Source organism: Dactylosporangium sp. CA-139114 (genome assembly GCF_050955725.1).
GTDB lineage: Bacteria > Actinomycetota > Actinomycetes > Mycobacteriales > Micromonosporaceae > Dactylosporangium.
Genome location: NZ_CP192080.1, coordinates 7,946,892 through 8,004,002, shown reverse-complemented (window position 1 = coordinate 8,004,002; position 57,111 = coordinate 7,946,892). Strand labels below are relative to the sequence as shown.

55 protein-coding genes, 1 pseudogene and 1 riboswitch (2 of these 57 running past the window's edge) are annotated in these 57,111 nt (G+C 73.2%); of the genes and pseudogenes, 50 read left to right on the top strand and 6 right to left on the bottom strand.

Annotation, left to right across the window (positions count from 1 at the left end):
• The 3 genes in view from aroC to aroB are tightly spaced (each overlapping or abutting the next) and all read left to right on the top strand, a layout consistent with a single transcriptional unit that may run on beyond the window.
• Positions 1–573, top strand: the 3' end of a protein-coding gene (aroC, locus tag ACQP2P_RS35695) for a chorismate synthase (protein ID WP_433608510.1). It extends 606 nt beyond the left edge of the window; 573 of the gene's 1,179 nt are visible here — the last part of the coding sequence; its start codon lies beyond the left edge, outside the window; the stop codon is at positions 571–573.
• Entirely contained in the window at positions 570–1,079 is a 510-nt protein-coding gene (locus tag ACQP2P_RS35690; protein ID WP_433608508.1) for a shikimate kinase, read from the top strand. The genes aroC and ACQP2P_RS35690 overlap by 4 nt, the downstream gene beginning before the upstream one ends.
• On the top strand, positions 1,076–2,134 hold the full coding sequence (gene aroB, locus ACQP2P_RS35685; RefSeq protein ID WP_433608506.1) for a 3-dehydroquinate synthase: 1,059 nt from the start codon (positions 1,076–1,078) through the stop codon (positions 2,132–2,134). Before ACQP2P_RS35690 ends, aroB begins: the two co-directional genes overlap by 4 nt.
• Positions 2,135–2,242: 108 nt before the next feature.
• On the opposite strand, the gene mptB is transcribed toward aroB, so the two are convergent.
• Entirely contained in the window at positions 2,243–3,595 is a 1,353-nt protein-coding gene (mptB, locus tag ACQP2P_RS35680) for a polyprenol phosphomannose-dependent alpha 1,6 mannosyltransferase MptB (protein ID WP_433608504.1), read from the bottom strand.
• Between the two features lie 192 nt (positions 3,596–3,787).
• Here mptB and efp point away from each other — a divergent pair, with 192 nt between their 5' ends.
• Together efp and nusB are read left to right on the top strand one after the other, a co-directional pair.
• Complete coding sequence (gene efp / locus ACQP2P_RS35675) at positions 3,788–4,345, top strand: elongation factor P (RefSeq protein ID WP_433608502.1); 558 nt, start codon at positions 3,788–3,790, stop codon at positions 4,343–4,345.
• Positions 4,346–4,386: 41 nt separating this feature from the next.
• Complete coding sequence (gene nusB / locus ACQP2P_RS35670) at positions 4,387–4,794, top strand: transcription antitermination factor NusB (RefSeq protein ID WP_433619395.1); 408 nt, start codon at positions 4,387–4,389, stop codon at positions 4,792–4,794.
• A 164-nt stretch (positions 4,795–4,958) separates the two neighbouring features.
• Here the strand turns inward: nusB and bldD are convergent, their stop codons facing one another.
• A complete protein-coding gene (bldD, locus tag ACQP2P_RS35665) occupies positions 4,959–5,447 on the bottom strand; it encodes a transcriptional regulator BldD (RefSeq protein ID WP_033356835.1) in 489 nt (162 codons plus the stop codon).
• Between the two features lie 191 nt (positions 5,448–5,638).
• Here bldD and pyrR point away from each other — a divergent pair, with 191 nt between their 5' ends.
• The 13 genes and pseudogenes from pyrR to ACQP2P_RS35600 all read left to right on the top strand — a co-directional run.
• Positions 5,639–6,208 (top strand): bifunctional pyr operon transcriptional regulator/uracil phosphoribosyltransferase PyrR, encoded by a 570-nt coding sequence (gene pyrR / locus ACQP2P_RS35660; protein WP_433608499.1) that lies wholly within the window; start codon positions 5,639–5,641, stop codon positions 6,206–6,208.
• Positions 6,205–7,119, top strand: a complete 915-nt coding sequence (locus ACQP2P_RS35655; RefSeq protein WP_433608497.1) for an aspartate carbamoyltransferase catalytic subunit — start codon at positions 6,205–6,207, stop codon at positions 7,117–7,119. Before pyrR ends, ACQP2P_RS35655 begins: the two co-directional genes overlap by 4 nt.
• A gap of 26 nt (positions 7,120–7,145) precedes the next feature.
• On the top strand, positions 7,146–8,342 hold the full coding sequence (locus ACQP2P_RS35650) for a dihydroorotase (RefSeq protein ID WP_433619393.1): 1,197 nt from the start codon (positions 7,146–7,148) through the stop codon (positions 8,340–8,342).
• Entirely contained in the window at positions 8,339–9,451 is a 1,113-nt protein-coding gene (gene carA / locus ACQP2P_RS35645) for a glutamine-hydrolyzing carbamoyl-phosphate synthase small subunit (RefSeq protein ID WP_433608495.1), read from the top strand. The genes ACQP2P_RS35650 and carA overlap by 4 nt, the downstream gene beginning before the upstream one ends.
• A complete protein-coding gene (gene carB / locus ACQP2P_RS35640) occupies positions 9,444–12,737 on the top strand; it encodes a carbamoyl-phosphate synthase large subunit (RefSeq protein WP_433608493.1) in 3,294 nt (1,097 codons plus the stop codon). Before carA ends, carB begins: the two co-directional genes overlap by 8 nt.
• Complete coding sequence (locus ACQP2P_RS35635; protein WP_433608491.1) at positions 12,734–13,735, top strand: quinone-dependent dihydroorotate dehydrogenase; 1,002 nt, start codon at positions 12,734–12,736, stop codon at positions 13,733–13,735. The genes carB and ACQP2P_RS35635 overlap by 4 nt, the downstream gene beginning before the upstream one ends.
• Before the next feature lie 32 nt (positions 13,736–13,767).
• Positions 13,768–14,574 carry an orotidine-5'-phosphate decarboxylase gene (gene pyrF, locus ACQP2P_RS35630; protein ID WP_433619391.1) on the top strand — a complete coding sequence of 269 codons (807 nt, stop codon included), beginning with the start codon at positions 13,768–13,770 and terminating at the stop codon, positions 14,572–14,574.
• A 119-nt stretch (positions 14,575–14,693) separates the two neighbouring features.
• Positions 14,694–15,014: an integration host factor, actinobacterial type gene (mihF, locus tag ACQP2P_RS35625; RefSeq protein WP_190253177.1), complete on the top strand. Its 321-nt coding sequence runs from the start codon at positions 14,694–14,696 to the stop codon at positions 15,012–15,014.
• A 164-nt stretch (positions 15,015–15,178) separates the two neighbouring features.
• Positions 15,179–15,448 carry a DNA-directed RNA polymerase subunit omega gene (rpoZ, locus tag ACQP2P_RS35620; protein WP_350612578.1) on the top strand — a complete coding sequence of 90 codons (270 nt, stop codon included), beginning with the start codon at positions 15,179–15,181 and terminating at the stop codon, positions 15,446–15,448.
• A 7-nt stretch (positions 15,449–15,455) separates the two neighbouring features.
• Positions 15,456–16,688: a bifunctional phosphopantothenoylcysteine decarboxylase/phosphopantothenate--cysteine ligase CoaBC gene (gene coaBC, locus ACQP2P_RS35615; protein WP_433608487.1), complete on the top strand. Its 1,233-nt coding sequence runs from the start codon at positions 15,456–15,458 to the stop codon at positions 16,686–16,688.
• Positions 16,689–16,814: 126 nt separating this feature from the next.
• The gene (gene metK, locus ACQP2P_RS35610) at positions 16,815–18,008 is read left to right on the top strand and encodes a methionine adenosyltransferase (protein WP_433608485.1); all 1,194 of its coding nucleotides are present in this window, start codon (positions 16,815–16,817) and stop codon (positions 18,006–18,008) included.
• A gap of 303 nt (positions 18,009–18,311) precedes the next feature.
• Positions 18,312–20,339: a primosomal protein N' gene (locus tag ACQP2P_RS35605; RefSeq protein ID WP_433619389.1), complete on the top strand. Its 2,028-nt coding sequence runs from the start codon at positions 18,312–18,314 to the stop codon at positions 20,337–20,339.
• A gap of 252 nt (positions 20,340–20,591) precedes the next feature.
• Positions 20,592–20,753, top strand: a pseudogene (locus tag ACQP2P_RS35600) (IS256 family transposase); the annotation flags it as partial.
• Between the two features lie 465 nt (positions 20,754–21,218).
• On the opposite strand, the gene ACQP2P_RS35595 reads toward ACQP2P_RS35600, so the two are convergent.
• Both ACQP2P_RS35595 and ACQP2P_RS35590 read right to left on the bottom strand, forming a co-directional pair.
• Positions 21,219–21,782, bottom strand: coding sequence for an AAA family ATPase (locus ACQP2P_RS35595; protein WP_433608483.1), 564 nt, complete (start codon positions 21,780–21,782; stop codon positions 21,219–21,221).
• On the bottom strand, positions 21,779–23,506 hold the full coding sequence (locus ACQP2P_RS35590; RefSeq protein ID WP_433608481.1) for an ABC transporter ATP-binding protein: 1,728 nt from the start codon (positions 23,504–23,506) through the stop codon (positions 21,779–21,781). Before ACQP2P_RS35590 ends, ACQP2P_RS35595 begins: the two co-directional genes overlap by 4 nt.
• Positions 23,507–23,568: 62 nt before the next feature.
• On the opposite strand from ACQP2P_RS35590, the gene def reads away from it, so the two are divergent.
• Genes def through ACQP2P_RS35575 form a run of 3 tightly spaced genes read left to right on the top strand, consistent with a single transcriptional unit; the run spans position 23,569 to position 26,511 of the window.
• The gene (gene def, locus ACQP2P_RS35585; protein ID WP_433608479.1) at positions 23,569–24,117 is read left to right on the top strand and encodes a peptide deformylase; all 549 of its coding nucleotides are present in this window, start codon (positions 23,569–23,571) and stop codon (positions 24,115–24,117) included.
• A 7-nt stretch (positions 24,118–24,124) separates the two neighbouring features.
• A complete protein-coding gene (fmt, locus tag ACQP2P_RS35580; protein WP_433608477.1) occupies positions 24,125–25,072 on the top strand; it encodes a methionyl-tRNA formyltransferase in 948 nt (315 codons plus the stop codon).
• Positions 25,072–26,511, top strand: coding sequence for an RsmB/NOP family class I SAM-dependent RNA methyltransferase (locus ACQP2P_RS35575; protein WP_433608475.1), 1,440 nt, complete (start codon positions 25,072–25,074; stop codon positions 26,509–26,511). Before fmt ends, ACQP2P_RS35575 begins: the two co-directional genes overlap by 1 nt.
• Here the strand turns inward: ACQP2P_RS35575 and ACQP2P_RS35570 are convergent.
• Entirely contained in the window at positions 26,497–27,054 is a 558-nt protein-coding gene (locus tag ACQP2P_RS35570) for a hemerythrin domain-containing protein (protein WP_433608473.1), read from the bottom strand. The genes ACQP2P_RS35575 and ACQP2P_RS35570 overlap by 15 nt on opposite strands.
• Before the next feature lie 51 nt (positions 27,055–27,105).
• Between ACQP2P_RS35570 and rpe the strand changes: the two genes are divergently transcribed.
• The 6 genes from rpe to ribH all read left to right on the top strand — a co-directional run bounded on the left by rpe (position 27,106) and on the right by ribH (position 32,459).
• Entirely contained in the window at positions 27,106–27,768 is a 663-nt protein-coding gene (gene rpe / locus ACQP2P_RS35565) for a ribulose-phosphate 3-epimerase (protein WP_433608471.1), read from the top strand.
• Positions 27,769–27,788: 20 nt separating this feature from the next.
• Entirely contained in the window at positions 27,789–28,742 is a 954-nt protein-coding gene (locus ACQP2P_RS35560; protein ID WP_433608469.1) for a GGDEF domain-containing response regulator, read from the top strand.
• Between the two features lie 83 nt (positions 28,743–28,825).
• Positions 28,826–28,975, top strand: a riboswitch (FMN riboswitch).
• A 123-nt stretch (positions 28,976–29,098) separates the two neighbouring features.
• Entirely contained in the window at positions 29,099–30,127 is a 1,029-nt protein-coding gene (gene ribD, locus ACQP2P_RS35555; protein ID WP_433608467.1) for a bifunctional diaminohydroxyphosphoribosylaminopyrimidine deaminase/5-amino-6-(5-phosphoribosylamino)uracil reductase RibD, read from the top strand.
• A gap of 3 nt (positions 30,128–30,130) precedes the next feature.
• The gene (locus ACQP2P_RS35550; protein ID WP_433608465.1) at positions 30,131–30,742 is read left to right on the top strand and encodes a riboflavin synthase; all 612 of its coding nucleotides are present in this window, start codon (positions 30,131–30,133) and stop codon (positions 30,740–30,742) included.
• Entirely contained in the window at positions 30,739–31,983 is a 1,245-nt protein-coding gene (locus tag ACQP2P_RS35545) for a bifunctional 3,4-dihydroxy-2-butanone-4-phosphate synthase/GTP cyclohydrolase II (protein ID WP_433608463.1), read from the top strand. The genes ACQP2P_RS35550 and ACQP2P_RS35545 overlap by 4 nt, the downstream gene beginning before the upstream one ends.
• Entirely contained in the window at positions 31,983–32,459 is a 477-nt protein-coding gene (gene ribH, locus ACQP2P_RS35540; RefSeq protein ID WP_433608461.1) for a 6,7-dimethyl-8-ribityllumazine synthase, read from the top strand. The genes ACQP2P_RS35545 and ribH overlap by 1 nt, the downstream gene beginning before the upstream one ends.
• A gap of 54 nt (positions 32,460–32,513) precedes the next feature.
• Here the strand turns inward: ribH and ACQP2P_RS35535 are convergent, their stop codons facing one another.
• Positions 32,514–33,002 (bottom strand): hypothetical protein, encoded by a 489-nt coding sequence (locus ACQP2P_RS35535; RefSeq protein ID WP_433608459.1) that lies wholly within the window; start codon positions 33,000–33,002, stop codon positions 32,514–32,516.
• 38 nt (positions 33,003–33,040) lie between these two features.
• Here ACQP2P_RS35535 and ACQP2P_RS35530 point away from each other — a divergent pair, with 38 nt between their 5' ends.
• The 23 genes from ACQP2P_RS35530 to argR all read left to right on the top strand — a co-directional run.
• Positions 33,041–33,673, top strand: coding sequence for a SigE family RNA polymerase sigma factor (locus ACQP2P_RS35530; protein ID WP_433608457.1), 633 nt, complete (start codon positions 33,041–33,043; stop codon positions 33,671–33,673).
• A complete protein-coding gene (locus ACQP2P_RS35525; RefSeq protein ID WP_433608455.1) occupies positions 33,670–34,683 on the top strand; it encodes a Gmad2 immunoglobulin-like domain-containing protein in 1,014 nt (337 codons plus the stop codon). Before ACQP2P_RS35530 ends, ACQP2P_RS35525 begins: the two co-directional genes overlap by 4 nt.
• An 88-nt stretch (positions 34,684–34,771) precedes the next feature.
• Entirely contained in the window at positions 34,772–35,035 is a 264-nt protein-coding gene (locus ACQP2P_RS35520; protein WP_433608453.1) for a phosphoribosyl-ATP diphosphatase, read from the top strand.
• Between the two features lie 78 nt (positions 35,036–35,113).
• The gene (gene hisG, locus ACQP2P_RS35515; protein WP_433608451.1) at positions 35,114–35,965 is read left to right on the top strand and encodes an ATP phosphoribosyltransferase; all 852 of its coding nucleotides are present in this window, start codon (positions 35,114–35,116) and stop codon (positions 35,963–35,965) included.
• Positions 35,966–35,980: 15 nt separating this feature from the next.
• Positions 35,981–36,454, top strand: coding sequence for a PH domain-containing protein (locus ACQP2P_RS35510; protein ID WP_433608449.1), 474 nt, complete (start codon positions 35,981–35,983; stop codon positions 36,452–36,454).
• A 238-nt stretch (positions 36,455–36,692) separates the two neighbouring features.
• The gene (gene infC, locus ACQP2P_RS35505; protein WP_350612825.1) at positions 36,693–37,313 is read left to right on the top strand and encodes a translation initiation factor IF-3; all 621 of its coding nucleotides are present in this window, start codon (positions 36,693–36,695) and stop codon (positions 37,311–37,313) included.
• A 194-nt stretch (positions 37,314–37,507) separates the two neighbouring features.
• Positions 37,508–37,702, top strand: a complete 195-nt coding sequence (gene rpmI / locus ACQP2P_RS35500) for a 50S ribosomal protein L35 (RefSeq protein WP_433619387.1) — start codon at positions 37,508–37,510, stop codon at positions 37,700–37,702.
• An 88-nt stretch (positions 37,703–37,790) separates the two neighbouring features.
• On the top strand, positions 37,791–38,153 hold the full coding sequence (gene rplT, locus ACQP2P_RS35495; protein WP_223095878.1) for a 50S ribosomal protein L20: 363 nt from the start codon (positions 37,791–37,793) through the stop codon (positions 38,151–38,153).
• A 22-nt stretch (positions 38,154–38,175) separates the two neighbouring features.
• Positions 38,176–38,934: a TrmH family RNA methyltransferase gene (locus ACQP2P_RS35490; protein ID WP_433608446.1), complete on the top strand. Its 759-nt coding sequence runs from the start codon at positions 38,176–38,178 to the stop codon at positions 38,932–38,934.
• A gap of 130 nt (positions 38,935–39,064) precedes the next feature.
• Positions 39,065–40,198: a phenylalanine--tRNA ligase subunit alpha gene (gene pheS, locus ACQP2P_RS35485; RefSeq protein ID WP_433608444.1), complete on the top strand. Its 1,134-nt coding sequence runs from the start codon at positions 39,065–39,067 to the stop codon at positions 40,196–40,198.
• A 1-nt stretch (position 40,199) separates the two neighbouring features.
• On the top strand, positions 40,200–42,674 hold the full coding sequence (gene pheT / locus ACQP2P_RS35480) for a phenylalanine--tRNA ligase subunit beta (RefSeq protein WP_433608442.1): 2,475 nt from the start codon (positions 40,200–40,202) through the stop codon (positions 42,672–42,674).
• Positions 42,675–42,932: 258 nt separating this feature from the next.
• Entirely contained in the window at positions 42,933–44,144 is a 1,212-nt protein-coding gene (locus ACQP2P_RS35475; RefSeq protein ID WP_433608440.1) for a nucleotide sugar dehydrogenase, read from the top strand.
• A complete protein-coding gene (locus ACQP2P_RS35470) occupies positions 44,141–44,938 on the top strand; it encodes a glycosyltransferase family 2 protein (protein WP_433608438.1) in 798 nt (265 codons plus the stop codon). Before ACQP2P_RS35475 ends, ACQP2P_RS35470 begins: the two co-directional genes overlap by 4 nt.
• 11 nt (positions 44,939–44,949) lie before the next feature.
• Positions 44,950–45,975: an NAD-dependent epimerase/dehydratase family protein gene (locus ACQP2P_RS35465; RefSeq protein ID WP_433608436.1), complete on the top strand. Its 1,026-nt coding sequence runs from the start codon at positions 44,950–44,952 to the stop codon at positions 45,973–45,975.
• A gap of 57 nt (positions 45,976–46,032) precedes the next feature.
• Positions 46,033–47,367: a hypothetical protein gene (locus ACQP2P_RS35460; RefSeq protein ID WP_433608434.1), complete on the top strand. Its 1,335-nt coding sequence runs from the start codon at positions 46,033–46,035 to the stop codon at positions 47,365–47,367.
• Positions 47,368–47,453: 86 nt separating this feature from the next.
• The gene (locus ACQP2P_RS35455) at positions 47,454–50,171 is read left to right on the top strand and encodes an AAA family ATPase (protein ID WP_433608432.1); all 2,718 of its coding nucleotides are present in this window, start codon (positions 47,454–47,456) and stop codon (positions 50,169–50,171) included.
• A gap of 87 nt (positions 50,172–50,258) precedes the next feature.
• Entirely contained in the window at positions 50,259–51,665 is a 1,407-nt protein-coding gene (locus ACQP2P_RS35450; RefSeq protein ID WP_433608430.1) for a hydrolase, read from the top strand.
• A 46-nt stretch (positions 51,666–51,711) separates the two neighbouring features.
• A complete protein-coding gene (argC, locus tag ACQP2P_RS35445; protein ID WP_433608428.1) occupies positions 51,712–52,716 on the top strand; it encodes an N-acetyl-gamma-glutamyl-phosphate reductase in 1,005 nt (334 codons plus the stop codon).
• Between the two features lie 85 nt (positions 52,717–52,801).
• Positions 52,802–53,977 (top strand): bifunctional glutamate N-acetyltransferase/amino-acid acetyltransferase ArgJ, encoded by a 1,176-nt coding sequence (argJ, locus tag ACQP2P_RS35440; RefSeq protein WP_433608426.1) that lies wholly within the window; start codon positions 52,802–52,804, stop codon positions 53,975–53,977.
• The gene (gene argB / locus ACQP2P_RS35435; protein ID WP_433608424.1) at positions 53,974–54,870 is read left to right on the top strand and encodes an acetylglutamate kinase; all 897 of its coding nucleotides are present in this window, start codon (positions 53,974–53,976) and stop codon (positions 54,868–54,870) included. The genes argJ and argB overlap by 4 nt, the downstream gene beginning before the upstream one ends.
• On the top strand, positions 54,867–56,042 hold the full coding sequence (locus ACQP2P_RS35430; protein WP_433608422.1) for an acetylornithine transaminase: 1,176 nt from the start codon (positions 54,867–54,869) through the stop codon (positions 56,040–56,042). The genes argB and ACQP2P_RS35430 overlap by 4 nt, the downstream gene beginning before the upstream one ends.
• A complete protein-coding gene (gene argF / locus ACQP2P_RS35425; protein ID WP_433608420.1) occupies positions 56,039–56,980 on the top strand; it encodes an ornithine carbamoyltransferase in 942 nt (313 codons plus the stop codon). The genes ACQP2P_RS35430 and argF overlap by 4 nt, the downstream gene beginning before the upstream one ends.
• Positions 56,977–57,111: the 5' portion of an arginine repressor gene (gene argR, locus ACQP2P_RS35420; protein ID WP_433608418.1), read on the top strand. The gene runs 351 nt beyond the window's last position; 135 of the gene's 486 nt are visible here — the first part of the coding sequence; its start codon is at positions 56,977–56,979; its stop codon lies beyond the right edge, outside the window. The genes argF and argR overlap by 4 nt, the downstream gene beginning before the upstream one ends.

Genomic DNA, 57,111 nt, shown 5'->3' with positions numbered 1-57,111 from the left:
GCCCGCATGGTCGAGGAGGTCGACGCGGCCAAGAAGGACGCCGACACGCTGGGCGGGATCGTGGAGGTGCTGGCGTACGGCGTGCCCCCGGGCCTCGGCAGCCACGTGCAGTGGGACCGCAAGCTCGACGCCCGCCTGGCCACCGCGCTCATGTCGATCCAGGCGATCAAGGGCGTGGAGATCGGCGACGCGTTCACCCAGGCCCGCTCGCGCGGCTCGGTGGCCCACGACGAGATCGTCAACACCCCCGACGGCGTCAAGCGCGTCACCGACCGCGCCGGCGGCCTCGAGGGCGGCATCACCACCGGCGAGCCCCTGCGCGTGCGCGCCGCGATGAAGCCGATCTCGTCGCTCAACCGCGCCCTGCAGACCGTCGACGTGACCACGGGCGAGGCGGCGACGGCGATCAACCAGCGCTCGGACGTCTGTGCCGTGCCGGCCGCGGCCGTCGTGGCCGAGGCCATGGTCGCCCTGGTGCTGGCCGAGGCGGCGCTGGAGAAGTTCGGCGGCGACTCGGTGCCGGAGATCCGCCGCAACCTGGCCGGCTACCTCGAGAACCTGGTGATCAGGTGAGCCCGCGCGCGGTGCTCGTCGGCGCGCCCGGAGCGGGGAAGACGACGGTGGGGGAGCTACTCGCCGAGCGCCTCGGCGTGGCGTTCTCCGACGCCGACGCCCTCATCGAGGCGGAGGCCGGCAAGCCCATCCCCGAGATCTTCTTCGACGAGGGCGAGGAGCACTTCCGGGCCCTCGAACGCGCCGCGATCCGCTCCGCCCTCGAGGGCTTCGACGGCGTCCTCGCCCTCGGCGGCGGCGCGATCCTGGCCGAGGAGACCCGCAAGGCGCTGGCCGGGCACACGGTGGTGTACCTCTCCGTCGAGTTCGCCGACGCCCTGTCCCGCGTCGGCCTCGGCGCCGGCCGCCCCCTGCTCGCCATCAATCCGCGGGCCACGCTCAAGCACCTGCTCGACCAGCGCCGCCCGCTCTACGAGGAGGTGGCGACCGTGACCGTGCCGACCGGCGGCCGCACCCCCGAGGAGATCGCCGAGCAGCTGGCCGAGCGCCTGGCGGGGGCGGCATGAAGCTCGTCGACGTGTCCGGCTACGCGGTGCAGATCGGACGCGGCGCCGGTGACGCCGTCGCGGACCTGGTCAAGGGGGCCGGTCAGGTCGCCGTGATCTTCGCCGGCCCGGTGCGCGCGCACGCGGCCCGGATCGAGGCCGCCCTGAGCGCGGCGGGCGCCACGGTGCTGCCGATCGAGGTCCCCGACGCCGAGGCCGGCAAGGACATCGCGGTCGCGGCCCGCTGCTGGGACGAGCTCGGCGCGGCCGCGTTCACCCGCACCGACGCGGTCGTCGGGGTCGGCGGCGGCGCGGTGACCGACCTGGCCGGCTTCGTCGCGGCGTGCTGGCTGCGCGGCGTGCGCCTGGTGACGGTGCCGACGAGCCTGCTCGGCATGGTCGACGCGGCCGTCGGCGGCAAGACCGGCGTCAACACCGCGGCCGGCAAGAACCTCGTGGGCGCGTTCTACCCGCCGGCCGGGGTCCTGTGCGACCTGGCCGCCCTGGACACCCTGCCCGCCGAGGACCTGCGCGCGGGCATGGCCGAGATCGTCAAGTGCGGCTTCATCGCCGACCCGGCCATCCTGGATCGCATCGAGGCCGACCCGGCCGCGGCCCTCGACCCGCGCGGCGACGTGCTCGCCGAGCTGATCGAGCGCTCCGTGGCCGTCAAGGCGCGCGTGGTCTCCGAGGACCTGCGCGAGAGCGGCCTGCGCGAGATCCTCAACTACGGTCACACGCTGGGCCACGCGATCGAGCGGCGGGAGCTGTACCGCTGGAAGCACGGCCACGCCATCAGCGTCGGCCTCGTCTACGCCGCCGAGCTCGGCCGGCTCTCGGGCCGCCTCGGCGCGGACGTGGCCGACCGGCACCGGGCCATCCTCGAGCGCCTCGGCCTGCCGGTCTCCTACCCGGCCGGCGCCTGGGACGACCTGCACGCCGCGATGCGGGTCGACAAGAAGGCCCGCGGCTCGATGCTGCGCTTCGTGGTGCTCGACGCCCTGGCGGCGCCCGGCACGCTGGAGGGCCCCTCCGACGAGCTGCTGCGGGCCGCGTACACCGCCGTCGCGGCGTAACCACCCGCGGAGGCCGGGATTCCTGGCGGGAGCAACGGTTCGGACCCCCGCGGACCCGAGCATGTCGCCCGTCAGGGTATAAATCCGATATGCCGGGCGGCAGTGCGCTCAGGCCGCCGGAACGGCCGCCAGGCCAGCCGCGACCGGCGGACGCATCCGCAGGTAGAGCAGCCCGGCCACGGTACCGACGACCGCCGCGACCACCGCCTCCGGAAACCCCGGCGCGCCGGTCGGGAGCAGGAACAGCGCCAGCCCCACCGAGCCCCACACGGCCGCCTGCGGCACCCGGCGCAGGCCCGCGGCCAGGGGCACGAAGGCCCACAGCAGGTACCACGGATGCACGACCGGCCCCAGCAAGATGATCGAGCTCAGCGCCAGCCCCAGCCCGGCCACCGGGTTCGGGGCGCGCAGGAGCGCCCAGCCCGCCAGCAGGCAGCCGGCCACCGCGGCCACGGTGCGGATGATCTGCATCGGCTCGGGCCAGCCCACCGCGCCGAGCAGCAGCCCCAGGTCGGTGCTGAAGGACAGGCCGTTGCGCACCGACGTCGGGGTGCGCATCGCGCCGATCCAGCCGAGGCCGAGCCCGGAGGCGAGCTGCAGCCCGGCGGCCGACGCGGCCGCGGCCGCCCCGATGCGCGGCCATGCGCGCGGGGCGAGCACCAGCACGGTGAGCAGGGCCAGCGCGGCCGGGGCCTTGATCAGGGCGGCGGTGCTGACGAGGGCGGCGCCGAGCGCGGGGTGGCGGCGCAGCGCGGCGTAGATGCCGGCCGTCATCAGGCCCACCATGAGCGCGTCGTTGTGCATGCCGGCCACCAGGTGCAGCAGGAGTAGCGGGTTCAGGGCGCCGAACCACAGCGCCCGCTGGGGCGGCACGCCGACGCGCGCCGCGATGCCGGGCAGGCACAGCACCACCAGGGCGACGCCGGCCAGGGCGATCAGGCGGAAGGCCCAGACGCCGAGCATCACGTGCTCGCCGGTGAGGCTGACCACGGCGGCGGCCGCGCGCAGGAACAGCGGGCCGTAGGGCGCCGGGGTGTTCTGCCAGATCGCGGGGACCTCCGCGGCGAAGGGGCCGCCCATGGCGCTGGGGCCGAACCTGTACGCGTCGAGCCCCTCGTGCACCATCGCGCCCTGGGCCAGGTAGCTGTACACGTCCTGGGAGAACATCGGCGGGACGAGCACCAGCGGGGCCGCCCAGCACAGCAGCGTCCGCATGAGATCCGCCGGGGTGTGCTCGTCCAGCGTGCGCCGCAGCCGCAGCCAGGCGCCGCACAGCAGGGCGATCCCCAGGTAGGCCGCCGCGATCGCCACCAGTGGGAAGTGCCGCAGCTCGCGGATCACCGGCCAGTGGGCGAACGGGTCACCGCGTTCGGCAAGAGCGCCCGCGGCCAGGCCGCCCAGGGCGATGGCGATGGATCCGGCGAAGCCCAGGGTACGGTTGAGGAGGTCCGGTCTTCCCACCCCGGCACGCTGGCAGAGTCAGGTGTCTCGATGGATACGGAAAGATGAACACGGGCCGCCGCGCCCGGTACACTGCGTCGGGCCACTCCTGCCTTTCCCGGTACACTTCACCGGGCCTTTTCCCGCGTACCGCTCGGGATCACATCTTCCCGGTCCGCTGGGCCGGCAGTGACGAAAGTGACGTCGAATCACATGGCATCCACGAACGACCTGAAGAACGGCCTGGTGCTCAACCTCGACGGCGACCTGTGGACCGTCGTTGAGTTCCAGCATGTCAAGCCGGGCAAGGGCGGCGCGTTCGTGCGGACCACCCTCAAGAACGTGCTCTCCGGCAAGGTGGTCGACCGTACGTTCAACGCCGGCACCAAGGTCGAGACGGCCACCGTCGACAAGCGCACGATGCAGTACCTCTACGCCGACGGCGACGACTACGTGTTCATGGACCTGGACACATACGACCAGATCACCGTCCCCGGCGGGGTCGTCGGCGAGGCGAGCAAGTTCCTGCTCCCCGAGGCCGAGGTGATCGTCGCCACGCACGAGGAGGCCCCGCTCTACGTCGAGCTGCCGACCTCGGTGATCCTCGAGGTCACCTACACCGAGCCGGGCCTGCAGGGCGACCGCTCCACCGGCGGCACCAAGCCGGCCACCGTCGAGACCGGCGCGACGGTCAACGTGCCGCTGTTCATCTCGACCGGCGAGAAGATCAAGGTCGACACCCGCGACAGCCGTTACCTGGGCCGCGCGTGACCGGTAACAGCTCCTTCCTGGGCGGTGACGTCACCGCCCAGATGACGGCCCGCCGCAAGGCTCGCAAGCGGGCCCTGGACGTGCTGTACATGGCCGACCTGCGCAAGGAGTCGCGCGGGTCGGTCCTGGCCGCCTACGTGGCCAACCTGGAGGAGCCGAAGCCGTCCTACCTGCCCTACACGGTCCGCCTGGTCGAGGGCGTCGAGGAGCACTCGGCCCGCATCGACGAGCTGCTGGCCAGCTACGCCGAGGGCTGGACGCTGGAGCGGATGCCGGTGGTGGACCGCAACCTGGCCCGCATCGCCGTCTACGAGCTGCTCTACAACGACGAGATCGACAACCCGGTGGCGATCACCGAGGCGGTCGAGCTGGCCGAGACGCTCTCCACCGACGACTCGCCCCGCTTCCTCAACGGCATCCTGGGCCGGATCGCCGACTACGCCACCTGAGCGTTCTTTCCAGGGCCCGGACCGCGTCACCTGCGGACCGTTCCTCCCGGGAGACTCGGGCCGGGGCCCAGCTCCGCTGGCCCTGGCCCTGCGACCGCGCGGTGCCAAGAGCAGAAGGGCCGCACTCGATCCCGAGTGCGGCCCTTGCGTCGTGCGGTCGTGCGTCAGCTCTGGAACAGGCTCCGCGGGTCGGTGACCAGCACGCCGTGCTCGTTGAGGCGCTCGACCAGGCCCGACGGCGAGGCGTCGTAGACGATCGCCAGGGCGCGCAGGTCGTCGGCGCGGATGGACAGCACGCGGCCGTTGTAGTCGCCGCGCTGCTGCTGGATGGCCCGGGCGTACCGGGCGACGTAGGCGAGGTCCTCGGCGCCGGCGTCGTAGAGGCGCTCCAGGTCGAGGACGATCTTGTTGGTGGGCTCGTGGCGCACACCGCTGCCCTCGGGCAGCAGCTCGGCGACGGGCACGCGGTAGAACTCGGCCAGCTCGGCCAGGCGAGAGACGGTGACGGCACGGTCGCCACGCTCATACGACCCGACGACGACGGCCTTCCAGCGCCCGGCCGACTTCTCCTCGACACCCTGCAGAGACAGCCCCTGCTGCTGTCGGATGGAGCGCAGGCGAGCACCAAGAGACTTGGCGTACTCAGACGGCATACGGACACTCCCAGTCACTGGCCTGAGGGGTTTCCCCAGCGATCGCTACGGAGCGTGACCGTAACTGGCGCGCGACGCGGGGTCAAGTGGTCGAGACCCTTCCGTTGCCCTGGTCAGGGCGGTTGTTAGGGTAGTTGACGTTCGACATCCTTTAACGACCCGTCCGGCGAGGCGGGGAAGGAGGTCTGGTTTTGTCGTCCTCGACAACCGGCACTGAGCTGGGTAAAACCATCCTAACGGCGGCAGATGTCGCCCGTGTGGTGGACCGGATTGCCCATCAGATTCTGGAAAAGACGTCCGGCGCGGCCGAAACGGTGCTGCTGGGCATACCTACTCGTGGCGTTCCGCTGGCTCGCCGTCTGGCTGCCCGGATCGCCGCGTTCGAGGGCTTTGATGTCCCGGTGGGTGTGTTGGACATCACTCTCTACCGGGACGATCTTCGGCTCCACGCGACACGTGCTGTGGGTCACACGGAAATTCCAGCGGGCGGCCTCGACGGGCGCCGCGTGATCCTCGTGGACGACGTCCTGTTCTCCGGGCGCACGGTCCGCGCCGCGCTCGACGCCCTCAAGGACCTCGGCCGGCCCCGCGCCGTCCAGCTGGCCGTGCTGGTCGACCGCGGCCACCGCGAGCTGCCCATCCGGGCCGACTACGTGGGCAAGAACATCCCGACCTCCATGGACGAGAGCGTGCGGGTGCTGACGGCCGAGATCGACGGCGGCGACGCCGTCGTGATCAAGAGCAAGGGGGATCGGGCATGATCAAGCACCTGCTCAGCGCGGCCGACCTCGACGCGCCGGCCGCCACCCTGGTGCTGGACACCGCCGAGGAGATGGCGAGCCTGGCCGCGCGGGAGGTCAAGAAGCTGCCCACGCTGCGCGGCCGCACCGTGGTGAACCTCTTCTACGAGGACTCCACCCGCACCCGCATCTCCTTCGAGGCCGCCGCCAAGCGCCTGTCCGCCGACGTCATCAACTTCTCCGCCAAGGGCTCCAGCGTCTCCAAGGGTGAAAGTCTCAAGGACACGGCGCTGACGCTGCAGGCGATGGGCGCCGACGCCGTGGTGGTGCGCCACCCGGCCAGCGGGGCGCCGCACCGGCTCGCCAACTGGGTCGAGGGCAGCGTGGTCAACGCCGGCGACGGCACCCACGAGCACCCGACGCAGGCGCTGCTGGACGCGTACACCATGCGCAGCCGCCTGCGCCGCCTCGCCGGGCTCAACGTCACGATCGTCGGCGACGTGCTGCACTCGCGGGTCGCGCGCTCCAACGTGCAGCTGCTGCACACGCTCGGGGCCAAGGTGACGCTCGTCGCACCGCCGACGCTGCTGCCGGTCGGGGTCGAGGCGTGGCCCGCCCGCACCTGCTACGACCTCGACGCGGTGGTGCCCGACACCGACGTGGTGATGATGCTGCGCGTGCAGCGGGAGCGCATGAACCAGGCGTACTTCCCCTCCGAGCGCGAGTACTCCCGCCGCTACGGCTTCGACGTCCCCCGCATGCGCCGCCTGCCCGAGCACGCGATCGTCATGCACCCGGGCCCGATGAACCGCGGCATGGAGATCGCGCCCGAGGTGGCCGACTCCGCCCGCTCCACGATCGTCGAACAGGTCGCCAACGGCGTCTCCGTGCGGATGGCCGTGCTCTACCTGCTGCTCGGAGGAAAATCGTGATCATCTCCAACACCCAGCTCGGCGAGATCACCGTCGAGGACGGCGTCATCGTCGCGATCGACCCGGCGAAGACCGGGCCCGCCATCGCGCTGCCCGGCCTCGTGGACCTGCACACCCACCTGCGCGAGCCGGGTCGCGAGGACGCCGAGACCGTCGAGTCCGGCTCCCGGGCCGCGGCCCTGGGCGGCTACACGGCCGTGTGCGCGATGGCCAACACCTCGCCGGTCGCCGACACCGCGGGCGTGGTCGAGCAGGTGTGGCGGCTCGGGCGCGAGGCCGGCCTGGTCGACGTCCAGCCGATCGGGGCCGTGACCGTGGGCCTGGGCGGCGAGCAGCTCGCGGAGCTCGGCGCGATGGCCGAGTCCGCGGCCCGGGTCCGGGTCTTCTCCGACGACGGGCACTGCGTGCACGACCCGCGGCTCATGCGCCGCGCGCTGGAGTACGTGAAGGCCTTCGACGGGGTCATCGCCCAGCACGCCGAGGAGCCGCGGCTGACGACCGGCGCGCAGATGAACGAGGGCGCGGTCGCCGCGCGGCTCGGGCTCACCGGCTGGCCGGCCGTCGCCGAGGAGGCGATCATCGCCCGCGACGTGCTGCTGGCCGGGCACGTGGGCGCGCGGCTGCACATCTGCCACGTCTCCACCGCCGGCAGCGTCGAGCTGATCCGCTGGGCCAAGTCCAAGGGCTGGCGGGTCACGGCCGAGGTCACGCCGCACCACCTGCTGCTCACCGAGGACCGCGCCACCCAGTACGACCCGGTCTTCAAGGTCAACCCGCCGCTGCGCACCGAGGCCGACGTGCTGGCCCTGCGTGAGGGCCTGCTGGACGGCACCATCGACTGCGTCGCCACCGACCACGCCCCGCACAGCGTGGAGGACAAGGAGTGCGAGTGGGCGTACGCCCGGCCCGGCATGCTCGGGCTGGAGACGGCGCTGGCGATCGTGGTGCAGACGATGGGCCCGCGCTGGGACCGCATCGCCGAATGGATGTCGGCGGCGCCGGCCCGCATCGCCGGGCTGAGCGGGCACGGGACGCCGCTGGCCGTCGGGCGGCCCGCCAACATCGCGATCTTCGACCCGGGCGTGCGCTGGACCGTCGACCCGACGGCCCTGGCCAGCCGCTCCCGCAACACCCCCTACGCCGGAATGGAGCTGCGCGGCCGCATCGACGCGACCTACCTGCGCGGCGAGCCGACGGTGCTGAACGGAAAGGCAACACGGTGAGGCGCAGAGAAGCCCTGCTCGTCCTGGAGGACGGGCGCACCTTCCGCGGTGAGGCGTTCGGTGGCATCGGCGAGACCTTCGGCGAGGCCGTCTTCAACACCGGCATGACCGGCTACCAGGAGACGCTCACCGACCCCTCCTACCACCGCCAGGTGGTCGTGCAGACCGCGCCGCAGATCGGCAACACCGGGGTCAACGGCGAGGACGACGAGTCCGACCGGATCTGGGTGGCCGGCTACGTGCTGCGCGACCCGTCCCGCACCCACTCCAACTGGCGCGCCACCGGCAGCCTCGAGGACCGGCTGGCCGCCGAGAACGTGGTGGGCATCAGCGGCGTCGACACCCGGGCCCTCACCCGGCACCTGCGCGAGCGCGGGGCCATGCGGGTCGGCGTCTCCAGCGTCGAGACCGACCCCGAGGCGCTGCTCGAACGGGTCCGCCAGCAGCCGCAGATGCTCGGCGCCGACCTGTCCGCCGAGGTCAGCACGGCGCAGCGGTACACCGTGCAGGCCGAGGGCGAGCACCGGTTCACGGTCGCCGCGATCGACCTCGGGATCAAGCGCAACGTCCCGCGCCGGCTCGCCGCCCGCGGGGTCACCACCCACGTGCTGCCCGCCTCGGCGACGCTCGAGGACATCCGGGCGCTCGGCGCCGACGCGGTGTTCTTCTCGCCCGGCCCCGGCGACCCGGCGACCGCCGACGGCCCGGTGAACCTGGCCAGGTCGGTGCTGGGCGCGCGCATCCCGCTCTTCGGCATCTGCTTCGGCAGCCAGATCCTCGGCCGGGCGCTCGGCTTCGGCACCTACAAGCTCGGCTACGGCCACCGCGGCATCAACCAGCCGGTGCTCGACCGCACCACCGGCAAGGTCGAGGTCACCAGCCACAACCACGGCTTCGCGGTCGACGCGCCGCTGGACGCCCGGGCCGACACCGAGTTCGGCGCCGTCGAGGTCAGCCACGTGTGCCTCAACGACAAGGTCGTCGAGGGCCTGCGCTGCCTCGACACGCCGGCCTTCACCGTGCAGTACCACCCGGAGGCGGCAGCGGGGCCGCACGACGCGGATTACCTGTTCGATCGATTCGCGGAGCTGATGCAGACCAATGCCTAAGCGCACCGACCTCCAGCACGTCCTCGTCATCGGATCCGGTCCGATCGTCATCGGGCAGGCGTGCGAGTTCGACTACTCCGGCACCCAGGCCTGCCGCGTGCTGCGGGCCGAGGGCCTGCGGGTCAGCCTGGTGAACAGCAACCCGGCGACCATCATGACCGACCCCGAGTTCGCCGACGCGACCTACGTCGAGCCGATCACGCCCGAGTTCGTCGAGCAGGTGATCGCCAAGGAGCGCCCCGACGCGCTGCTGGCCACCCTCGGCGGGCAGACCGCGCTCAACACCGCGGTGGCGCTGCACGAGGCCGGCGTGCTGGAGAAGTACGGCGTCGAGCTCATCGGCGCCGACATCGACGCCATCCGCCGCGGCGAGGACCGGCAGCTGTTCAAGGACATCGTCGCCCGCGCCGGCGGCGACACGCCCCGCTCGCGCGTGTGCCACTCCATGGACGAGGTGCACGCCACCGTCGCCGAGCTCGGCCTGCCCGTCGTCATCCGGCCCTCCTTCACCATGGGCGGGCTCGGCTCCGGCATGGCCCACACCCCCGAGGACCTCGACCGGCTGGCCGGCGGCGGCCTGGCCGCCTCGCCCGTGCACGAGGTGCTCATCGAGGAGAGCGTGCTGGGCTGGAAGGAGTACGAGCTCGAGCTCATGCGCGACAAGCACGACAACGTCGTCGTCGTGTGCTCGATCGAGAACGTGGACGCGATGGGCGTGCACACCGGCGACTCGGTGACCGTCGCGCCGGCGATGACGCTCACCGACGTGGAGTACCAGAGGCTGCGCGATCTCGGCATCGCCGTGCTGCGCGAGGTCGGGGTCGACACCGGCGGCTGCAACATCCAGTTCGCGGTGAACCCGGCCACCGGGCGGCTCGTGGTCATCGAGATGAACCCGCGGGTGTCCCGCTCCAGCGCGCTGGCCTCGAAGGCGACCGGCTTCCCGATCGCGAAGATCGCCGCGAAGCTCGCCATCGGCTACACGCTCGACGAGATCCCCAACGACATCACGCTCAAGACGCCGGCCGCGTTCGAGCCGTCGCTGGACTACGTCGTGGTGAAGATCCCGCGCTTCGCGTTCGAGAAGTTCCCCGGCGCCGACGCCGAGCTCACCACGACGATGAAGTCGGTCGGCGAGGCGATGTCGCTCGGGCGGACCTTCGCCGAGGCGCTGGGCAAGGCCATGCGCTCGATGGAGACGAAGGCCGCGGGCTTCTGGACGGTGCCGGACGCGTCGCTGCTCGGGGACCTGCGCGTCCCGCACGACGGGCGCCTCTACACCGCGGAGCTGGCCCTGCGCCAGGGTCACACCGTCGAGGAGGTCGCGGCCGCGTCGGGCTTCGACCCGTGGTTCGTCGACCAGCTCGCCGCGCTCGTGGAGCTGCGGGCCGAGATCGTCGACGCCGCCGTGCTCGACCTGCCGCTGCTGCGCCGGGCCAAGCGCGCCGGGCTGTCGGACCGGCAGATCGCCGCGCTGCGGCCCGAGTTCGCCGGCGAGGACGGGGTGCGCTCGCTGCGCCACCGCCTCGGGCTGCGGCCGGTCTACAAGACGGTCGACACCTGCGCCGCCGAGTTCGCGGCCGGAACGCCGTACCACTACAGCACCTACGAGGACGAGACCGAGGTCACCCCGTCCGACCGGCCGAAGGTGATCATCCTCGGCTCCGGCCCGAACCGCATCGGCCAGGGCATCGAGTTCGACTACTCGTGCGTGCACGCGGTCATGGCGCTGCGGGCCAAGGGCTTCGAGACGGTCATGGTCAACTGCAACCCGGAGACCGTCTCCACCGACTACGACACCGCCGACCGGCTGTACTTCGAGCCGCTCACCTTCGAGGACGTCCTCGAGGTCGTGCACGCCGAGGACAGCTCGGGCCGGGCCGCGGGCGGCCCCGGCGTCGTGGGCGTCATCGTGCAGCTGGGCGGGCAGACCCCGCTCGGGCTCGCCGATCGCCTGGAGCGGGCCGGGGTGCCGATCGTGGGCACGTCGCCCAAGGCGATCGACCTCGCCGAGGACCGCGGCCTCTTCGGCCAGCTGCTCACCGAGGCCGGGCTGCGCTCGCCCGCGCACGGCACCGCGACCACCTTCCCGGAGGCCAAGCGGATCGCCGACGAGATCGGCTACCCGGTGCTGGTGCGCCCGTCCTACGTGCTCGGCGGGCGGGGCATGGAGATCGTCTACGACGAGCCGACCCTGCGCGACTACATCGGCCGGGCCACCGAGATCTCGCCCGCGCACCCGGTGCTCGTCGACCGCTTCCTCGACGACGCCATCGAGATCGACGTCGACGCGCTGTGCGACGCGACCGGCGAGGTGTACCTCGGCGGCGTGATGGAGCACATCGAGGAGGCCGGCATCCACTCCGGCGACTCGTCCTGCGCGCTGCCGCCGATCACGCTCGCGGCCGTGCACCTGGCCGAGGTGCGCCGGTACACGGTCGCCATCGCGCGCGGGATCGGGGTGCGGGGGCTGCTCAACGTGCAGTACGCGCTCAAGGACGACGTGCTGTACGTCCTCGAGGCCAACCCGCGCGCCTCCCGTACGGTGCCGTTCGTGTCCAAGGCGACCGCGGTGCCGCTGGCCAAGGCGGCCGCCCGCATCGCGCTCGGGGCCACCGTCGCCGAGCTGCGCGCGGAGGGGCTGCTGCCGGCCGAGGGCGACGGCGGCACGGTGCCCGAGCACGCGCCGGTCGCCGTGAAGGAGGCGGTGCTGCCGTTCAAGCGGTTCCGCACCGCCGAGGGCAAGGGCGTGGACAACCTGCTCGGCCCCGAGATGAAGTCGACCGGCGAGGTCATGGGCATCGACCCGTCCTTCGGGCACGCCTTCGCCAAGTCGCAGGCGGCCGCGTACGGCTCGCTGCCCACCTCCGGCACCGTGCTCGTCACGGTGGCCAACCGGGACAAGCGCGGGATCGTCTTCCCGGTCAAGCGCCTCGCCGACCTCGGCTTCGCGATCGTGGCCACGGCCGGCACCGGGGAGGTGCTGCGCCGCTACGGCGTGGCGTGCGAGATCGTGCCCAAGCACTTCGAGGAGGGCGCCGGGCGCAACGCCGTCTCCCTCATCGCGGGCGGCGAGGTCGACCTGGTGATCAACACCCCGCAGGGCTCCAGCGGGCGCCAGGACGGCTACGAGATCCGCAGCGCCGCCGTCGTCTCCGACATCCCCTGCATCACGACCCTGCCGGGCGCGGCGGCCGCGGTGATGGGCGTCGAGGCGCTCATCCGCGGGGAGATGACGGTCCGCCCGCTGCAGGAGCTGCACGCGGCCCTGCGGCAGGCGCGGTGAGCGGCCTCTACGAGCGCACGGTCCGCCCGGTCCTGTTCCGGCTGCACGGCGGCGACGCCGAGTCGGTGCACGAGCGGACCCTGCGCATGCTCGCGCGGCTGCCCCGGGCGCGGCGGGCCCTGAGCCCGCCCGGGGCCCGCCGGACCGTGTTCGGGGTGGACTTCCCGAACCCGGTCGGGCTCGCCGCCGGCATGGACAAGGACGGCCGGGCGCTGGGCGCCTGGCCGCGGCTGGGCTTCGGCTTCGTCGAGGTGGGCACCGTCACCCGGCACGCGCAGCCGGGCAACGACCGGCCGCGGCTGTTCCGCCTGCCCGAGCACGAGGCGATCGTGAACCGGATGGGCTTCAACAACGCCGGCGCCGAGGCCCTCGCGGCCCGGCTGCGGGCGCTGGGGCCGCTGCCGGTGCCGCTGGGCATCAGCCTGGGCAAGTCGAAGGTGACCCCGCTGAGCGGCGCCGTCGAGGACTACGTGCACAGCTTCCGGCAGCTGTACGGCCTGGGCTCGTACTTCGCCGTCAACGTCAGCTCGCCCAACACGCCGGGCCTGCGCGAGCTGCAGGACAAGGCGCACCTGTCGGCCCTGCTCGGAGCCCTGCGCTCGGAGGCCCAGGCGCTCGGCGGCGAGGTGCCGATCCTGGTCAAGGTCGCCCCCGACCTCACCGAGACCGCCCTGGGCGACCTGCTCGACGTCTGCCTCGGGCTGGGCGTGGCCGGGCTCATCGCGACCAACACGACCATCGAGCGCCCCGGCGTGGCGACCCCGCAGGCCGGCGGGCTCAGCGGGCGGCCGCTCGCCCCGCGGGCCCTGGAGGTCGTGCGGTTCGTGGCCAAGGAGTCCGGGTTGCCGGTCATCGGGGTGGGCGGCATCACGCGCCCCGACGACGCCGCCCGGATGCTCGACGCGGGCGCCTCGCTCGTGCAGCTCTACACCGGCTTCATCTACCACGGCCCGGCGCTCGTGCGCGGCGCCGTCGCAGCGACGAGGAGCGCGACGTGACTGATGCTTTCGGGGCCCGTCTGCGGGCCGCCATGGACACGCTGGGACCGCTGTGCGTAGGCATCGACCCTCACCCCTCCCTGCTGGCCGCCTGGGGGCTCTCCGACGATGTCAAGGGCCTGGAAGCGTTCGGTCGGACGGTCGGGGAGGCCCTGGCCGGACGGGTTGCGGCGATCAAGCCCCAGTCCGCCTTTTTTGAGCGTTTCGGCTCCAGGGGCATAGCGGTGCTCGAGTCGGTTATCCGACAGTTGCGCGGGTCGGGGAGCCTCGTGATTCTCGACGTCAAGCGGGGCGACATCGGCTCGACGGCCGCCGCGTACGCCGACGCGTACCTCGATCCGGCCTCCCCGCTGTGCGCCGACGCGGTCACGGTCAGTCCCTACCTCGGCTTCGGTGCGCTTCGCCCGATCATCGACAAGGCCCGCCAAAACGGGCTCGGCGCGTTCGTCCTGGCCCTCACCTCCAATCCCGAGGGCGCGGCCGTCCAGCGGGCCGTCGCGGCGGACGGGCGCACCGTCGCGCAGACCATCATCGACGAGATTTCGCAGGTCAACGCGGGTGTGAGCCCGATGGGCGACATCGGCGTGGTGGTCGGCGCGACCGTCGGGCCGACCGGCCACAGGCTGACCGATCTCAATGGACCGATCCTCGCGCCGGGCCTCGGCGCGCAGGGCGGAAAGGCCGAGGATCTGCGCGCCGTATTCGGCAACGCGCTCGATCTCGTGCTGCCGTCATGGTCGCGTGAGGTCCTCTCGGCGGGTCCGGATCAGGCCGCGTTGCGGGCCGCGGCGGACCGTGCGCGTGATTCCTGTGCGTCCGCAATTGTGGTCACTGCGTGATCATCGAATCTTCACAAGGCGTCGATCTTGCCTTCCGACGTTGCCGAAATGGCTTCTGACCGCTAGTTTTCCCGGCGCTAGACCATCAACACTTTTTTCAAGGGACCTGAGGAGACCTGGTGCCGCTCCCGTCACTGAGCCCGGAACAGCGCGCGGCCGCTTTGGAAAAGGCGGCTGAGATCCGTAAGGCTCGCGCTGAGCTGAAGGAGCAACTCAAGCAGGGCAAGACGACGCTTGCCGCCGTGATCGACCGTGCGGAGTCCGACGACGTCGTCGGCAAGCTCAAGGTCTCGGCCGTGCTCCAGGCGATGCCCGGCATCGGCAAGATCCGGGCAACGCAGATCATGGAGAAGCTGAAGATCGCCGAGAGCCGCCGCCTGCGCGGCCTGGGCGACCAGCAGCGCAAGGCCCTGCTCGGGGAGTTCGCCGGCGGCAAGTGAGCCCCCGGCGGTCCCCCCGGACCGGTTGCATCATCCCGACGCGCTCGGACCTCCCGGTCCGGGCGCGTCGGCGTTCCGGCTGCTCAGTCGGGGCGTGGCTCTGGTAAGGTTGTGCGGTTCGCTCGCAAGAGCCGTCAATTCCGAAAGTGTTGAGGTTTAGATCCGTGGCCGGAACCGTGGCAGACCCGCAGGGGATCACCAACCCGCCGATCGACGAGCTGCTGGAAAAGACGACCTCGAAGTACGCCCTGGTGATCTTCGCGGCGAAGCGTGCCCGCCAGGTCAATGCCTACTACAGCCAGCTGGGCGAGGGGCTCCTCGAATACGTCGGTCCCCTCGTGGAGACCACGCCGCAGGAGAAGCCGCTCTCCATCGCCCTGCGCGAGATCAACAGCGGGCTGCTGACCGCCGAGCGCATCGAAGAAGTCGTCTGAGCAAGCAATGCCTGACCAGCCCGCCGAGGGACGCCCTCGGGTCGTCCTCGGCGTGGCCGGTGGCATCGCCGCCTACAAGGCCTGCGAGCTGCTGCGGCGGCTGACCGAGTCCGGTCACCGGGTGCGGGTCGTGCCCACCGCCGCCGCGCTCACCTTCGTCGGCGAGGCCACCTGGGCCGCGCTGTCCGGGCAGCCGGTCAGCGCCGACGTCTGGACCAGCGCCCACGAGGTGCCCCACGTCCGCCTCGGCCGCGAGGCCGACCTGCTCGTCGTCGCCCCGGCCACCGCCGACATCCTCGCGAAGGCCGCGCACGGCCTCGCCGACGACCTGCTCACCAACACGCTGCTCACCGCCCGGTGCCCGGTGCTCTTCGCGCCCGCCATGCACACCGAGATGTGGGAGCACCCCGCCACCCAGGCCAACGTCGCCACCCTGCGCGCCCGCGGCGCCGTGGTGCTCGAGCCCGCCGTCGGGCGGCTCACCGGCGCCGACACCGGCAAGGGGCGGCTGCCCGAGCCGGCCGAGATCTTCGCCGTCGCCGTCCGGCTGCTGCGCCGCGGGGCGGGGGAGTCCGGCCGGGGTGACCTGGCCGGGCGGCACATCGTGGTCACCGCCGGCGGCACCCGTGAGCCGATCGACCCGGTCCGGTTCATCGGCAACCGGTCCTCCGGCAAGCAGGGTTACGCGATCGCCGGCGCCGCCGTGGCCCGCGGGGCCCGCGTCACCCTGATCGCGGCGAACGTCACACTGCCGGACCCGGCGGGGGCCGACGTGGTGCGGGTCGAGACCACCGAGCAGCTGCGGGTGGCCGCCGTGACCGCCGCCAAGGGCGCCGACGCCGTGATCATGGCCGCCGCGCCCGCCGACTTCCGGCCCGCGCGGCTGTCCGAGACGAAGATCAAGAAGGTGGACGGCGCGGCACCCACGCTGGAGCTGGTCACCAACCCCGACATCGCCGCCGAGCTGGGCGCGGCCAAGCCCGAGGGGCAGGTGCTCGTCGCCTTCGCGGCCGAGACCGCCGACCTCGAGCGGGCCGTCGTCGCCGGGCACGAGAAGCTGCTGCGCAAGCGGGCCGACCTCATCGTGGTCAACGAGGTCGGCATGAACAAGACCTTCGGCGCGGAGCGCAACCAGGCCGTCATCCTCGGTGCCGACGGCAGCCGCGATCCGTTGCCCGAACTGTCCAAAGACGAGCTGGCGGATAGGATTTTGGACCGCGTGGCCGCCTGTTTCGCCTGATCGACGGAGTGTGAGGCGCAACGCAGCGCCGTGATACCCAGCCGGGGGTCGACCGCGGCGCCGGTCCGAGGTCGTACACTCTGGCGAAACTCATCTCTCGTCCGCCGTATCTCCTGAGGAGCACCATTGGCACGCCGCCTGTTCACGTCAGAGTCGGTCACCGAAGGCCACCCGGACAAGATCGCCGATCAGATCAGTGACGGCGTTCTCGACGCACTCCTCGCCCAGGACGCGCGCAGCCGCGTGGCGGTCGAGACGCTCATCACGACCGGCCAGGTCCACGTCGCCGGCGAGGTGACCACGACCGCCTACGCCGACATCGCGAAGATCGTTCGCGAGACGATCCTGGGCATCGGCTACGACTCGTCCAAGAAGGGCTTCGACGGCGCGTCCTGCGGCGTGAGCGTGTCGATCGGCTCCCAGTCGCCCGACATCGCGCAGGGCGTCGACTCGGCCATCGAGGTGCGCGAGGGCGCCGGCGGCGACGCTCTCGACCTGCAGGGCGCCGGCGACCAGGGCATGATGTTCGGCTTCGCGTGCAACGAGACGCCGGAGCTCATGCCGCTGCCCATCGCGCTGGCCCACCGCCTCGCCCGCCGCCTCTCCGCGGTGCGCAAGGACGGCACCATCCCCTACCTGCGCCCGGACGGCAAGACCCAGGTCACCATCGAATACGACGGCCTGCGCCCGGTGCGCCTGCACACCGTCGTGGTGTCCAGCCAGCACGCCCCGGACATCTCGCTCGACTCGCTGCTCACCCCGGACGTGCGCGAGCACGTCATCGCCCCCGAGCTCGAGGGCCTGGGCCTGGACACCGAGGGCTACCGCCTGCTGGTCAACCCGACCGGTCGCTTCGAGATCGGCGGCCCGATGGGCGACGCCGGCCTGACCGGCCGCAAGATCATCGTCGACACCTACGGCGGCTACGCCCGCCACGGCGGCGGCGCCTTCTCCGGCAAGGACCCGTCGAAGGTGGACCGGTCGGCGGCCTACGCGATGCGCTGGGTGGCCAAGAACGTGGTGGCCGCGGGCCTGGCCGACCGCTGCGAGGTGCAGGTGGCCTACGCGATCGGCAAGGCGCACCCGGTCTCGCTGTTCGTGGAGACCTTCGGCACCGAGGTCGTGCCGGTCGAGCGCATCGAGAAGGCCATCAACGAGGTCTTCGACCTGCGCCCGGCCGCCATCATCCGCGACCTGGACCTGCTCAAGCCGGTCTACCAGCAGACCGCGGCCTACGGTCACTTCGGCCGCGAGCTGCCCGGCTTCTCGTGGGAGCAGGCCTCCCGCACGGCCGAGCTGAAGTCCGCCGCCGGCGCCTGACGCATTCTCGAAACTTTTCCGACGTTGGCCGATCAGCCCGGGTCCCGGTTTGATCGGCCTTCGTCATTTCCGGCGCCGGACGAGAATCCAGAAGCGTCTATTCATTCAGCTTCACCCGTCATTGATGCGCGCTCAACTGATCCATCCGAGCCTATTGAACCGGCGTTGTTCCCCGAGTCGGAACTGAAGCCGCGCGCGGCCGCCGAGCGCATTGCCGGAAACGCCGGCGGGAAGGCGCGCGCCGCGCGCAAGGCGGCCCCGCCGAAACGCGCGGCCGACGATTCGCCGATCGCCCGCGTGTGCGTGGACAGCCCGCTGCCCCACCTCGACCGCCCCTTCGACTACCTGGTGCCGGCCGACGCCGCCGCGGCCGCCCGCCCCGGCACGCGCGTGAAGGTGCGCTTCGCCGGCCAGCTCGTCGACGGGTTCGTGCTCGAACGGGCCGCGTCGAGCGAGCACGAGGGGCGGCTGTCGTACCTGGAGAAGGTCGTCTCGCCCGAGGTCGTGCTCACCCCGGCCGTCGCGCGGCTGGCCCGGGAGGTCGCCGACCGCTACGCGGGCACCCTCTCCGACGTGCTGCGCCTCGCGATCCCGCCCCGCCACGCGAGGGCCGAGGCGGCCGAGCCGGCTGCCGCCCCCGAGCCCTTCGCCATCCCGGCCGGTGCCCTCGCACCCCGCCCCGCCACGTCGCCCTCGGCTTCCGGCTCGGGCGAGTCGTCCCCCGCTGTCCGTCCCGCTGACGGGGCCGCTGCGGCCGGCGCCGGCGGGCCCCTTCGCGAGGGTGAGGCTTTCGGGGCGGGCTGGGCGCGGTACACGGCCGGCGCCGCGCTGCTGCGGGCCCTCGCCGACGATCGGGCGCCCCGCGCGGTCTGGACGGCGCTGCCCGGCGAGGACTGGCCGTCCCGCCTCGCCGAGGCCGCCGCGACCAGCCTCGCCGCCGGCCGGGGCGCGCTCGTCGTGGTGGCCGACGCCCGGGACCTCGACCGCCTCGACGCCGCCCTGCTGCGGGTCCTCGGCGGCCCCGGTCACCACGTGGCGCTGTCGGCCGCGATCGGGCCGGCCGAACGGTACCGCCGCTTTCTCGCCGTCGCCCGCGGCACCGCCCGCATCGTCATCGGCACCCGCGCGGCCGCCTTCGCCCCGGTGCACGACCTCGGCCTCGTCGCCATCTGGGACGACGGGGACGATCTGCACGCCGAGCAGCGCGCCCCGTACCCGCACGCCCGGCAGGTCCTGCTCGCCCGCGCCGAGCAGGAGCGGTGTGCGGCGATCGTGGGGGGCTTCGGACGTACCGCTGAAGCCCAACAGCTCGTCGAGACCGGCTGGGCGATCGAGGTCGGCGCCGCCCGCGATGAACTGCGCCGGGCCATGCCGCGCGTGCTGACCGTCGGGGAGCACGAACGCTCCCGCGACCCCCAGGCCCAGGCGGCCCGCCTGCCCACGATCGCCTGGCGCGCCGCGCGCGAGGCCCTGGCCGGCGGCCGGCCCGTGCTCATCCAGGTGCCCCGCCGCGGCTACCTGCCCGCCGTCGCCTGCGCCGACTGCTACACCCCGGCCCGCTGCACCCACTGCTCCGGCCCGCTCGCGCTCCCCGCCGCCGACGGGATTCCCGTGTGCCGCTGGTGCGGCCGCCCCGCCGCGGGCCACGCCTGCCCCGAGTGCGGCGGCCGCCGGCTGCGCGCCGCGGTCGTGGGCGCCCGCCGGACGGCCGAGGAGCTCGCCCGGGCCTTCCCCGACACCACCGTGCGCACCTCGGGCCGCGACGAGATCCTGACCGTGGTGCCGCACGAGTCCACCCTCGTCGTCTCCACCCCGGGCGCCGAGCCGCTCGCCGTGGGCGGCTACGGCGCCGTGCTCCTCCTCGACGCCTGGGCCTTCCTCACCCGCGCCGACCTGCGCGGCACCGAGGAGGCGCTGCGACGCTGGTTCGCGGCGGCGGCCCTGGCCCGGCCGGGCGCGCCGGTGGTGGTGGTCGCCGACGGCGGGCTGGCGGCCGTGCAGGCGCTGCTGCGCTTCGACCCGGCCTGGCTCGCGGCCCGCGAGCTCGCCGACCGGCGCGAGCTCGGCTTCCCCCCGGCGGCGCGGATCGCGGCGCTGACCGGGCCGCCGGCCGCGGTCGCCGAGCTGCTGTCGCTGGCCGAGCTGCCGCCGGGGGCGGAGGTGCTCGGGCCGGTGCCGGCCGCGGAGGGGCAGGAGCGGATGCTGGTGCGGACCGCGCGGTCGGCGGGGAAGGCACTGGCGTTGGCGTTGCGGGCGGCGGCGGGGGCGCGCTCGGTACGCAAGGCCGCCGACCCGGTCCGCATCCAGGTCGACCCGCTCGACCTGCTGTGAACCGCTTCCGCCCGCGCCCCACCCGCTCGGCCGCCCCCTCCCCGCTCGGACCGGGTTGGCCCGCTGGGTCCGCGTCGGTCCGCCCGGCCCGGCTCCTATGGCCTTTTGGCCCCCCGTAGCTTCTGGCGCCGGCCACCGTGCGCACGAGCCCACCGTCCGCGGGCCCGGCACCTCGACCGTGCGGGCCTTCTCGCAGTCGTTTCACCGGTCGTGGTCACGTCCGCGCGAGTGGTGTACGAATCGCCCACCTTTATGGTGGTTGGGAGATTGGACGTTGGCCGGTTCCTGCGTGCGGAACTTGCTGCGGCGTCACCCGATCTGCCGCGTTCGATGGTGAAAACGTTCGCCGAAGCGTTGATGTCGGCCGAGGCCGACGCCGTGTGCGGTGCCCCGTATGGGGAGCGCAGCGAGGCCGGCGTTGATGACTCCCAGCAAATCCACCTTTCCCGGTATTTCCCGCGGGAAAATCATGTTGGAGGCCGCGTTCCGGACATATCGCTTGCCCCCGTTTCAGAGGGTCTTGGCAACGCCTGACCCTGATCAGGGGTTGCCGTGTTCGAGATCCGGGAGAGTCGTCGCCCGCAGAGGTGCATGCCGTTGTTGGCGGGGTTCGGGGTGACCGGCTGCTTGCCGGTGTGTCGCAGGTGGCGATCGCGGCGGAGCCGGGCCGGTCGCCGTGCACGGTCGGCCGGGAGATCACCCGAACCAGGACCCGACCGGGGGTGGCTGTCAGCCGTTCGCTGCGCAGCGCGCCGAGCGGCGCCGGACCCGGGCCGAACCCCGGACGTCTGGCCGGGAACCCGGTCCTGCGCGAGGTGGTCCAGGACCTGCTGGCGTCGCGGCACAGCCCGGCGCGCAGCGCCCGACCTATCGCCCCAGTTATCGCCCCAGCACCGACGACAGCGCCTCCAGCAACGGCGGAGCCCCAGCCCGGTTGTCCACCTCCACATGCGGCACCACAGGCGCCCGATCCGGCGGAATGGCCGCCAGGAACTCCGCCCACCGAGCCAGCTTCTGCCCGTCCCGGTGCGACCCCCGCGCGACCAGCCGCTCCCGCAACGTCTGCGGATCGCAGCGCACCCACACCAGCGACACCGGGTCGCCGCCCAGGGCCGCGGTGAACGCCCGCCAGCGGGCCGCGTCCGAGATCTGCCCGGTGAACGGGGCCGAGAGCAGGACCGGGCAGCCGTGCGAGCGGATCTCCCGCGCGGTCGCGGCGAGGCCCGCGTACTCGTGGATCTTGATGTTCGCGTCGTACCACGGGCCCTCGCGCTCGCCCTCGGGCCGGCCCGCCGCCTCCAGGGTCGCGGCCACGAAGTCGCCGTAGAGGGTGTCCTTGTCCAGCAGGGCCGGCGTGGGGGAGAGCAGGCGCAGCAGCAGGGCCGCGACCGTCGACTTGCCGGCGCCCGGCGGGCCGGCGACGACCCAGGCGGCGGCGGTCATGCCACCAGGAGCTGGTTCGTGGCCAGCTCGCGGTACAGGGGGCTGATCTCCAGCAGCTCCTCGTGGCGGCCGACGGCGGCGACCCGGCCCGCCTCCAGCACCACGATCTGGTCCGCGTCGACCACGGTGGACAGCCGGTGGGCCACGACGATCATGGTGCGGTCGCGCGCGACGGTGTCGATCGCCTCGCGCAGGGCGACCTCGTTGCGCGCGTCCAGGTTCGAGGTCGGCTCGTCCAGCAGCAGGATCGGCGGCGCGGCGAGCAGGGTGCGGGCGATGGCCAGCCGCTGCCGCTCGCCGCCGGACAGCAGCACACCGCCCTCGCCGACCTGGGCGTCCAGGCCGTGCGCGGTGCGCCCGACGATGTCGGTGAGGTTGACCGCCGCGAGGACGCCGAGCATCTCGGCCTCGGTCGCCTCCGGCACGGTCAGGCGCAGGTTCTCCCGCAGGGTGCCGGCCAGCACCGGGGCCTCCTGCTCGACGTACCCGAGGTGGGCGCGCAGCGCCTGGCGCGGCAGGTCGCGCACGTCGGCCCCGGCCACCCGGACGGCGCCGCCGGTGACGTCGTAGAAGCGCTCGACGAGCTGCAGCAGCGTCGACTTGCCGGCGCCGGAGGGGCCGACGAGGGCGGTACGGGTGCCGAACGGCACGGTGAACGACACGTCCCGCAGCACCGGCTCCGGCGCCGCGGCGTAGCCGAACGTGACGTGCTCGAAGACGACCGCGGCCGGGCCGGCGCCCGGGCTCGCGGTGCCCGCGTCGGGCTCCAGGGGCACGGCGAGGATGTCCTCCATGCGCTGCAGCGCGCCGAGGCCGGTCTGCAGCTGGGTGTACGCGTGCATCGCCTGCCCCAGCGGCATGACCAGGAAGAACAGGTAGAGCACGAACGCCACCAGATCCCCGACGGAGATCGAGCCCGCGGCGACCCGGGCACCCCCGACGCCGAGCAGGAGCAGGAACGAGCCCTGGATGGCCGCGATGCTCGCCGGGCCGACGAGCGCCTGCAGGCGGGCGATGCGGACCCCGGCGCGGTACGCCTCCTCGGCGCTGGACTCGACGGCCGCGATCTCCCGCTCCTCGGCGTTGCTGGCCCGGATCGTGCGGGCGGCCGACAGCGCGCGCTCCACGGCGCTGGTCATCTCGCCGATGCGCTCCTGCGCCGCCTCCGAGGCGGGCCGCACCCGGCGGGAGAAGACCAGCGCGATCGACAGGCCCACCGCGAGGCCGAGCCCGGCGGTGAGGAACAGGATCGGGTCGAGCAGCAGCATCGCGACCGCCGCCCCGACCACCATCACCGCGCCGGTGACGGTCTCGAACAGCCCCGAGGTGACCACGGCCCGCAGCAGCGTCGTGTCCGCGCCCACGCGGGAGAGCAGGTCGCCGGTGCGACGGGAGTCGTACTCGCTGATCGGCAGCCGCAGCAGGTGCCGCGTGAGCCGGCGGCGCGAGCTGAGCACGAGCCCCTCGGCCGTGCGCTGGAGCAGGTAGTCCCGGACCGCGTTGAGCACCGCGACCGCCGCGAGCACCGCCACGAGCAGGGCGACCGTGCCCCACACCGTGCGCGACGCCTGCAGCCCGTCGAGCACCTCCCGGGTGAGCAGCGGCTGGGCGAGCGTGGTGACGGAACCGAGCAGTGAGAGGACCCCGACGACGACGAGGGTGGCCCGATGATCACGGAGGTACGGCAGGAGTGACCGCAGCGAGACGCGAGGCGAGTCGGACACGAATCCAAGCTAGCCTAGACTTGGACGGCTGAATTCCGCCGAACTCCAAGATGAGGTGCCGCTTGACCGTCCAGTCCGTCCGCCTGTTCGGCGACCCGGTGCTGCGCACTGCCGCCGACCCGGTCGCCGACTTCGACAAGGAGCTGCGCAAGCTGGTGAGCGACCTGCTGGACACGATGCACCAGCAGAACGGCACCGGCCTGGCCGCGCCCCAGATCGGCGTCGGGCTGCGGGTGTTCACCTTCGACGTCGACGACGTGGTCGGGCACCTGGTCAACCCGGTGCTGGAGTTCCCCGACGAGGAGGAGCAGGACGGGCCCGAGGGCTGCCTGTCGATCCCCGGGGTGTATGTCGACACCAAGCGGCGCCAGAACGTCATCGCCAAGGGCTTCAACCAGCACGGCGACCCGATCCAGATCGTCGGCACCGGGCTGATGGCCCGCTGCGCCCAGCACGAGACCGACCACCTCGACGGCGTGCTGTTCGTCGATCGGCTCGACGCCGAGCGGCGCAAGCAGGCGATGAAGGAGATCCGGGCGGCGGAGTGGTACAACCCGGACGCGCCGCCGGTCGTCAAGGCGAGCCCGCACGGGCTGTTCGGCATCCGGTGAGGCTGCGGTGAGGCTGATCTTCGCGGGCACCCCGGCCGTGGCCCTGCCCGCCCTCGACGCGATCGCCGCGTCGCAGCACGAGCTCGTGGCGGTCGTCACGCGCCCGGACGCGCCGTCCGGCCGCGGCCGGCAGCTCGTCCCGTCCCCGGTGAGCGCCTGGGCGAGCGAGCGCGGGATCCCCGTGCTCACCCCGGCCAAGCCGCGCGACCCGGAGTTCCAGGACCGGCTGCGCGCCCTGGAGCCGGACTGCGCGCCCGTGGTCGCCTACGGCGCGCTCGTCCCGCGCAGTGCCCTCGACATTCCGCGGCACGGCTGGGTGAACCTGCACTTCTCGCTGCTGCCCGCCTGGCGGGGCGCCGCGCCCGTGCAGCACGCGGTCCTGCACGGCGACGAGGTCACCGGGGCGAGCGTCTTCCAGCTGGAGGAGGGCCTGGACACCGGGCCGGTCTACGGCACGCTCACGGAGCCGGTCGGCCCGCGGGACACCTCCGGCGACCTGCTCGAGCGGCTGGCCGAGTCCGGCGCCGAGCTGCTCGTGCGGGTGCTGGACGGCATCGCGGCGGGGGCTCTGTCGGCGGTACCGCAGCCGCAGGAAGGCATCTCGAGCGCTCCGAAGCTGACCGCGGAGGATGCCCAGGTGCGGTGGTCCGATCCGGCGTTCGCGGTCGACCGGCGGATTCGGGCCTGCACCCCGGCCCCGGGCGCGTGGACGACGCTGCGCGGGGACCGGCTCAAGCTCGGTCCGGTGACCCCGCTCACGGCCGCGACCGTGATCGCCGGCGGCCCGGCCGCGCCCGGCCCGGGTGAGGTGGTCGTCGAGCGCAACCGCGTGCTCGTCGGCACCGGCACCGTGCCCGTGGTGCTCGGCACCGTCACCGCGCCCGGCAAGAAGGCGATGCCCGCCGACGCGTGGGCCCGCGGCGCCCGGGTCGAGTCCGGGGAGCTCGTGTCTTGATGCGCTCTGCTCCTCGGCGCGGCCCGGGTCAGCGGCCGGCCGGTGGGCGCGACGACCGGCTCGCGCGGCCCCCGCGCGGCGGCCGGCCCGCGATCGACCCGGCCCGCGAGGCCGCCTACGAGGCCGTCGCCGCCGTGCACCGCGACGACGCCTACGCCAACCTGGTGCTCCCCGGCATCCTGCGCGAGAACGGCGTGTCCGGGCGGGACGCGGCGTTCGCGACCGAGCTGACCTACGGCACCCTGCGCCAGACCGGGACCCTCGACGCGATCGTGGCGGCCGCCGCCGACCGGGCGATGGAGCGCATCGACCCGCCGGTGCGCGACGCGCTGCGGATCGGGGCGTATCAGCTGCTGCACATGCGCGTCGGCGCCCACGCCGCCGTGGCGACCACCGTGGACCTCGTGCGCTCGCTGGTGCCGGGCGCGGCCGGCTTCGCCAACGCGGTGCTGCGCCGCGTCGCCGAGTCCGACCGCGCGGCCTGGGTCGAGCGCCTGGCGCCCGCGGACCCGATCGCCCGCGCCGCGCTGACCCACGCCCACCCGGCGTGGATCGTCAACGCGTTCGCCGACGCGCTGGGCTCCCTCGACGAGGCCGAGCTCGCGCTGGACGCGGACAACCTGCCGCCGGCCGTGCACCTGTGCGCCCGGCCGGGGCTGGTCTCCGCGGCCGACCTCGCGGGCGGGCTGCGCGGGGCGGCGGTCGGGCGCTACTCGCCCTACACGGTCGTGCTCGCCGGCGGGGGAGACCCGGGCGGGATCGCGGCCGTGCGCGACGGGCGCGCGCACGTGCAGGACGAGGGCAGCCAGCTCGTGGCCGCCGTGCTCGCGAACGCGCCCGTGGACGGGCCGGACGGGCGCTGGCTCGACCTGTGCGCCGGGCCGGGCGGCAAGGCGGGCCTGCTCGGCGCGCTCGCCGCCGAGCGCGACGCGCACGTGACCGCGGTCGAGGTCGCCCATCACCGGGCCGCGCTCGTGGCCCGGGCGACCGAGGGGCTGCCGGTCTACACCATCAACGCGGACGGCCGCGACGTCGGCAAGGACCCGGACCTGCCCGAGGGCGCCTTCGACCGGGTGCTCGTCGACGCCCCGTGCACGGGCCTGGGCGCCCTGCGCCGCCGGCCCGAGGCGCGGTGGCGCCGTCAGCCGTCGGACCTGCCGCCGCTCACCCGGCTGCAGCGGGAGCTGCTGCAGGCGGCCTTCCGGGCGGTCCGGCCGGGCGGGGTCGTGGCGTATGTCACCTGCTCGCCGCACCAGGCCGAGACGGAGGTCTCGGTGACGGAGGCGGCCCGGCGCTCGTCGATCGACATGGAGCTCGTGGACGCGCGGCCGTACCTGCCCTCGGCGCTGCCCGAGGTGGGGACCGGCCCGACGGTGCAGCTGTGGCCGCACCGCCACGGGACCGACGCGATGTTCGTGGCCCTGCTACGCCGCGCCTAGGCTCTCCTGCGAGCCCCGCTGGTGGGGCGGCCGGCCGTCGGGGACGAGCGCGGCGACCGCGTCGCGGTGCCCGCATCCGGCTCTGATCAGCCGGTCCCGCTCGGCCCGCCAGGCGGCTCCCAGGGCCGAGCGGGTGGCGGCGTCGAGCTGAAGGCGGGCGTCGTTGAGCAGCGTCCGCTCCTCCTCGTCGACGTGGTGGGCGAGGGAGTTGGCCAGCTTGCCCACGGCCCGGTCGAACTCGGGCGCGAGCACGTCGGCGACGTCGAGCAGGGCGAGGAGCTTGCGGTGCCCGTCGATGTGCTCGTCGGCGCCGTGCTCGACGTGCGCGCCGCCGCCGGAGAGCTCACGCAGCTTCGGGTACACCGCCGACTCCTCCGCCGTGGCGTGCGCGACGAGCAGGTCGGCGAGCTCCGTGCGGGCGCTCACCCGGCGGGCCCGCACCAGCTCGGCGTCGGTGTCACGGGTGCGCAGGATGCGCAGGAGGTGTTCGAACCGCACGTGGTCGCTGACGATCGCCTCGACGACATCCCCGGCAACATCCATGGGGGCCATTCTCGCAGCCGCGGTGGGAGCATCACCGATAGCATCACGCCTGTGTCGGACAACGTGGTGATCGCGCCCTCGATTCTCGCTGCGGACTTCGCCCGCCTGGCCGAAGCGGCCCGGGCGGTCGAAGGGGCCGCGGACTGGCTGCACGTGGATGTCATGGACTACCACTTCGTGCCCAACCTCACGATCGGGCTGCCCGTGGTGCAGAGCCTGCGCAAGGCGACCACGCTGCCGTTCGACTGCCACCTCATGATCGACGACCCGGCGCGGTGGGCGAGCTCCTACGCCGAGGCCGGGGCATACAACGTGACCTTCCACGCCGAGGCGGCCACCGACCCGGTGGCGATCGCGAAGGACCTGCGCTCGGCGGGCAGCCGGGCCGGGCTGGCGATCGACCGGGACACCCCGGTCGAGGGCTACCTGGAGCTGCTGCCCCACTTCGACCTGCTGCTCATCATGACCATCAAGGCCGGCTTCGGCGGCCAGGCGTTCCTGCCGCAGCTGCTGGACAAGGTCCGCACGGCTCGTCGCCACGTTGACGCCGGTCACCTCGAGTTGCGCATTGAAGTCGACGGCGGTGTGGCCGAAGATACGATCGCGGCGTGTGCGGAGGCGGGGGCCGACACGTTCGTGGCCGGAACCGCCGTCTACGGCGCGGAGGACCCGGCCGCGGCGGTCCGCAAGCTGCGCAGCATCGCCGCCGGGTAAATCGAGCAGACGGGACAAAGGTGGGCGAACGCGACCTGATCCTCGTGGTCGACGACGACGTCGACATCGCCCGGTTCATCAGGGTGAACCTCGACCTCGAGGGGTTCGAGGTGATGATGGCCAACGACGGGGCCACCGCGCTCAACATGATCCAGGAGCACAAGCCCGCGCTGGCCGTGGTCGACTGGATGATGCCGCAGCTGGACGGGCTCGAGCTGACCCGGCGGCTGCGGGCCGATCCGATGACCGCCTCGATGCCGGTGATCCTGCTGACCGCGCGCGGGCAGACCGCCGACAAGGTGATCGGGCTGCAGGCCGGCGCCGACGACTATCTCGTCAAGCCGTTCGACACCATGGAGCTGGTCGCCCGGGTGCGCTCGACGCTGCGGCGCAACCAGGAGAACCGGGAGGTCTCGCCGCTGACCGGCCTGCCCGGCAACACCCGCATCCTGCGCGAGATCACCGACCGGGCCCGGGCCGGCACCGACTTCGCCGTCTCGCACGTGGACATCGACCGGTTCAAGCCGGTCAACGACGTCTACGGCTTCCAGCGCGGCGACGAGTTCATCATCGCCCTCGCCCGCGCGCTGCACCGGGCCGTGGTCGACGTCGGGCTGCCACCGGCGTTCCTGGGCCACATCGGCGGCGACGACTTCCTCATCGTCTGCACCCCGGAGCAGCTCAAGGACCTGACCACGAACGCGATCCTGGCCTTCCAGGCCGCCTCCGACACGCTGTACGACCCGGTGGACGCCGAGCGCGGCTACATCGAGGTCGTCTCCCGCACCGGCGAGGTCCAGCACCCGAACCTCGTCACGCTGTCGATCGGGGTGGCCGTCGCGACCCCCGAGAGCGGGCAGTTCACGGACCCGCGCGAGGTGATCGCCATCGCCACCGAGATGAAGAAGGTGGCCAAGAAGCACAACGGCAACTACGTGGCCATCGACCGCCGCAGCGCCGTCGACCTGAGCTGACGCGACCCGGTTGTGACGCATATCCCGGAACCGGGCCGGTAAGGACCGGGGGTTCTGTGTCAGACTCAGGGTACGTACCCACCACGCGCTGGCGGGGCTCGGTGAAATTCCGAACCGGCGGTAACCGCCCCTGAACGGGAGCGGAAGCCCGCGACCCGGTCGAAGCCATCGGCCGGTGGACCTGGTGTGAGTCCAGGGCCGACGGTCACAGTCCGGATGGGAGTTCAGCGCGCGGGATCCGGTGTCGCCCCCTGTGGGCGGTTCCGGAGGGTCGCCGCGCGCTCCCCGGCGCAGCTGTTCCGGGGGTGTCATCGGCGTCCCCCCGCGTGTGATCACCGACCACGCGGGAGAGGGCCATGGCAGACGACGAGACGTTCATGCGACGCGCCATCGAGCTGGCGCGCCTGAGCCTCGGCGAGACCAGCCCCAACCCGAACGTCGGCTGCGTGCTCGTCGCGCCGGACGGGCAGATCGTGGGCGAGGGGCGAACGGCCCCCGCCGGCGGCCCGCACGCCGAGGTCAGGGCGCTGCTGGCGGCGGGCGGGCAAGCCCGCGGGGCCACCGCCTACGTCACCCTCGAACCGTGCGACCACACCGGCCGGACCGGGCCGTGCTCGCGCGCGCTCATCGCGGCCGGGGTCGCCCGGGTCGTGGTCGGGGTCGCGGACCCCAACCCGGTGGCGGCGGGCGGGGCCGAGACGCTGCGGGCCGCCGGGGTCGCCGTGGAAGTGGGTTCGGTACTGCACGAGCCCGCCCGCGACGCCATGGAGGGCTGGCTCACCGCAGTGACCCGCGGCACTCCTTACGTGATCTGGAAGTTCGCGGCCACGCTCGACGGCCGCTCCGCCGCCGCCGACGGGACGAGCAAGTGGATCACGTCCCCGGACGCCCGGGCGGACGTGCACCGGCTGCGGGCCGGGGTCGACGCCATCATCGCCGGCATCGGCACCGTGCTGGCCGACGATCCCCAGCTCACGGTGCGTTCGCCCCAGGGTGTGCTCGCCGAGCGCCAGCCGCTGCGGGTGGTGGTCACGGGCGAGCGCGGCGCCGAGCTGGAGCGCGGCGGCTTCCGGGTCATGGACCGAGCGGCCGCCACCTGGGTGGCCCGGGGCGGTGACCTCCCGGCCATGCTGCGCGAGCTGTACGCGCGCGGGGTGCGGGTGGCGCTGCTCGAGGGCGGCCCGACGCTCGCGGGCGCGTTCCTGGCGGCCGGCCTCGTGGACCGGGTCGTCGCCTACCTCGCGCCCAAGCTGCTCGGGGCCGGCCCCGCGGCCCTGGGCTTCGCGGGAATCTCCAGCATCGCCGAGGCTTTGACGCTCGACGTCGTCGACCTTGCCAGGATCGGGCCGGACGTGCGCCTGACGGCAACAGTGAAAGGTGCGTGAGCCGTGTTCACCGGCATCATCGAAGAGCTCGGGATGGTCGTGGCGATCGACGAGCTGGGCGACCTGAACCCAGACTTCGCCCGGCTGGCGATCCGCGCGGCGACCGTCACCGCCGACGCCGCCCACGGCGACTCGATCTCGGTCAACGGGGTCTGTCTCACGGTCGTGGACAACGCCGACGGCGTGTTCACCGCCGACGTGATGGGGGAGTCGCTGCGGCGCTCGACGCTCGGCGCGCTGCGACCGGGCTCCGCCGTGAACCTCGAGCGCGCCGCGACCGTCGCCACCCGCCTCGGCGGCCACATCGTGCAGGGCCACGTCGACGGCGTCGGGCAGATCCTGTCGCGCGAGGCCGGCGACCAGTGGGAGACGGTGACGTTCGCGCTGCCCGAGGGGCTCGGGCGCTATGTGGTGGAGAAGGGCTCCATCACCGTCGACGGGATCTCGCTGACCGTCATGGCCGTCACGGACGACACGTTCTCGGTCGGGCTGATCCCGACCACGCTCAAGCTCACCACGCTCGGCGCCAAGGGCGTCGGCGAGCGGGTCAACCTGGAGGTCGACATCATGGCGAAGTACGTGGAGAAGCTGCTCGGGAAGGCCGGCCAGGCATGAGCGACCCTGTCACGGGCCTCGACCCGATCGAGCGGGCGGTCAAGGACATCGCGGCCGGGCGCCCGGTCATCGTCGTCGACGACGAGGACCGCGAGAACGAGGGCGACCTGATCTTCGCGGCCGAGTTCGCCACGCCGGAGCTGGTCGCGTTCATGGTCCGCTACACGTCCGGCTACATCTGCGTGCCGATCACCGAGGCCGAGGCCGACCGGCTCGACCTCCCGCCGATGTACCGCACCAACCAGGACCGCCGCGGCACCGCCTACACCGTGACGGTCGACGCCCGCTTCGGCGGCACCACCGGCATCTCCGCCGCCGACCGCGCCCGCACCATCAAGCTGCTCTCCTCGGCCGACACCCAGCCGCACGACCTGTCCCGGCCCGGGCACATCGTGCCGCTGCGGGCCAAGGACGGCGGGGTGCTGCGCCGGGCCGGGCACACCGAGGCCGCCGTGGACCTGGCCACCATGGCCGGCCTGCGCCCCGCCGGCGTGCTGTGCGAGATGGTCAACGACGACGGCACCATGATGCGCCTGCCCGACCTGCGCAAGTTCGCCGAGGAGCACGACCTGGCGCTGATCAGCATCGCCGCCCTCATCGCCCACCGCCGCCACACCGAGCAGCAGATCGAGCGGGTCGCCGAGACCCGGCTGCCGACCGAGCACGGGGTGTTCCGGGCGGTCGGGTACACCCAGAAGTACGGCACCGGCGAGCACATCGCCCTCGTCTACGGCGACCTCGGCGACGGCGAGGACGTGCTCGTGCGGGTGCACTCCGAGTGCCTGACCGGCGACGTGTTCAGCTCGGTGCGCTGCGACTGCGGCCCCCAGCTGGAGGCGTCCATGAAGATGGTCGCGGCGGAGGGGCGCGGCGTCGTGCTCTACATGCGCGGGCACGAGGGCCGCGGCATCGGGCTCATGCACAAGCTGCAGGCGTACCAGCTGCAGGACCTCGGCCGCGACACGCTCGACGCCAACCTGGACCTGGGGCTGCCCGCCGACGCGCGCGAGTACGGCACCGGCGCGCAGATCCTGGTCGAGCTCGGGATCAAAACGATGCGGCTGCTCACGAACAATCCGGCGAAGCGGGCGGGGCTGGAAGGGTACGGTCTGTCCGTACTGGGTCGTGTGCCCCTGCCGACCCGGCCGCACCCCGAGAACGTGCGCTACCTGCGTACCAAGCGGGACCGTATGGGGCACCTGCTGGACGAGCTCGACGAGGTCGCGGAGGGACTTGCGTAATGGCTGGGAGTGGGGCACCCGTCCTGCAACGGGTGGACGGCACGGGACTGACGCTCGGCATCGTGGCCACGCGGTGGCACGGCGAGCTCGTCGACCACATGCTGAACCGGGCGATCGAGGCCGGGGAGTCCTCCAACGTGGACCACATCACGGTGGCCCGGGTCGACGGCGCCGTGGAGCTGCCCGTGCTCGCGCAGGGGCTGGCGCACCGCTTCGACGCGGTCGTCGCGCTCGGCGTGGTCATCCGGGGGGACACGGCGCACTTCGAGTACGTCTGCCAGTCCGTGACCGACGGGCTCACCCGGGTCGCCCTGGACTGCGCGACGCCGGTCGCCCACGGGGTGCTCACGGTCGACAGCTACGAGCAGGCGCGGGCCCGGGCCGGGTTCGCCGACTCGGCGGAGGACAAGGGCTACGCGGCCGCGCTGGCCGCCCTGGACGCGGCGGTGGCGCTGCGGCTCGTCGCCAAGTCCTGACACGGCGTGCGGTGGGAGGCGCCCAGGACAGGGCCTGGCCTCCCACCGCGCACCTCAGACCTCGAGGGCCGCGGCCAGCTTGTCGCGGAAGGTGCGCTCGGCCGCGGTGACCTGCTCGCCGCCGATGCCCAGCACCCCGCCGGTGCTCGCCGCGCCCACGACCACGTCGGCGACGGTGACCACCCAGTAGCGGTAGGCCTCGGCGTCGGCGTGCGCGGTCTTGGCCGCCAGCAGCTCGTGGGCCGCGCGGGCCCGCGAGATCACGTCGGCCAGCCCCGCGTCGCGGTCGGGGAACTCGATGACCGGGGGCTCGTCGCCGTCGGTGATGTCGCCCTGGCGGCTGACCACCTCGGCGGCGACGGTCTTCACGAGCTCGCTGGACGAGCCGCGGCCGTCGGCGATGGCGGTCATGCCCGCCGCCCACTCCTCGCGCGTGCGCCGGGCCCCGTCGTGCTCGGCCTGGGACGCGGCGATCAGGACGGACTGGGGGAGGCCGACGAGCAGGCCCCACTCTTCGTCGGTGTACTTCGGCTCCGTATCCACGAGGCTCAGGGTAACCACGTGATCAGCCCGGTAAACCGATGGGCGGACCCGCGCGTCGTCTGGTCGTGATGGCGCAGGCCGCGGCGGCGGCGTGGGACCGTAGGCCGGTGGAGGTGGCGGCCCCGGGCGATCCCGTGCGCGGCGCGGTGCCCGGGGAGACCGCGCGCGGGTGGAGCGCCGACGACGCGATCGCGGCGCTGTTCGCCGCGCACTATCGCGGGCTCGTGCGCCTCGCGGTGCTGCTCCTGCACGACGAGGGGGTCGCGGAGGACGTGGTCCAGGACGCGTACGTCGCGCTGCACCGCCGCTGGCGGCGCCTGCGGGACGCGGACAAGGCGCTGGCGTACCTGCGCACCAGCGTGCTCAACGGGGCGCGTTCGGCGCTGCGCAGACGGGGCGTCGCCGAGCGGCACATCGCCCGCGGCCCGGACGGGCCGCAGGTCGTGGCCAGCGCCGAGACGGGCGCGCTGAGCCTGCTGGCGCACCGGGAGGTGCTGGAGGCGGTACGCCGGCTGCCCACCCGCCAGCGCGAGGCGATCGTGCTGCGCTACTACGGCGAGCTGTCCGAGGCCGAGATCGCCGACGCCATGGGGGTCAGCCGCGGCGCCGTCAAGAGCCACGCCTCCCGGGGCATGGCCGCCCTGCGCGAGAGCCTGGAGCGGGCCCGATGAGGCCGGGGCAGTCGGCGCAGGACCGGCTCCGGGAGGCGCTGCGGGCCCGGGCCGCCGAGGTCGAGCCGTCGCCGGACGCCCTCCCGCGCATCCGGCGGCGCACCGCCCGGGCCCGGCACCGCGGCGGTTGGGTGCCGGCCCTCGCGGCCGCCGCCGTCGCGGCCGTGATCGCGCTCGGCGTCGTGGCGGTCCAGGCCGGCCGCGGCGAGCACGCCACCCTGCCGCCCGCGGGGCCCGCGTCCGGGTCGCCGGCCGTGACCGGCACCCGGCCCGGCGCGCCGGAGCCGTCCGGGGCCACGCCGGCGACGGTCGCCCTGCCGGCCTACTTCACCCGCAACGGCCGCCTCTACCGGGAGTTCCTGCCGGCCACCCCGGGCGACGACCGGGGCCGCATCCGGGCCGCCGTCGAGTTCTCCCTGCGGGGCGAGGCGAAGGATCCCGACTACAGGAGCCTGTGGCCGGCGACCGTCCAGGTGCACGGGGTCGCGATCGACGGGGGCGTGGTCACCGTCGACCTCGGCGGCGTCGGCCCGGCCCCGGCGGAGCCGAAGCTCGCGGCCCAGCAGCTGGTCTACACCGTGCTGGCCGCGGCGACCTACACCTCGATGCGCCACGCCGACGGGGTCCGGGTGCTCGTCGACGGCGCGCCCGTGGCCCGGCTGTGGGGGGTTGTGGACACGAGCGGGCCGCTGCGGCAGGGCACCCTGGCCGACCTCCAGGCGCCGGTCTGGGTCATCGAGCCCGACCAGGGGGCGGTGGTGGGCAAGAGCTTCACGGTGTACCTCGCCGGGGTCGTTGCCGAGGGCACGGTCAGCCTGCGCATCCGCGACGCCGCCGGCACGGTCGTCCTCGAACGGGTCGTGCAGCTCAGCGCCGGGGCGCCGGCGCTGGGGGAGGCGCGGGTGCCCGTGACGCTGCCCTCGGGGCCGCACACCGTCGAGGCGTTCGTGTATTCGCAGCAGGACGGCAGCGTGCAGTGGGTGGACGACCACGCCTTCTCCGTGGCTTGACCGGCTCGCAGCCCGTGGGGTGACCGGCGACACGCCTGTCAGCAACCGGATTCCGTTTCCGGCCCCAGGCCTGCGAGAATCCCTGCCCGTGAAGACCTTCGACGAGCTGTTCACCGAGCTGAGCGCCAAGGCGGCGGCCGGCACCCCCGGATCCGGCACCGTGGCGGCGCTGGAGAAGGGCGTGCATTTCATCGGCAAGAAGGTCGTCGAGGAGGCCGCCGAGAGCTGGATGGCGGCCGAGCACGAGGGCCGGGAGCGCACCGCCGAGGAGCTGTCGCAGCTGCTCTACCAGGTGCAGTGCCTGATGCTGGCGACGGGGCTGTCGCTGCAGGACGTGTACCGACATCTGTAGGCCGGTTCCCGCACCTGTAGGCCGGTTCCCGGCCTGCGCCCGCCCGTCGCGCCGACCCACCCGTCTGGAGACCAGCCCGTGCTTCGCATCGCCGTGCCCAACAAGGGCACCCTCGCCGGCCCCGCCACGCAGATGCTCCAGGAGGCCGGCTACCGCCAGCGCTCCGACCCCAAGGACCTGCTCTGCCGCGACGACGCCAACGGCGTCGAGTTCTTCTACCTGCGCCCGCGCGACATCGCCACCTACGTCGGCTCGGGCGACCTCGACCTCGGCATCACCGGCCGCGACCTGCTCATCGACGCGGGCAGCCCGGCGGTCGAGGTGCTCGACCTCGGCTTCGCCCGCGCCACGTTCCGTTTCGCCGCCGTCCCCGGCTCGGTGAAGGGCTCCGCCCCGTCCGACCTCGAGGGCCTGCGGGTCGCCACCGCCTACCCCGGCGTGATGGAGCGCTACTTCGCCGAGCACGGCGTGCGGGCCGAGGTCATCCGGCTCGACGGCGCCGTGGAGAACGCCATCCGCCTCGGCGTCGCCGACGTCATCGCCGACGTGGTCGAGACCGGCCGGACGCTGCGCCAGGCCGGCCTGGAGACGCTCGGCGAGCCGATCCTCAAGTCCTCGGCGCTGCTCATCCGGCGCGCGGGGGAGGAGCTGCCGGCGGGTGTACCGCAGCTGCTGCGTCGCCTCCAGGGCGTCCTGGTCGCCCGGCAGTACGTGATGCTCGCCTACGACGTGCGGGCCGACTCGCTCGACGCGGCCGTCGCGCTCACCCCGGGCATCGAGTCGCCCACCATCTCCCCGCTGCACCGCGAGGGCTGGGTCGCCGTGCAGGCGATGGTGCCCCAGGCCGAGGTGCACCGGATCATGGACGAGCTCTACGAGGTCGGCGCCCGCGCCATCCTGGTGACCGGAATCCACGCCTGCCGGCTGTAGTGGCAGACTGGGGCCGTGAGCAGCAGCGAGCCGAGCACGGCCCCACTCGTCGCCCGTCCGCAGCGGGCGCGCATCATCGCGTATGTCCTGGCGCTCGTCGTCGCCGTCGTCTTCACCCTCATCGCGTTCGGCCTGCACGGCAAGACCGGTGACGGCCCCGGCTACTTCCAGCGCGGCGACCAGGCCGCGATGATCGGCCTGGGCCTGTGCGCGGCCGCCGCCATCCTGCTCATGGCCCGCCCCCGCGTCGAGGCCGACGAGCGCGGCGTGCGGGTGCGCAACATCATCGGCGGCTACGACCTGCCCTGGGAGACGGTCCGCGCGGTGACCTTCGGCCGCGGCGCGCCCTGGCTCACCCTCGACCTGCACGACGACGAGCGGGTGGCGGTCATGGCGGTGCAGATGGCCGACAAGGACTACGCGGTCAAGGCCGCCCGGCGCCTGCGGGCACTGCACTCGGCGAGCTTGACAACATCCGTGGTAGAGTAGTCCGCGTCGACCGCATCCCGTCCCGTCGGGGTGTTCGAAGCGGGGCCTCGGCCCCCACCCGTGCAGCTGATCTGGCGGCCGGGTCCGGTCCGACCGTGGCGGCCCAATCGGTCGCGGCGGTCGAACGGCCCTCGCCTGCGCATGCGCGGCGGGGGTTTTTGGCGTTGCTACGCCCCCAAAGGGCTTGCCTGGCGGATGCGTCGACCGCATGAGTTGAAGTACCTATCGAGGAGGCCACATCAGCGTCGAGCCACGCGTCAACGAGCAGATCCGGGCACGTGAGGTCCGGCTGGTCGGCCCGGAGGGTGAGCAGGTGGGCATCGTCCCGCTCGAGCGCGCGCTCCAGCTGGCCGCCGACGTGGACCTGGACCTGGTCGAAGTTGCGCCCATGGCACGCCCGCCCGTCTGCAAGCTCATGGACTTCGGCAAGTTCAAGTACGAGAGCGCGCTCAAGGCCCGGGAAGCCCGGCGTAACCAGCAGCAGACCGTCATCAAGGAGATGAAGCTCCGCCCGAAGATCGATCCGCACGACTACGAGACCAAGAAGGGTCACGTGGTGCGGTTCCTGAAGGCGGGCGACAAGGTCAAGGTAACGATCATGTTCCGTGGCCGCGAGCAGAGCCGCCCGGAGCTTGGTTTCCGGCTGCTGCGCAAGCTCTCGGAGGAGATCTCGGAGCTGGGCTTCGTCGAGGCCGCGCCGAAGCAGGACGGCCGCAACATGATCATGGTCTTGGCGCCGCACCGCAACGTGAAGGCCGCCGCGACCGAGCGTCGCGAGGGCAAGGCGGACGGCACCCCGGGTGCGGAGGGCGAGACAGTCGCCGACCTGCCCGAGCCGGTCACCGCCGACCAGGCTTGATCCGAACGGCCTGACACCAGGCCGCCCCGGCACCCCGGATCGTGACCAGAGATCCGGGGGTGCCATAACGCCCGGGGCCGCGACCAGCGGCCCGGGGCGTCGTTCCAGCATGTCCACCACCGCGTCGTGCGGGCGGGTCCGCACCATGCGGAAGGCCCGGCTGCGCGCCGGAGCTAATGAAGGGCAACATCACCATGCCGAAGTTCAAACCGCACTCCGGGATGAAGAAGCGCGTGAAGATCACCGGGCGCGGCAAGATCCTCAGCGAGCCGGCGGGCAAGCGGCACCTCCTCGAGGTCAAGTCCAGCAAGCGCACCCGTCGCCTGAGCGGCAAAGTTGAGCTCAGCCCCGCCGAGACCCGCCGCGTCAAAAAGCTCCTCGGGCTGTAACCGCCGCTTCTCCCCCCGACCTTTCTCGACCTTTCGACCGGTTGCACGGGCGTCGCCCGGGCCGGTCTCGCCTGAGGAGTAACGAACCGTGGCACGCGTGAAGCGGGCGGTCAACGCCCAGAAGAAACGCCGCACCGTCCTGGAGACCGCCAGCGGCTACCGCGGGCAGCGCTCGCGGCTGTACCGCAAGGCCAAGGAGCAGGTGCTGCACTCGATGCAGTACGCCTACCGCGACCGTCGCGACCGCAAGGGTGACTTCCGCCAGCTGTGGATCACCCGGATCAACGCCGCGGCCCGCGCGAACGGCATGACGTACAACCGCCTGATCCAGGGCCTGCGCCTCGCCGGTGTCGAGGTGGACCGCAAGATCCTCGCCGAGCTCGCCGTGAGCGACGAGAAGGCGTTCACCGGCCTGGTCCAGGTGGCGAAGACGGCCGTTGCCGCCGCCTGACGACGATCGGTCGCGACCCGGGGTGTTCACCGTTCGAACGCCCCGGGTCGTCGCTGCCCGGCGCCTGCACCGCCGCCGGGACCGCGACGAGACCGGCCGCTTCCTCGCCGAGGGCCCCCAGGCCGTCCGCGAGGCGGTCAGGGCCGGCGTGGTGACCGAGCTCTTCGCGACCGCCGAGGCCGCCGCCCGGTATCCGCAGTGGTCCGCCTCGCTGGTCGATGACGCCGCGCTCGCGGCGCTCGCCGACACCGTGCAGCCCCAGGGCCTCGTGGCCGTCTGCCGGCAGCGCGACGTCCCGCTCGACGCCGCCCTCGCCGCCCGCCCGCGGCTCGTGGCCGTGTGCGTCGACATCCGCGACCCCGGCAACGCCGGCACCGTCCTGCGCACCGCCGACGCGGCCGGAGCCCGGGCCGTCGTCTTCGCCGGCGACTCCGTCGACCCCTACAACGGCAAGGCCGTGCGCTCGAGCGCCGGCAGCCTCTTCCACGTCGACGTCGTGCGCGCCCGCGACACCACCGCCACCGTCGCCGCCCTGCGCGCGGCCGGCATCCAGGTCCTCGCGGCCGACGGCTACGGCGACGCCGACCTCTTCGACCTCGACACCCTCGACCGGCCCACCGCCTGGCTCTTCGGCTCCGAGGCGCACGGCCTGCCCAAGGACCTCGAGGCCGACCGGCGGGTGCGGGTGCCCCTCTACGGCGGCGCCGAGAGCCTGAATCTGGCGGCGGCCGCGGCGGTATGCTTGTACTCTTCCGCGAAAGCGATGAGGAGCGTGCGGTGATGTCTCTGTTTATGCGGCCCGCCGGTGACGGTGGGCGGACGGGGCGCACCACCTCCTGACACCTTCCCACGACCGGCGGGCGGACCCCTCACTACACTGTCCGAGGCCAATCTCCCGTGGGAAGAGTCCGATGACGTACCGCAATGATCCGTACGATCCGAAACAGGCCGCGCTGCTCGACCAGAGCGCGCTCGACGACGCGGTCGCCGCGGCCGACAAGGCGTTCGCCGGAGCGGGCGACCTCGACGCGCTCGCCGCGCTCAAGCACCAGCACCTGGGCGACCGCGCCCCGGTCTCGCTGGCCCGCCGCGAGATCGGCTCACTGCCCCCGGCCGCCAAGGCCGACGCCGGCAAGCGCGTCAACCTGGCCCGCGTCGCCGTCCAGGGCGCGTTCGACGCCCGGCTCGCGGTCCTCACCGCCGAGCGCGAGGAGCGGGTCCTGGTCGAGGAGGCCGTGGACGTCACGCTGCCGACCGGCCGTCGCCCGAGCGGCGCCCAGCACCCGCTGACCAAGATCATGGAGCGGGTCGGGGACCTGTTCGTGAGCATGGGCTACGAGGTCGCCGAGGGGCCCGAGGTCGAGTGGGAGTGGTACAACTTCGACGCCCTCAACATGCACCCGGACCACCCGGCGCGCTCGATGATGGACACGTTCTTCGTGAAGGCCGGCGCGCCGCACGGAGCGTCACAGGCCCCGTCGGCGCAGCCGCGGCCCGCGGGCGGCGATAGTGCGGAGGACTCGCGGGTCGTGCTGCGCACCCACACCTCGCCGGTGCAGGCGCGCACGATGACGAGCCGCAAGCCGCCCATCTACATCGTCTGCCCGGGCCGCACCTACCGCACCGACGAGCTCGACGCGACCCACACCCCGGTCTTCCACCAGGTCGAGGGCCTGGTCGTGGACAAGGGCATCACGATGGGCCACCTCAAGGGCACCCTCGACAACTTCGTCAAGGGCCTCTTCGGCGACCAGGCCCGCACGCGGCTGCGCCCGTCGTACTTCCCGTTCGTCGAGCCGGGCGCCGAGATCGACCTGTGGTTCCCGCAGCACCGCGACGGCCCCCGCTGGGTCGAGTGGGGCGGCTGCGGCATGGTGAACCCGCGGGTGCTGCGCGCCTGCGGCATCGACCCGGAGGAGTACTCCGGCTTCGCGTTCGGCATGGGCATCGAGCGGGCGCTGATGTTCCGCAACGAGGCCGGCGACATGCGGGACATGGTGGAGGGCGACGTGCGGTACGCGCGGGCGTTCGGATGGGAGGCCTGAGGTGCGCGTTTCGCTTTCCTGGCTGCGCGAGCACGTCGACCTGCCGGCCGACCTCGACGGCGACGGGCTGGAGAAGGCCCTGGTCAAGGTCGGCCTGGAGGTCGAGGAGCTGACCGACGCGGCCGCGAGCGTGACCGGGCCGCTGGTGGTGGGCCGGGTCGAGAGCATCGAGGAGCTCACCGGGCTCAAGAAGCCGATCCGCTTCTGCCTGGTCGACGTCGGCAACGAGCAGCCCCAGGGCATCATCTGCGGCGCCCGCAACTTCGCCGAGGGCGACCTGGTCGTCGTCGCGCTGCCCGGCGCCGTGCTGCCCGGCGGCTTCGCCATCTCCGCGCGCAAGACCTACGGCCACGTCTCCAACGGCATGATCTGCTCCGGCCAGGAGCTCGGGGTCAGCGACGACCACGACGGGATCATCGTGCTCGCGGCTGATTCGGCGAAGCCGGGCGACGAGGCGCGGCCGATCGTCGGGCTCGACGACGTCGTGGTCGAGATCAACATCACCCCGGACCGCGGGTACTGCTTCTCCGTGCGCGGCATCGCCCGCGAGCTGTCGCACTCCCTCGGCGGCGCCTACCGCGACCCGGTCGCGGCCGTGGTGCCGCTGGAGGGCGACGGCAGCGAGGCGTACCCGATCGAGGTCCTCGACAGCGTGGCCTGCGACCGGTTCACCGCCGTGGCCGTGCGCGGCGTCGACCCGGCCGCGCCCACCCCGCAGTGGATCAGGACGCGCCTGGCCACGGCCGGCATCCGCTCCATCTCGCTGCCGGTCGACATCACCAACTACGTGATGATCGAGATGGGCCAGCCGATGCACGCCTGGGACCTCGGGCGGCTCACCGGGCCGCTCGTCGTGCGGCGCGCGCGGGCGGGGGAGAAGCTCACCACGCTCGACGGCGTGAACCGCGTGCTCGACCCCGAGGACATCGTCATCGCCGACAGCACCGGCGTGGTCTCGCTCGCCGCCGTCATGGGCGGCACGACCACCGAGGTCTCGCCCGGCACGGTCGACGTGCTCCTCGAGGCCGCGCACTGGGACCCGCGCTCGGTCGCCCGCACCATCCGCCGGCACAAGCTGCCCAGCGAGGCCGGCAAGCGCTACGAGCGCGGCGTCGACCCGCAGATCACCGCGGCGGCCTGCGCCCGGGCGGCGGCGCTGCTGGCCGAGCACGGCGGCGGCACCATCTCCACCGGCGTCACCGACGTCTACGCGGTCGTCCCGCCGCAGCCGGTCACGATGACCGTCCAGCGCCCCTCGCAGCTGGCCGGCGTCGACTACTCGCCGGAGCGGGTCCTGGAGATCCTCGCGATGATCGGCACCCAGGTGGTCGCGGACGGCGACCTGCTCACCGTCACCCCGCCGACCTGGCGGCACGACCTCAACGACCCGGCCGACCTCGCCGAGGAGGTGCTGCGCCTCGACGGGTACGACCGCATCCCGAGCGTCCTGCCGATCGCGCCGCCCGGGCGCGGGCTCACCGCGACCCAGCGGCGCCGGCGCACGGTCGGGCGGGCGCTGGCCGACGCCGGCTACGTCGAGTCGCTGTGCTGGCCGTTCGTCGGCGAGGCGGCCCTCGACGCGATGCGCATCCCGGCCGACGACGAGCGGCGCAACGCCCTGCTGCTGCGCAACCCGCTCTCCGACGAGGAGCCCGGGCTGCGCACCACGCTGCTCCCGCCGCTGCTGGCCGCCCTGCGCCGCAACCTCGGCCGGGGGCTGCGCGACGTCGCGCTGTTCGAGATCGGGACGGTCTTCCGCCCCGACGGCCCGCTCGCGGTCTTCCCCGCGCCCGGCGTCGACGGGCCGCCGAGCGCCGAGGAGTTCGCGGCCGTCGAGGCGCTGCTGCCGCGCCAGCCGTGGCACGTGGCGACCGTCATCGCCGGCGAGGCCGACCCGGCCGGCTGGTGGGGCGGGGGCCGGGCGGCGGACTGGGCCGACGCGGTCGAGTCGGCGAAGGTCGTGGCGGCCGCGGCCGGCGTCGAGCTGACCGTGCGGGCCGCGGCCGAGGCGCCGTGGCACCCGGGGCGCTGCGCGGCGCTGCTCGTCGGCGACACCGTCGTCGGGCACGCGGGCGAGCTGCACCCGGCGGTCTGCGCGGACCTCGACCTGCCGCGGCGCACCGTCGCCATGGAGATCGACCTCGACGCGCTGCCGATCCCGGGCGTGTGGATCGCGCCCCGGCTCTCGACGTTCCCCACGGCGCTGATCGACGTGGCCGTCGTGGTCGGCGCGGACACCGCGGCGGGCGAGGTCGAGGCGGCCCTGGCCGAGGGCGCGGGCCCGATGCTGGAGTCGGTGCGGCTCTTCGACGTGTACTCGGGGGCGCAGCTGGGCGAGGGCCGCAAGTCCCTGGCCTACAAGCTGACCTTCCGCGCGCCGGACCGCACGCTCACCGGCGAGGAGGCCCTGGCCGCGCGCGACGCGGCCGTGGCGGTCGCGGCCGAGCGCTTCGGCGCGGTCCTGCGCGGAGCGTGATGCCGCCCGCCCCGGTTCGGTGACGTTTCGCCACGACCGAACCGGGGCGGGGCCCGGGCACCCGGTCCCCCAGCAGCGCGGAGCGTGTGACGGCGGCCATTTCCCCGCGATGTGGCCGCCGTCACAGCTGGCTATCATCGAACGCTGCGTGACCTGTGCGACCAGGCCGGTGGCGGCCGGAGATGGTACGGTCACGGCGCCTAGCGCACCTCGCGGCGCGCATCTATCGGTGACCATTCCGTCCTGAAGGGGCAGTGCGTGTCAGACGTCAGTGCATCGGCGGGGTTCACCACCGACGTCGTGGTGATCGGCGGCTGCGGCCGGGTGGGGCTTCCCCTCGGCATCGCGCTCGCCTCCCGCGGCCTGCGGGTGACCCTGTATGACATCAACGAGGCCGCGGTCGCCGTGGTCAACGGCGGCCATCTCCCCTTCGACGAGGAGGGCGCCGCGGAGCCGCTGGCCCGGGCGGTCGCCGACGGCCGGCTCACGGCGAGCACCGACCCGAGCACCGTGGCCACCGCCGAGCACCTCGTGGTGATCGTGGGCACGCCGGTCGACGAGCACCTCAACCCCAACATCGCGGCCGTGCCCAAGGCGATCGAGCGCTGCGCGGAATACCTGCGCGACGGCCAGCTCATCGTGCTGCGCAGCACCGTGCACCCGGGCGTGACCGCGCTCACCGAGAAGCTCGTCAAGAAGCTGGGCGTCGACGTGGACGTCGCGTTCTGCCCCGAGCGCATCGCCGAGGGCAAGGCGATGACCGAGCTGTTCGAGCTGCCGCAGATCGTCGCCGCCCGCACGCCCGAGGCGACCGAGCGGGCCGAGAAGCTCTTCCGCAACCTGGCCAGCCAGATCGTGGTGCTGGAACCGGAGGAGGCGGAGCTCGCCAAGCTCTTCACGAACACGTGGCGCTACATCAAGTTCGCCGCGGCCAACCAGTTCTGGATGATGTCCAACGACTTCGGCCTGGACTTCGAGCGCATCCGGCACGCGATCCGCTTCCAGTACCCGCGCGCCCAGGACATGCCCGGCGCCGGCTTCGCGGCCGGCCCGTGCCTGCTCAAGGACACGATGCAGCTGGCGGCGTTCAACAACAACAACTTCGTGCTCGGCCACAGCGCGATGCTCATCAACGAGGGCCTGCCGCTCTACGTGGTGTCGAAGCTGCAGGAGCGCTTCGAGCTGTCGGAGATGACGGTCGGCATCCTCGGCATGGCGTTCAAGGGCGGCAGCGACGACATCCGCGAGTCGCTGGCGTACAAGCTGCGCAAGGTCGTGATGCTGCGGGCGAAGGAGACCCTCTGCACCGACCCCTACGTCAAGGACGACCGGTTCGTGCCCCTCGACGAGGTGCTCACGCGCTCGGACCTGCTCATCATCGCCGCTCCTCACCCGGAGTACCGTGACCTGCAGACCGAAATCCCGGTTGCGGACATGTGGGGCGTGACGAACAAGGGCGTGCGTATATGAGCTTGGCGCCACAGATCTCTGTGGTCATCCCGGTCTACAACGAGGGCGAGGCGATCGTCCGCTGCCTGGAGCGCATCCTCCGCGAGGTGATGATGCCGGCGGAGATCCTCGTGGTGCACGACATGCCCGAGGACACGACGGTGCCCTTCGCCGAGGAGTTCCACGCGCGTGACCCGCGGGTGCGGCCGGTGCTCAACACCTACGGCCGCGGCCCGGCCAACGCGATCCGCTTCGGCATCGACGTGGCCAGCGCGCCCGTGGCCGTGGTCACCATGGCCGACGGCTCGGACGACCCGCGCCAGATCGAGGACCTCGCGCGGCTCGTCGACCGGGGGGTCGTGGTCGCGGCCGCCTCGCGCTACATGCCGGGCGGGCAGCAGGTCGGCGGGCCGCGCTTCAAGCGGTTCCTGTCCCGCAACGCCGGGCGCACCCTGCACTGGTTCGCGCGCGTCGGCACCAGGGACGCGACGAACAGCTTCAAGGCGTATTCGACCGAGTTCGTGCGCAAGGTCGGCATCGAGTCCAAGACCGGCTTCGAGATCGGCATCGAGCTCACCGCGAAGGCGACCCGGCTCGGGCTGCCCGTCGCGGAGATCCCGACGATCTGGCTCGACCGGCAGCTCGGCGAGTCCCGGTTCGACGTCGGGCGCTTCATGCCGAGCTACCTCAAGTGGTACTGGTTCGCCTTCGGACCCAGACTGACGATGGAGAAGCTGGCCAAGCGCCCGGCTTCCACGGCCGCGCGCGACGACGCGCAGGCCGCCCGTGAGAGCTCGTCCGCAATCCAGAGCTAGAAGGAGTTTTTGTGGCAAAGGTCCTGGTGACCGGCTCGGCCGGCTTCATCGGTGGATATGTCGTCGAGGAGCTGCTCGCCCGCGGCTACCAGGTCGTCGGCCTGGACAACTACTCGAAGTACGGGCCGGTGACGCGCAGCTACGACTCGCACCCGGACTACCGCTTCGTCGAGGGCGACGCCCGCGACGCCGACCTGGTGACCGAGCTGCTCGACGGCTGTGAGCACTTCATCGCCGGCGCGGCGCTCATCGGCGGTATCTCGTACTTCCACGCCTACGCCTACGACCTGCTCGCGGCCAACGAGCGGATCATGGCCTCGTCGTGCGACGCCGCGATCAAGGCGCACCAGAGCGGGTCGCTGCGGAAGATGACCTACCTGTCGTCCTCGATGGTCTTCGAGTCCACGACGCACTGGCCGTCCAAGGAGGGCGACGAGCGCAAGATCCCGCCGCCGCTGTCCTCCTACGGGTTTCAGAAGCTCGCCGTCGAGTACTACGCGAAGGCGGCGTGGGACCAGTACAAGCTGCCCTACACGATCGTGCGGCCGTTCAACTGCGTCGGCGTCGGCGAGGGCCGCGCGCTGGGCGAGGTCGAGGTCCTCTCGGGCAACGTGAAGCTGGCCATGTCGCACGTGGTGCCGGACCTGGTGCAGAAGATCATCAAGGGCCAGGACCCGCTGCACATCCTCGGCACCGGCGAGCAGGTGCGCCACTACACCTACGGCGGCGACCTGGCCAAGGGCATCATCGCGGCCATGGAGTCCGACGCGGCGCGCAACGAGGACTTCAACATCTCCACCGCCGAGTCGACCACGGTGCTGCAGCTGGCCGAGGTGATCTGGCGCAAGATCAAGGGCCCGGACGTGCCGCTGCACGTGGTCTCCGACGACCCTTACGAGTACGACGTGCAGAAGCGCGTGCCGGACTGCTCCAAGGCGCGCGAGGTGCTCGGGTTCGAGGCGTCGACCTCGCTCGAGGAGATGCTCGACGAGGTCATCCCGTGGGTGACCGAGGCGGTCAAGGAAGGCCGGCTCTAGTCCGCGGTTGCGCAGGAAGGCCCCGCCGCCCGGCGGGGCCTTTCTCGTTGAGCAGGTGTGACGACGGTCGAAGTGCTGCAGCCGGCCCCCGAGCCCGACTTGTCCGACGGCGAACGAAATATTCGGCGCAAGCACCGGATATTTCCGACTTATCAGCATAAATATGTCGCTTGGGCGATCTTCGGGCTCCTCGGCGCGCTCGTCGGGCTGGCGCGGACCCGGGCACCGGGGGCGCTGGACTCGATCTGGGCCGAGGACGGGCAGAACTTCCTCACCGACGCGCTGAACCGGCCCTGGTACGAGGCGATCCTCACGCCCTTCAACGGCTACTTCCACGTCGTCGCGCGCGTGTGCTGGGCGCTCATCGCGCTGTTCCCCGTCGCGTGGGCCGCCGCGCTGAACGCCGTGCTCGACGCGGTCATCACGAGCCTGCTCGGCCTCGCCGTGCACCGGGCCGCCCGCGAGCGGCTGGACGCGTTCCCCGCCGCCGTGATCGGGGTCACCGCGGCGCTGCCGATGGGGTTCGTGCCCAACACGCTCGCCCAGCTGCAGTTCCCGCTCGTGTACGCCGGGCTGTGGATGCTGCTGCGGCGGCGGGCCGGCGTGCTGACCGTCGGGCTGCCCGCGCTCGCCGTGCTCAACTCGATGCTCGGCGTGCTACTGCTCCCGGTGGCGCTGGGCGGGCTCGTGCGGTACCGAAGCCGGGCCTGGCTCCTGAAGCTCCTCGCCCTGCTGCCGGGCGCCCTGCTGCAGCTCGTCCCGCTGCTCACCGGGGCCACGCGGCGGGGGCTCGGGGAGCGGCCCGAGCACGACCCGGTCGCGGTCGCGGCCATGTACCTGCGCTGGGGCGTGCCCCGCTCGTTCCTCGGCCCGGTGTGGCTCGCCCCGCCCTACGACGACGTGTGGGGGCATCGGGCCCTGGTCGCGGCCGGCCTGCTCATCCCCGCCGCGCTGCTGGCCGTCGCGGTGTGGTCGCGCGCGTACCGCGAGCTGCGCCTGGCCGCCGTCCTGGCCGGGTTCGCCGCGCTCGCCGGGGCCGTGCAGCTGTCCGCCCACGGGTTCGGCGAGGACCGCTACCTGGTGCTCATCAGCCTGCCGAACCTGGCCGCCGGGGTCTGCCTCGCGGCCGGCGCCCAACGCGCGGCGCGATTCCCGGGTTGCGTGAGCCCGCGCACACCACTTGTCGTGTTCGCGACACTTGTCGCCGTCGTTCTGGCGTCCGGCCTGCGCCCGGCGGGCCCCCGCGACGACAGCCCGCGCTGGGGTGCGACGGTTGCCCGCGCGCGGGCGGAATGCCTTGTCCGGCCGGGTTTGACGCGGGTGACCGTGCACACCGCGCAGTGGCCCGTGCTGGGCTGGGAGGCGGTGCTGCCCTGCGCCCGGCTGCGCTGATCACCGGTCGATCGGACGTCATCCCGGTGTGGCGTCGTGTTCTCCCGCCGTTGCGACGAACGGGCGTTCGTTAGAGACTCGGCGTCGTGGTGAGCACCTCGTCGGCGCCCATCGGCCGGGCCGATCTCCTGAGCCATGCCCGGGAGCGGCTCTCGGCGGGGGGCAGCGTCGTGCTCTGCGGCCCCGCGGGCATCGGCAAGTCCACCATCCTCGACGCGCTCGCCGCGGCCGAGACCGAGGCGCTGGTGCTGCGCGCGGCGGCCGCCGAGGCCGAGGCGGACCTGCCCTACCTCGCGCTCGTCGACCTCTTCGACGGCGCCCCGGACGCGTCCGAGCTGCTGCCGGTGCACCTGCGCGCGGCGCTGGACGGTGCCCTGCTGCGCAGCGCCCTGCCGGCCACCCCGCACGACCAGCTCGCCGTGCGCCTGGCCGTGCTCGAACTCTTCCGCGCCCTGGCCGCCGAGCGGCCGGTGCTGCTCATCCTCGACGACGTGCAGTGGATCGACGAGCCCAGCGCCGGGGTGCTGCGGTTCGTCTCCCGCCGCCTCGGCGAGGTCCCGGTGAAGGTGCTCGCGGCCGAGCGGGTGCCCGACGGCGGCGCGCCCACCCGGCTCGACCTGTGCCCCCCGCCGAGCGCGACCCTGCCGGTCCCGCCGCTGCCCCAGAGCGACGTCGCCGACCTGCTGCGGGCCCGCTTCGGCGCCGAGGCCGGCCGGGCCCACGTCCAGCGGATCTACGAGGCGAGCGCCGGCAACCCGCTCTACGCCGTGGAGCTCGGCCGGGCCATCGGCAGCAACTCGTTCCCCGTCACCGACCCGCTGCCCGTCCCCGACCGGCTCCGCGAGCTGCTGGCCGCCCGCCTGGCCTCGCTGCCGGCCGAGGACTGGCCCGCGCTGCTGGTCATCGCCGCCGCGGCGCGGCCCAGCCTGGCGCTGCTCGGCGCCTGCGGGCTCGCCGAGGCGCACGTGGAGGCCGGGATCGCCTCCGGTGTCCTGCACGTCGAGCCGGACGGCGCGATCCGGTTCTCCCATCCGCTGCTGCGCGAGATGGTCTACGCCGACGCGACGGTCGCCGCCCGCCGGGAGACCCACGAGCGGCTCGCCGACACCGTGACCGACCCGGTCGACCGGGCCCGGCACCTGGCCGCCGCCCGCCCCGAGCCCGACGAGGGCCTGGCCGAGTGCCTGGCCGACGCCGCCTCGGCGGCCCGGCTGCGGGGCGCCCCGGCGATGGCCGCCGACCTCGCCGCGCTCGCCGCCGACCGCACGCCCCGCGACACCCCCGGGGTCGGGGCGGTCCGGCGCCTGAGCGCGGCCCAGTACGCGTACTCGGCCGGCTCGCCCGCCGACGCCCGCCGCCACGCCGCCGCCGCCCTGCGCGACGCGGCGGACCGCCGCACCCGGGTCGGCGCGCGGCTGCTGCTCGTCGAGATGTCCGGTGAGGACCACTCCAACTCCGGCCCGCTGCTCGACGCCGCGTTCGTGGAGGCCGTCGACACCCCGGACCTGCTCGCGCACGTGCGGCTCTACAAGGGGATCAAGGCCTACTGGGACGGCGACGGCGAGGCGGCCCTGGCCGAGCTCAAGCGGGCCGAGGAGGCCGCCGAGCTCTGCGGCGACATGGAGCGGCTGGTCGAGGTGCTCAGCTGGCGGGGCAACATCCTGCTCGGCACCGAGGGCGACGAATACCTCGAGCGCGCCGGCAAGCTCGCCCGCGGCCTGTCGCTCACCCCGGCCACGGTCGCGGCCCGGCAGGTGGCCGCGATGAGCCGGCTGTTCAAGGGCGAGACGGCCGAGGCGGTGCGGCGCATCGAGGCGCTGCGCATCGCCGTCGAGCGGGCCGGCACCGTGCGCAACCTCGCCGCGGTGCTCGTCTCCGTGGCGGGGATCTACTGGCGGGCCGGGCGCTGCGCCGACGCCCTCGCGGCCGGGCGGGAGTGCGTGCGGCTCTACGTCGACGTCGGGACCACGCCCGGGCCGGGGTACCTGGTGGCGGCGCTGGTGGAGTACGCCGGCGGCACCGCCACGACCGCCGCGAGCTACGCCGACCAGGGGCTGGCGGCCTGCCTGGCCGCCGGGGACGAGGACTGGATCAAGCTCGCCTACGCCACCGGCGGCCTCGTGCACATGCTGCGCGGCGACCCGGTGGCCGCCGCCGAGGCGATGCGCGAGGCCTACGCGCTCGACCAGCGCCTCGGCCGGCTCGACCCGGGCGTCCTGCCCTGGCACGCGGACTTCGTCGAGGCCCTCGTCGGCGCCGGCGCGCGGGCCGAGGCCGCCGAGGTGCTGGCCGAGGTCGAGCAGCGGGCCCGGCACCTGGACCGCCGGGTGGTCTTCCTGGGCCTGGCCCGGGCCCGGGCCGTGCTCACCGCCGCGACCGGCGAGGCCCGCGAGGGGGCCGAGGCCCTGCACCGGGCGATCGAGGAGTGGCCCGACCACCCGTACCCGCTCGAGACCGCCCGCGCCTACTACACGCTCGGCGGGCTCGAGCGCCGCGCCCACCGCCGCGGGGCCGCCCGCGCCGCGCTGTCCGAGGCGGTCCGCCGCTACGCCGCCGCCGACGCCCACCCGTGGCGCGAGGTCGCCGCGGCCGACCTGGCCCGGCTCGACGGCGGCCGGGGCGCCGGGCTGAGCGAGACCGAGCGGCGGATCGTCGAGCTGGTGCGCTCGGGCGCCACGAACCGCGAGATCGCCCGCGCGCTGTTCCTGTCGATCAAGGCGGTCGAGGCCAACCTGACGCGGCTGTACCGCCGGCTGAATGTGCGCAACCGCTCCCAGCTGGCACGTTTCCTCGATCCGGAGTAGGGCGGCCCTATCCTTACCCGCGCGTTCATCCGCGCCCGGCGATCGCGCACATAGACTGCCTCCGATTCCTTCCACCGGAGGTATGCAGTGTTGAAGCGTGCGTTGCTCGCCGTCGCGCTCATGACGGCGGGCGTCACCTACCTGGCCGGGGCGGCCGAATCCCAGGCCGCCGCCGTGCACCGCGTCCTGTTCGACAACTCCAAGGCCGAGACCGCCGGGAACGCCGACTGGATCATCAGCACCGCCCAGCCCGACCCCCTGAACCAGAACGCGAACCCGTCGAGCGAGACGTCCTGGACGGGCGCCCTGTCGTCGTGGGGCGTGGCGTTGCAGCGCACCGGGCAGTACAGCCTCAAGACCCTGCCCGCCGGGAACACCATCACCTACGGCGGGTCGGGCGCGCTGGACCTCAAGAACTTCGACGAGTTCGTGATGCCCGAGCCCAACGCGCCGCTCAGCGCCGCCGAGAAGACCGCGATCATGCGGTTCATCCAGGCCGGCGGCGGGTTCTTCCTGATCGTCGACCACACCGCCAGCGACCGCAACAACGACGGCTGGGACTCGGTGCGCATCGGCAACGACCTGCTGAGCAACAACGGCGTCGACAACACCGACCCGTTCGGCTTCAGCATCGACGTGAACAACATCGGCACCGAGAACCCGGCCGCCATCACCAGCGGCACGGACCCGGTCATCAACGGCCCGTTCGGCAAGGTGCGGGGCAGCATCATCCGCAACGGCAGCACGCAGACCCTGCACCCGGCGGACAACGCCTCGGTGAAGGGGCTCGTCTACCGCGGCGGGTTCACGCCCGGCGGCACGACCGGCGCGTTCTTCACCACCTCGACGTTCGGCGCGGGCCGGGTCGCGGTGTGGGGCGACAGCTCACCGATCGACGACGGCACCGGGCAGTCGGGCAACACGCTCTACGACGGGTGGAACGACACCGCCGGTACCAATGCCGCCCTGGCGCTCAACGCCACGGCGTGGCTGGCCGGCTCGGGCACGTCCACCCCGCCGCCCACGACGCCGGGCGGCGGCTCGTGCTCGTCGTCCGAGCTGTTCGGCAACGCCGGGTTCGAGACGGGCTCGGCGAGCCCCTGGACGGCGACCTCGGGCGTCGTGTCCAACGACACGTCGCTGCCCGCGCACTCCGGGTCGTGGAAGGCGTGGCTGGACGGCTACGGCGCCGCGCACACCGACACGCTGTCGCAGACGGTGACGATCCCCTCCGGCTGCACCCGGGCGACGCTGAGCTTCTGGCTGCGCGTCGACACCGACGAGACCGGCACGACCGCATATGACAAGCTCACGGTGACCGCCGGGTCCACCACGCTCGCGACCTACTCGAACGTGGACGGCTCCACGGCGTATCAGCAGAAGACACTCACCGTGAACGCCACCGGCTCGGTGAAGATCACATTCACCGGGGTGGAGGGCAGCAAGGTGGCGACGTCGTTCCTGCTCGACGACCTGAGCCTGAAGGGTGCCTGAGGTATCTCCTTGAAACAGGCCCTTGCATAGCGATACAGTCGAGCGCATGGGAATACGTGTCGCCGTTGCGGGGGCCTCGGGCTACGCCGGCGGTGAGCTGTTGCGGCTCATCGCCGGTCACCCGCACCTCGAGCTCGCCGCCGCCACCGGGTTCGCGCAGGCCGGATCGACCATCGGGAGCGTCCACCCGCACGTGCGATCCTTCCGCGACGTCGTGCTGGCCAAGACCGAGGCGGCCGCGCTCGCCGACGCCGACCTGGTCTTCCTCGCCCTGCCGCACGGCGAGTCCGCGGCCGTGGCCGCGCAGCTGCCCGAGGACGTGAAGATCGTCGACCTCGGCGCCGACTTCCGGCTCGAGGACGCGGCCGGCTGGACGAAGTACTACCCGGGGCCGCACGCCGGCACCTGGACCTACGGCCTGCCCGAGCTGCCCGGCCAGCGGGCCCGGATCGCCGCCTCCACCCGGGTCGCCAACACCGGCTGCTACGCCGTCACCACCGTCCTGGCCCTGGCGCCGCTCATCGCGGCCGGGCTCGCCGACCCCGAGGACGTGGTCGTGGTCGCCGCCTCCGGCACCTCCGGCGCGGGCCGCTCGGCCAAGCAGCACCTGCTCGGCTCCGAGGTGATGGGGTCGATGTCGCCCTACAAGGTGGGCGCCCACCAGCACGTCCCCGAGATCAAGCAGGCCAGCGGGGCCCGGTCGCTGTCGATGACCCCGCTGCTCGCGCCGATGCCGCGCGGCATCCTGGCCACGATCACCGCCAAGCGGCTCGGCGACGGCGACCCGAGGGACGTGCTGGCCGCCGCCTACGAGGGCGAGGCGTTCGTGCACGTGCTGCCCGAGGGGCAGTGGCCGCAGACCGGCGCCACCTTCGGCTCCAACTCCGCGCACCTGCAGGCCACGCTCGACGTGGACAGCGGCCGCATCGTCGTCGTCTCGGCCACCGACAACCTGGTCAAGGGGGCGGCCGGTCAGGCCGTGCAGAACGCGAACATCATGCTGGGCCTGCCCGAGACCGCGGGCCTTGCCGTCGACGGGATCGCGCCGTGAGCGGTCCGGAGCGCAGCGGAGGGGCCGCTCACCATGGACAGAGCTATGACTCGCGTCGGCGCCGGAGCGAAGCGGAGGTGACGGCGTGACCGTGACCGCGCCGAAGGGGTTCCGGGCCTCGGGTGTCGCCGCGGGGATCAAGGCGACGGCCGGCGCGCTCGACGTGGCGCTCGTCGTCAACGACGGACCCGACACCACCGCCGCCGCCGTGTTCACCGGCAACCGCATCAAGGCCGCCCCGGTGCTGTGGAGCCAGCAGGTGCTCAAGGCCGGCATCGTGCGGGCCGTGATCCTCAACTCCGGCGGCGCCAACGCCTGCACCGGCCCGGCCGGCTTCCAGGACACCCACGCCACCGCCGAGCACACCGCGGCCGTGCTGTCCGGGCGGGCCTCGCGCTTCCCGGTCGGCGCCGGCGACGTCGCGGTCTGCTCGACCGGCCTCATCGGCGAGCGCCTGCCGATGCCGAAGCTGCTCGCCGGGGTCGACGCGGCCGCCCGCGCGCTGTCCCGCGACGGCGGGGCGGACGCGGCCCAGGCCATCATGACCACCGACACGGTGCCGAAGACCGCCGTCCACAGTGGACAGGGCTTCACCGTCGGCGGCATGGCCAAGGGCGCCGGCATGCTCGCGCCCGGCCTGGCCACGATGCTCGTGGTGCTCACCACCGACGCCGTCGCCGACGCGACCACCCTGGACACCGCCCTGCGCCTGGCGACCGCGGTCACCTTCGACCGCATCGACTCCGACGGCTGCATGTCCACCAACGACACGGTGCTGCTCATGGCCAGCGGCGCATCCCGCATCGAGCCGACCCCGCACGAGCTGGCCGAGGCGGTCACCGCGGTCTGCGCCGAGCTGGCCCGGCAGCTCATCGCCGACGCCGAGGGCGCCACCAAGGAGATCGCCATCAAGGTCACCGGGGCCGCCTGCGCCGCCGACGCGGTCGAGGTGGGCCGCTCCATCGCCCGCAACAACCTCGTGAAGACCGCGTTCTTCGGCAACGACCCGAACTGGGGCCGCATCCTCGCCGCCATCGGCACCACGGCCGCCGCCTTCGAGCCCGACGAGGTCGACGTGGCCATCAACGGGGTGTGGATCTGCAGGCGCGGGGCCGCCGGGGAGGAGCGGTCCAAGGTGGACCTCTCCGGCCGGGCGGTCACCGTCACGGTGGACCTGCACGCCGGGCCCGAGGCCGCGACCATCTGGACGAACGACCTCTCCATGGGCTACGTCCACGAGAACTCGGCGTACTCCTCATGAGCGGGCGGATGAACGGGCGCGACCTCGGCATCGCGCTGGGCAAGGCCAACACGCTGATCGAGGCGCTGCCGTGGCTGGAGCGGTTCTCCGGGGCGACCGTCGTGGTGAAGTACGGCGGCAACGCGATGGTCGACAACGAGCTCAAGCGGGCGTTCGCGGCCGACATGGTGTTCCTGCGCCACGTCGGGCTCAAGCCGGTCGTCGTGCACGGCGGCGGACCGCAGATCTCCGCCATGCTCAAGCGGCTCGGGATCGCCAGCGAGTTCAAGGGCGGCCTGCGCGTCACCACCCCGGAGACCGCCGACGTGGTGCGGATGGTGCTCGTCGGCCAGGTCGGCCGCGAGCTCGTCGGGCTCATCAACGAGCACGGCCCGCACGCGGTCGGCATGTCGGGCGAGGACGCCGGGCTGTTCACCGCCGTGCGCCGCCCCGCGATCGTCGACGGCTCGCCCGTGGACATCGGCCAGGTCGGCGACGTCGAGCGGGTCAACATCTCCGCCGTCGCCGACCTCATCGCGGCCGGGCGCATCCCGGTCGTCTCGACGGTCGCGCCCGACAGCGACGGGGTGCTGCACAACCTCAACGCCGACACCGCGGCCGGCGCGCTGGCCATCGCGCTGCAGGCGCGCAAGCTCGTGGTCCTCACCGATGTCGAGGGCCTGTACCGCAACTACCCGGACCCGTCGTCGCTCATCTCGCAGCTGACCGCCGACGAGCTCGCGGAGCTGCTGCCCACGCTGGAGGCGGGGATGGTGCCGAAGATGGAGGCCTGCCTGCGGGCGGTCAAGGGCGGGGTGCCGGCCGCGCACATCGTCGACGGGCGGGTGCCGCACTCGCTGCTGCTGGAAGTGTTCACGTCGGAAGGGTTCGGGACGATGGTGGTGGGGCAATGACCGGGGCGTTGGTTTCGCGGTTCGAGTCGTCGGTGATGAACACGTACGGCCCGCCGTCGCTGGGACTCGTCAGCGGCAGCGGCGCGGTCGTCGTGGACGAGGCCGGTCGCTCCTATGTGGACTTCCTCGGCGGCATCGCGGTCAACCTGCTCGGCCACGGTCACCCGGCGATCGTCGCCGCGGTCTCCGGGCAGATCGCGACCCTCGGGCACGTGTCCAACCTCTACGCCTCGCCGCCCGTCGTCGCCCTCGCCGAGCGCCTGCTCGCCCTGGCCGGCCGCCCCGGCACGGTGTTCTTCGGCAACTCCGGCGCCGAGGCCAACGAGGCCGCGTTCAAGCTCTCCCGGCGCACCGGGCGCACGAAGATCGTCGCGGCCCAGGCCGGCTTCCACGGCCGGACCATGGGCGCCCTGGCACTGACCGGGCAGCCGGCGAAGCAGCAGCCGTTCCTGCCGCTGCCCGGCGAGGTCGTCCACGTGCCCTACGGCGACGCCGAGGCCCTCGCCGCCGTCGTCGACGACGCGACCGCGATGGTGCTCCTGGAGCCGATCCAGGGCGAGTCGGGGGTGGTCGTACCGCCCGCCGGCTATCTCACCGCCGCCCGCGAGCTGACCACCGCCCACGGCGCCCTGCTCGCCCTCGACGAGGTGCAGACGGGCATCGGGCGCACCGGCTACTGGTTCGCCCACCAGGCCGAGGGCGTGCGCCCCGACGTCGTCACCCTCGCCAAGGGCCTCGGCGGCGGCCTGCCGCTCGGCGCCATGATGGCCTTCGACGACGCCGCCGCGCTGCTCGGGCCGGGCATGCACGCCTCCACGTTCGGCGGCAACCCGGTCTGCTGCGCCGCCGCCCTCGCCGTGCTCGACACCATCGAGCGCGACGACCTGCTCGCCGCGGCCAAGCGGCTCGGCGAGCGCATCCGCCGGGGCGTCGAGGCGCTCGGCCACCCGCTCGTCGACCACGTGCGCGGCGCCGGCCTGCTGCTCGGCATCGTGCTGCGCGGCCCGGCCGCCGGCGCGCTCGCCGGGGTCATGCGCGACGCCGGCTTCCTGGCCCAGGCCGCCCAGCCCGACGTGCTGCGCATCGCCCCGCCGCTGATCCTGAGCGACGAGCAGGCGGACGCGTTCGTGGCCGCGCTCGGCCCGGCCCTCGAGGCGGTGCGGCCCTCATGAGCGCCCTGCGGCACTTCCTGCGCGACGACGACCTGAGCGCGGCCGAGCAGCTCGGGGTGCTCGAGCTCGCGGCGGCGATGAAGGCCGACCGCACCGGCTTCACGCCGCTGGCGGCCAAGTCCGTGGCGGTCATCTTCGAGAAGCCGTCGCTGCGCACCCGGGTCTCGTTCGAGGTCGGCATCACTCAGCTCGGCGGCACCCCGCTCATCATCGACGCGACGACGACGCACTTCGGCCGCGGCGAGAGCATCGGCGACGCGGCCCGGGTCCTGTCCCGCTACGTCGACGCGATCGTCATCCGCTCCGACTCCGACGCGCGGGTCGGCGAGCTCGCGGCCGGGGCCACCGTGCCGGTCGTGAACGCGCTGACCGACGGGTTCCACCCCTGCCAGCTGCTGGCCGACCTGCAGACCGTGCGTGAGCGCTTCGGCAGAACCGAAGGGCTGACCATGACGTACCTCGGCGACACCGCGAACAACATGGCGCACTCGTACGCGCTCGCCGGCACCCTGGCCGGGATGCGGGTGCGGCTCTCGGGACCGGCCGGGTTCGAGCCCGACGCGGCCGTGCTGGCCGATGCGCGCGCCCGGGGCGTCGTGGAGATGGTGCCGGACGCGGCCGAGGCCGTGAAGGGCGCCGACGTGGTCGTGGCCGACACGTGGGTCTCGATGGGGCAGGAGGGCGACGGGCTCGACCGGCGGACGCCCTTCCTGCCGTACCAGATCAACGAGGCGCTGCTCGCGAACGCCCCCGGCACCGCGATCGTGCTGCACTGCCTGCCGGCCCATCGCGGCGACGAGATCACGTCGGCGGTGATGGACGGCCCGCAGTCGGCGATCTGGGACGAGGCCGAGAACCGCCTGCACGCCCAGAAGGCGCTCCTGTCGTTCCTGATCGAGCCGTCGTTGATCGAGCGGTTGCCGGTCGAGCGACGATGAGCGCGCCCACGACGAAGGCCGCACGCCTGGACCGCATCTCCGCGCTCATCCGCGCCTCGGCGGTGCACTCGCAGACCGAGCTCGCGGAGCTGCTGGCCGGGGCCGGGTTCCAGGTGACCCAGGCGACGCTC

What these genes read in the sequence shown, in the direction of transcription:
- ACQP2P_RS35575 (WP_433608475.1), top strand. Translation starts at nt 25,072, where the DNA reads ATGCGCTCTGCTCCTCGGCGCGGCCCGGGTCAGCGGCCGGCCGGTGGG.
- aroB (WP_433608506.1), top strand. Translation starts at nt 1,076, where the DNA reads ATGAAGCTCGTCGACGTGTCCGGCTACGCGGTGCAGATCGGACGCGGC.
- ACQP2P_RS35430 (WP_433608422.1), top strand. Translation starts at nt 54,867, where the DNA reads ATGACCGGGGCGTTGGTTTCGCGGTTCGAGTCGTCGGTGATGAACACG.
- coaBC (WP_433608487.1), top strand. Translation starts at nt 15,456, where the DNA reads ATGCCTGACCAGCCCGCCGAGGGACGCCCTCGGGTCGTCCTCGGCGTG.
- carB (WP_433608493.1), top strand. Translation starts at nt 9,444, where the DNA reads ATGCCTAAGCGCACCGACCTCCAGCACGTCCTCGTCATCGGATCCGGT.
- ribD (WP_433608467.1), top strand. Translation starts at nt 29,099, where the DNA reads ATGGCAGACGACGAGACGTTCATGCGACGCGCCATCGAGCTGGCGCGC.
- ACQP2P_RS35655 (WP_433608497.1), top strand. Translation starts at nt 6,205, where the DNA reads ATGATCAAGCACCTGCTCAGCGCGGCCGACCTCGACGCGCCGGCCGCC.
- ACQP2P_RS35545 (WP_433608463.1), top strand. Translation starts at nt 30,739, where the DNA reads ATGAGCGACCCTGTCACGGGCCTCGACCCGATCGAGCGGGCGGTCAAG.
- ACQP2P_RS35525 (WP_433608455.1), top strand. Translation starts at nt 33,670, where the DNA reads ATGAGGCCGGGGCAGTCGGCGCAGGACCGGCTCCGGGAGGCGCTGCGG.
- pyrF (WP_433619391.1), top strand. Translation starts at nt 13,768, where the DNA reads ATGGACACGCTGGGACCGCTGTGCGTAGGCATCGACCCTCACCCCTCC.
- nusB (WP_433619395.1), top strand. Translation starts at nt 4,387, where the DNA reads ATGACGGCCCGCCGCAAGGCTCGCAAGCGGGCCCTGGACGTGCTGTAC.
- ACQP2P_RS35470 (WP_433608438.1), top strand. Translation starts at nt 44,141, where the DNA reads ATGAGCTTGGCGCCACAGATCTCTGTGGTCATCCCGGTCTACAACGAG.
- rpmI (WP_433619387.1), top strand. Translation starts at nt 37,508, where the DNA reads ATGCCGAAGTTCAAACCGCACTCCGGGATGAAGAAGCGCGTGAAGATC.
- argB (WP_433608424.1), top strand. Translation starts at nt 53,974, where the DNA reads ATGAGCGGGCGGATGAACGGGCGCGACCTCGGCATCGCGCTGGGCAAG.
- bldD (WP_033356835.1), bottom strand. Translation starts at nt 5,447, where the DNA reads ATGCCGTCTGAGTACGCCAAGTCTCTTGGTGCTCGCCTGCGCTCCATC.
- argF (WP_433608420.1), top strand. Translation starts at nt 56,039, where the DNA reads ATGAGCGCCCTGCGGCACTTCCTGCGCGACGACGACCTGAGCGCGGCC.
- ribH (WP_433608461.1), top strand. Translation starts at nt 31,983, where the DNA reads ATGGCTGGGAGTGGGGCACCCGTCCTGCAACGGGTGGACGGCACGGGA.
- ACQP2P_RS35595 (WP_433608483.1), bottom strand. Translation starts at nt 21,782, where the DNA reads ATGACCGCCGCCGCCTGGGTCGTCGCCGGCCCGCCGGGCGCCGGCAAG.
- pheS (WP_433608444.1), top strand. Translation starts at nt 39,065, where the DNA reads ATGACGTACCGCAATGATCCGTACGATCCGAAACAGGCCGCGCTGCTC.
- ACQP2P_RS35570 (WP_433608473.1), bottom strand. Translation starts at nt 27,054, where the DNA reads ATGGATGTTGCCGGGGATGTCGTCGAGGCGATCGTCAGCGACCACGTG.
- efp (WP_433608502.1), top strand. Translation starts at nt 3,788, where the DNA reads ATGGCATCCACGAACGACCTGAAGAACGGCCTGGTGCTCAACCTCGAC.
- argC (WP_433608428.1), top strand. Translation starts at nt 51,712, where the DNA reads ATGGGAATACGTGTCGCCGTTGCGGGGGCCTCGGGCTACGCCGGCGGT.
- ACQP2P_RS35530 (WP_433608457.1), top strand. Translation starts at nt 33,041, where the DNA reads ATGGGCGGACCCGCGCGTCGTCTGGTCGTGATGGCGCAGGCCGCGGCG.